The 57671-nt window shown below is 43.9% G+C and carries 46 protein-coding genes, 1 tRNA gene, 1 rRNA gene and 1 riboswitch (1 of these 49 running past the window's edge); of the genes, 12 read left to right on the top strand and 36 right to left on the bottom strand.

The features are described from left to right. The 3 genes from cgtA to rplU form a co-directional block, all read right to left on the bottom strand. Nucleotides 1-1109 carry the 5' portion of an Obg family GTPase CgtA gene (gene cgtA, locus B5D54_RS10505; protein WP_078926512.1) on the bottom strand. 64 nt of this gene lie to the left of the window's left edge, so 1109 of the gene's 1173 nt are visible here — the first part of the coding sequence; it begins with the start codon at nucleotides 1107-1109; its stop codon lies off the left edge, out of view. A 214-nt stretch (nucleotides 1110-1323) separates the two neighbouring features. Further along, a complete protein-coding gene (gene rpmA, locus B5D54_RS10500; RefSeq protein WP_078926511.1) occupies nucleotides 1324-1581 on the bottom strand; it encodes a 50S ribosomal protein L27 in 258 nt (85 codons plus the stop codon). Nucleotides 1582-1601: 20 nt separating this feature from the next. After that, complete coding sequence (rplU, locus tag B5D54_RS10495; RefSeq protein WP_078926510.1) at nucleotides 1602-1913, bottom strand: 50S ribosomal protein L21; 312 nt, start codon at nucleotides 1911-1913, stop codon at nucleotides 1602-1604. 271 nt (nucleotides 1914-2184) lie between these two features. Here rplU and ispB point away from each other — a divergent pair, with 271 nt between their 5' ends. Further along, on the top strand, nucleotides 2185-3156 hold the full coding sequence (ispB, locus tag B5D54_RS10490) for an octaprenyl diphosphate synthase (RefSeq protein ID WP_078926509.1): 972 nt from the start codon (nucleotides 2185-2187) through the stop codon (nucleotides 3154-3156). A gap of 82 nt (nucleotides 3157-3238) precedes the next feature. On the opposite strand, the gene mdh is transcribed toward ispB, so the two are convergent. After that, the gene (gene mdh / locus B5D54_RS10485) at nucleotides 3239-4171 is read right to left on the bottom strand and encodes a malate dehydrogenase (RefSeq protein WP_078926508.1); all 933 of its coding nucleotides are present in this window, start codon (nucleotides 4169-4171) and stop codon (nucleotides 3239-3241) included. A 326-nt stretch (nucleotides 4172-4497) separates the two neighbouring features. Here mdh and argR point away from each other — a divergent pair, with 326 nt between their 5' ends. From argR to B5D54_RS10460, 5 genes are all read left to right on the top strand, one after another. Continuing rightward, nucleotides 4498-4968, top strand: coding sequence for a transcriptional regulator ArgR (gene argR / locus B5D54_RS10480; RefSeq protein WP_078926507.1), 471 nt, complete (start codon nucleotides 4498-4500; stop codon nucleotides 4966-4968). 335 nt (nucleotides 4969-5303) lie between these two features. Continuing rightward, nucleotides 5304-6272, top strand: coding sequence for a TAXI family TRAP transporter solute-binding subunit (locus B5D54_RS10475; protein ID WP_078926506.1), 969 nt, complete (start codon nucleotides 5304-5306; stop codon nucleotides 6270-6272). Nucleotides 6273-6678: 406 nt separating this feature from the next. Beyond that, on the top strand, nucleotides 6679-9258 hold the full coding sequence (locus tag B5D54_RS10470) for a TRAP transporter permease (protein ID WP_078926505.1): 2580 nt from the start codon (nucleotides 6679-6681) through the stop codon (nucleotides 9256-9258). 89 nt (nucleotides 9259-9347) lie between these two features. Then, nucleotides 9348-9785: a universal stress protein gene (locus tag B5D54_RS10465; protein ID WP_078926504.1), complete on the top strand. Its 438-nt coding sequence runs from the start codon at nucleotides 9348-9350 to the stop codon at nucleotides 9783-9785. A 128-nt stretch (nucleotides 9786-9913) separates the two neighbouring features. Beyond that, the gene (locus tag B5D54_RS10460) at nucleotides 9914-10321 is read left to right on the top strand and encodes a DUF2061 domain-containing protein (RefSeq protein ID WP_078926503.1); all 408 of its coding nucleotides are present in this window, start codon (nucleotides 9914-9916) and stop codon (nucleotides 10319-10321) included. A gap of 10 nt (nucleotides 10322-10331) precedes the next feature. Here the strand turns inward: B5D54_RS10460 and B5D54_RS10455 are convergent, their stop codons facing one another. The 28 genes from B5D54_RS10455 to B5D54_RS10320 form a co-directional block, all read right to left on the bottom strand. Further along, nucleotides 10332-11132, bottom strand: a complete 801-nt coding sequence (locus B5D54_RS10455) for a glycosyl hydrolase 2 galactose-binding domain-containing protein (RefSeq protein WP_078926502.1) — start codon at nucleotides 11130-11132, stop codon at nucleotides 10332-10334. A 98-nt stretch (nucleotides 11133-11230) separates the two neighbouring features. Next, the gene (gene rraB, locus B5D54_RS10450; RefSeq protein WP_078926501.1) at nucleotides 11231-11647 is read right to left on the bottom strand and encodes a ribonuclease E inhibitor RraB; all 417 of its coding nucleotides are present in this window, start codon (nucleotides 11645-11647) and stop codon (nucleotides 11231-11233) included. Nucleotides 11648-11791: 144 nt separating this feature from the next. Further along, nucleotides 11792-13237: a metalloprotease TldD gene (gene tldD / locus B5D54_RS10445; protein WP_078926500.1), complete on the bottom strand. Its 1446-nt coding sequence runs from the start codon at nucleotides 13235-13237 to the stop codon at nucleotides 11792-11794. Next, the gene (locus B5D54_RS10440) at nucleotides 13234-14067 is read right to left on the bottom strand and encodes a carbon-nitrogen hydrolase family protein (RefSeq protein ID WP_078926499.1); all 834 of its coding nucleotides are present in this window, start codon (nucleotides 14065-14067) and stop codon (nucleotides 13234-13236) included. The genes tldD and B5D54_RS10440 overlap by 4 nt, the downstream gene beginning before the upstream one ends. 18 nt (nucleotides 14068-14085) lie before the next feature. Continuing rightward, entirely contained in the window at nucleotides 14086-17952 is a 3867-nt protein-coding gene (locus tag B5D54_RS10435; RefSeq protein ID WP_078926498.1) for a YhdP family protein, read from the bottom strand. Between the two features lie 12 nt (nucleotides 17953-17964). Beyond that, nucleotides 17965-19434 carry a ribonuclease G gene (gene rng / locus B5D54_RS10430; RefSeq protein ID WP_078926497.1) on the bottom strand — a complete coding sequence of 490 codons (1470 nt, stop codon included), beginning with the start codon at nucleotides 19432-19434 and terminating at the stop codon, nucleotides 17965-17967. A 22-nt stretch (nucleotides 19435-19456) separates the two neighbouring features. Beyond that, a complete protein-coding gene (locus tag B5D54_RS10425; protein WP_078926496.1) occupies nucleotides 19457-20023 on the bottom strand; it encodes a Maf family protein in 567 nt (188 codons plus the stop codon). Further along, nucleotides 20020-20508, bottom strand: a complete 489-nt coding sequence (gene mreD / locus B5D54_RS10420; RefSeq protein ID WP_078926495.1) for a rod shape-determining protein MreD — start codon at nucleotides 20506-20508, stop codon at nucleotides 20020-20022. Before mreD ends, B5D54_RS10425 begins: the two co-directional genes overlap by 4 nt. Further along, a complete protein-coding gene (mreC, locus tag B5D54_RS10415; protein WP_078926494.1) occupies nucleotides 20495-21385 on the bottom strand; it encodes a rod shape-determining protein MreC in 891 nt (296 codons plus the stop codon). Before mreC ends, mreD begins: the two co-directional genes overlap by 14 nt. Nucleotides 21386-21437: 52 nt before the next feature. Beyond that, entirely contained in the window at nucleotides 21438-22481 is a 1044-nt protein-coding gene (locus tag B5D54_RS10410) for a rod shape-determining protein (RefSeq protein WP_078926493.1), read from the bottom strand. Between the two features lie 211 nt (nucleotides 22482-22692). Then, nucleotides 22693-26235, bottom strand: coding sequence for a DUF6701 domain-containing protein (locus B5D54_RS10405; RefSeq protein ID WP_078926492.1), 3543 nt, complete (start codon nucleotides 26233-26235; stop codon nucleotides 22693-22695). A gap of 6 nt (nucleotides 26236-26241) precedes the next feature. Continuing rightward, a complete protein-coding gene (locus B5D54_RS10400; RefSeq protein ID WP_078926491.1) occupies nucleotides 26242-26676 on the bottom strand; it encodes an MSHA biogenesis protein MshP in 435 nt (144 codons plus the stop codon). Further along, a complete protein-coding gene (locus B5D54_RS10395; protein ID WP_078926490.1) occupies nucleotides 26666-27370 on the bottom strand; it encodes a PilW family protein in 705 nt (234 codons plus the stop codon). The genes B5D54_RS10400 and B5D54_RS10395 overlap by 11 nt, the downstream gene beginning before the upstream one ends. After that, nucleotides 27370-27927: a type IV pilus modification PilV family protein gene (locus B5D54_RS10390; RefSeq protein WP_078926489.1), complete on the bottom strand. Its 558-nt coding sequence runs from the start codon at nucleotides 27925-27927 to the stop codon at nucleotides 27370-27372. Before B5D54_RS10390 ends, B5D54_RS10395 begins: the two co-directional genes overlap by 1 nt. After that, nucleotides 27927-28430, bottom strand: a complete 504-nt coding sequence (locus tag B5D54_RS10385) for a prepilin-type N-terminal cleavage/methylation domain-containing protein (protein ID WP_078926488.1) — start codon at nucleotides 28428-28430, stop codon at nucleotides 27927-27929. The genes B5D54_RS10390 and B5D54_RS10385 overlap by 1 nt, the downstream gene beginning before the upstream one ends. A 224-nt stretch (nucleotides 28431-28654) precedes the next feature. Then, nucleotides 28655-29113 carry a type II secretion system protein gene (locus B5D54_RS10380; protein ID WP_078926487.1) on the bottom strand — a complete coding sequence of 153 codons (459 nt, stop codon included), beginning with the start codon at nucleotides 29111-29113 and terminating at the stop codon, nucleotides 28655-28657. Nucleotides 29114-29148: 35 nt separating this feature from the next. Then, nucleotides 29149-29718 carry a prepilin-type N-terminal cleavage/methylation domain-containing protein gene (locus B5D54_RS10375; RefSeq protein WP_078926486.1) on the bottom strand — a complete coding sequence of 190 codons (570 nt, stop codon included), beginning with the start codon at nucleotides 29716-29718 and terminating at the stop codon, nucleotides 29149-29151. Between the two features lie 59 nt (nucleotides 29719-29777). Continuing rightward, nucleotides 29778-30239: a hypothetical protein gene (locus B5D54_RS10370; protein ID WP_078926485.1), complete on the bottom strand. Its 462-nt coding sequence runs from the start codon at nucleotides 30237-30239 to the stop codon at nucleotides 29778-29780. A 5-nt stretch (nucleotides 30240-30244) separates the two neighbouring features. After that, nucleotides 30245-31465, bottom strand: a complete 1221-nt coding sequence (locus tag B5D54_RS10365) for a type II secretion system F family protein (protein WP_078926484.1) — start codon at nucleotides 31463-31465, stop codon at nucleotides 30245-30247. A gap of 15 nt (nucleotides 31466-31480) precedes the next feature. Further along, the gene (gene mshE, locus B5D54_RS10360; protein ID WP_078926483.1) at nucleotides 31481-33205 is read right to left on the bottom strand and encodes an MSHA fimbrial ATPase MshE; all 1725 of its coding nucleotides are present in this window, start codon (nucleotides 33203-33205) and stop codon (nucleotides 31481-31483) included. Continuing rightward, a complete protein-coding gene (locus tag B5D54_RS10355) occupies nucleotides 33195-34247 on the bottom strand; it encodes a tetratricopeptide repeat protein (protein WP_078926482.1) in 1053 nt (350 codons plus the stop codon). Before B5D54_RS10355 ends, mshE begins: the two co-directional genes overlap by 11 nt. Then, nucleotides 34244-35089, bottom strand: a complete 846-nt coding sequence (locus B5D54_RS10350) for an ExeA family protein (protein WP_078926481.1) — start codon at nucleotides 35087-35089, stop codon at nucleotides 34244-34246. Before B5D54_RS10350 ends, B5D54_RS10355 begins: the two co-directional genes overlap by 4 nt. Nucleotides 35090-35110: 21 nt before the next feature. Continuing rightward, nucleotides 35111-36736, bottom strand: coding sequence for a pilus (MSHA type) biogenesis protein MshL (mshL, locus tag B5D54_RS10345; RefSeq protein ID WP_078926480.1), 1626 nt, complete (start codon nucleotides 36734-36736; stop codon nucleotides 35111-35113). Between the two features lie 12 nt (nucleotides 36737-36748). Continuing rightward, nucleotides 36749-37033, bottom strand: coding sequence for an MSHA biogenesis protein MshK (locus tag B5D54_RS10340; RefSeq protein WP_115174067.1), 285 nt, complete (start codon nucleotides 37031-37033; stop codon nucleotides 36749-36751). A 16-nt stretch (nucleotides 37034-37049) separates the two neighbouring features. Beyond that, nucleotides 37050-37703, bottom strand: coding sequence for a type II secretion system protein GspM (locus tag B5D54_RS10335; protein WP_078926608.1), 654 nt, complete (start codon nucleotides 37701-37703; stop codon nucleotides 37050-37052). Then, a complete protein-coding gene (locus tag B5D54_RS10330; RefSeq protein ID WP_078926478.1) occupies nucleotides 37703-39148 on the bottom strand; it encodes an MSHA biogenesis protein MshI in 1446 nt (481 codons plus the stop codon). Before B5D54_RS10330 ends, B5D54_RS10335 begins: the two co-directional genes overlap by 1 nt. A gap of 6 nt (nucleotides 39149-39154) precedes the next feature. After that, nucleotides 39155-41149, bottom strand: coding sequence for an RNase E specificity factor CsrD (csrD, locus tag B5D54_RS10325; RefSeq protein WP_078926477.1), 1995 nt, complete (start codon nucleotides 41147-41149; stop codon nucleotides 39155-39157). A gap of 179 nt (nucleotides 41150-41328) precedes the next feature. After that, nucleotides 41329-41853, bottom strand: a complete 525-nt coding sequence (locus B5D54_RS10320; protein ID WP_078926476.1) for a single-stranded DNA-binding protein — start codon at nucleotides 41851-41853, stop codon at nucleotides 41329-41331. A gap of 286 nt (nucleotides 41854-42139) precedes the next feature. On the opposite strand from B5D54_RS10320, the gene B5D54_RS10315 reads away from it, so the two are divergent. From B5D54_RS10315 to B5D54_RS10300, 4 genes are all read left to right on the top strand, one after another. Further along, complete coding sequence (locus B5D54_RS10315; protein ID WP_078926475.1) at nucleotides 42140-42790, top strand: LuxR C-terminal-related transcriptional regulator; 651 nt, start codon at nucleotides 42140-42142, stop codon at nucleotides 42788-42790. Nucleotides 42791-43030: 240 nt separating this feature from the next. Then, a complete protein-coding gene (gene galU, locus B5D54_RS10310; protein WP_078926474.1) occupies nucleotides 43031-43900 on the top strand; it encodes a UTP--glucose-1-phosphate uridylyltransferase GalU in 870 nt (289 codons plus the stop codon). 134 nt (nucleotides 43901-44034) lie between these two features. Then, nucleotides 44035-46860: an excinuclease ABC subunit UvrA gene (gene uvrA / locus B5D54_RS10305; RefSeq protein WP_078926473.1), complete on the top strand. Its 2826-nt coding sequence runs from the start codon at nucleotides 44035-44037 to the stop codon at nucleotides 46858-46860. Nucleotides 46861-46947: 87 nt separating this feature from the next. Then, entirely contained in the window at nucleotides 46948-48708 is a 1761-nt protein-coding gene (locus B5D54_RS10300) for a PglL family O-oligosaccharyltransferase (protein WP_078926472.1), read from the top strand. Between the two features lie 52 nt (nucleotides 48709-48760). Here B5D54_RS10300 and B5D54_RS10295 read toward each other — a convergent pair whose 3' ends face one another. Beyond that, complete coding sequence (locus B5D54_RS10295) at nucleotides 48761-49882, bottom strand: pyridoxal-phosphate-dependent aminotransferase family protein (RefSeq protein WP_078926471.1); 1122 nt, start codon at nucleotides 49880-49882, stop codon at nucleotides 48761-48763. Nucleotides 49883-50059: 177 nt separating this feature from the next. Further along, nucleotides 50060-50236: riboswitch (Lysine riboswitch) on the top strand. Nucleotides 50237-50342: 106 nt separating this feature from the next. Here B5D54_RS10295 and lysC point away from each other — a divergent pair. Further along, complete coding sequence (gene lysC, locus B5D54_RS10290; RefSeq protein WP_078926470.1) at nucleotides 50343-51698, top strand: lysine-sensitive aspartokinase 3; 1356 nt, start codon at nucleotides 50343-50345, stop codon at nucleotides 51696-51698. 59 nt (nucleotides 51699-51757) lie between these two features. Here the strand turns inward: lysC and metH are convergent, their stop codons facing one another. Further along, on the bottom strand, nucleotides 51758-55438 hold the full coding sequence (gene metH, locus B5D54_RS10285) for a methionine synthase (RefSeq protein WP_078926469.1): 3681 nt from the start codon (nucleotides 55436-55438) through the stop codon (nucleotides 51758-51760). A 180-nt stretch (nucleotides 55439-55618) separates the two neighbouring features. On the opposite strand from metH, the gene B5D54_RS10280 reads away from it, so the two are divergent. Next, nucleotides 55619-56923 carry a cation:proton antiporter gene (locus B5D54_RS10280; RefSeq protein ID WP_078926468.1) on the top strand — a complete coding sequence of 435 codons (1305 nt, stop codon included), beginning with the start codon at nucleotides 55619-55621 and terminating at the stop codon, nucleotides 56921-56923. Nucleotides 56924-57393: 470 nt separating this feature from the next. Here B5D54_RS10280 and B5D54_RS10275 read toward each other — a convergent pair. Next, a tRNA-Asp gene (locus tag B5D54_RS10275) sits at nucleotides 57394-57470 on the bottom strand. A gap of 85 nt (nucleotides 57471-57555) precedes the next feature. Further along, nucleotides 57556-57671 (bottom strand): 5S ribosomal RNA (gene rrf, locus B5D54_RS10270).

Here is a 57671-nt window from a genome sequence, read left to right as displayed (position 1 = left end):
TCGTCTTCAGTCACCACATCACGACCTGCCATTGCATCTTTGTGGTAATCATCCCACATAAACTCAACTTTCTGTTCCGCCGACAATGCTTCCTGCTCACGAGGAAGCGTTTCCATAAAGTCAGCGAGCTTCATGCATAGCTCTTTGGTTCCTTGACGATTAATCGCAGAAATTTTGAAATATTGATCTTCCCAGCCCAATGCATCAAGTACATTTTGGATGATCTCATCGGCTTCATCTTCAGGCATCAAATCGACTTTATTAAACACCAACCAACGAGGTTTTTGAGCCAACTTCTCACTGTAGTGCTCAAGCTCGTCCAAGATCGTAAGTGCATTTTGCACAGGATCACTTTGATCAATCGGCATAATATCGATCATGTGCAACAACACACGGCAGCGTTCCAAGTGCTTCAAGAAGCGAATCCCCAAACCCGCGCCATCCGCAGCACCTTCAATCAGCCCAGGAATATCCGCGACAACAAAACTTTTTTCCGGTACAACACTCACCACCCCCAAACTTGGGATCAAAGTCGTAAATGGATAATCTGCGACTTTCGGTTTTGCCGCTGAAACAGCGCGAATAAAGGTCGATTTACCCGCATTCGGTAAACCAAGCATACCCACATCAGCCAATAGCAAGAGCTCTAGGCGAATTTCACGAACTTCACCTTTTGTACCCATCGTTTTCTGACGAGGTGCTCGGTTGACTGAAGATTTGAAGCGAGTATTACCTAGCCCATGCCAGCCACCTTTAGCAATCATGACTTTTTTGCCATGTTCAGCGACTTCACCAATCACTTCATTTGTGTGAATATCGACCGCACGAGTACCAACAGGAACGCGTAAAACCTTATCTTTACCTCGTTTACCCGTACAATTACCCCCACGCCCATTCTCACCACGTTCAGCTTCATAGAAGCGCTGAAAACGGTAATCGATCAATGTATTGAGGTTTTCATCGGCGACCATATAAACATCGCCACCATCGCCACCATCACCACCATCCGGGCCGCCCTTGGTAACGAATTTTTCTCGCCAGAAGCTAACAACACCATTACCACCATCGCCGGCCTGAACTTTTATTACCGATTCATCAACGAATTTCATTTCTTACTCCGCATTACTTGCGTGCAATATCATGGGATACCCATGATATCTATTTTAGCAGAAACCTAAGAGAGATGGGCAACACCCCCCTTTGCTGCTTAGGAACACATAACAAGCCACCCATGGATTCATAGATGCCGTGTTATCTGCTCTATCTATAAACAAAAAACCCTACCAAAATGGCAGGGCTTTTAAATTCAGCGAGAAACTAAACTTATTCAGCTTCGATGCTAACGAATTTACGGTTCTTAGGACCTTTAGTCTCGAACTTCACTTTACCATCAGATAGAGCGAATAGAGTATGATCTTTACCGATACCTACGTTATTACCAGCGTGGAACTTAGTACCACGTTGACGAATGATGATGTTACCTGCTAGTACAGATTCACCACCAAAACGCTTAACACCAAGACGTTTACTTTCTGAATCGCGGCCGTTACGAGTAGAACCACCAGCTTTTTTGTGTGCCATTGTTAAACTCTCCTAATAACTTAAGCGTTGATACCAGTGATTTTCACTTCTGTGAACCACTGACGGTGACCTTGTTGCTTACGAGAGTGTTTACGACGACGGAACTTAACGATTTTAATTTTATCGCCACGACCATGTTGTACCACTTCAGCAGTCACTTTACCGCCCTCAACAAGAGGAGCACCAACTTGAATTTCTTCACCGTTAGCAACAAGAAGAACTTTATCAAATTCAACTGTCGCACCAGTTTCAACGTCTAATTTCTCTAAACGAAGAGTTTGACCTTCGCTTACACGGTGTTGTTTACCACCAGATTGGAAAACAGCGTACATATTTTACTCCGCTCTTTCCGCACAGCCTATGCTTATATTTTGAGCAAAAAGGGTGTGCGCTAAACTAATCATCAATAGGGCGCAGATTCTACGTGAATGAGGCCTCTATGACAAGCCATATTTAAAAAAATTTGGCGAAAAGCTAATCGCCAAACAAAAGTGGCGCAATCATGCCTTTAAGCCATGTATTAATCAATATTTTTTAGTGTATTATTCAATAATTCACGATGAACATAATGCCTTACAAGCTCTAACTTCAGCCGGATTTATAATGGATTTTAAAGCTATCCAATCGCTTACTGCCGATGACATGGCAAAAGTGAATGAAACGATACTTGCTCAGCTCAATTCTAATGTCTCTCTCATCAACCAACTGGGTTTTTATATTGTCAGTGGTGGAGGCAAACGCCTTCGTCCTCTGCTCGCTATTTTGTCGGCTAAAGCGCTAGGCTATCAAGGTGAAGGGCATACTCTTGCCGCCGCTTTTATTGAGTTTATTCATACTGCAACCTTACTGCACGACGATGTTGTGGATGAATCCGATATGCGCCGAGGTAAAGCGACAGCAAATGCCATGTTTGGTAACGCCGCTAGTGTTTTAGTGGGGGATTTTATTTACACCCGATCATTTCAGATGATGACAGAATTAGGATCCATGAAGATCCTCAAACTCATGAGTCACTCAGTGAATGTGATCGCAGAAGGTGAAGTGCTGCAGTTGATGAATTGCAATGATCCTGAAACCACTGAAGAAAGCTACATGCAAGTTATCTATTCTAAAACGGCTCGTTTGTTTGAAGCCGCCACCCAGATCGGTGCAATATTGTGTGATGCGCCACCTCAGGTTGAGCAAGCGCTACAGAATTACGGTAAATACCTAGGTACCGCTTTCCAGCTGATTGATGATGTGATGGATTACACCGCAGACGGAAAAGAAATGGGCAAAAACGTTGGCGATGATTTAGCCGAAGGAAAGCCAACCCTGCCCTTACTGCATGCAATGCACAACAGTGTAGGAAAACAGTCGTTGATGATAAGAGAAGCGATAGAGCAAGCAAATGGGATGGATAAGTTAGAAGAGATTCTCGCTACAATGCAACAAGCCGGCTCTTTAGAATACACCACAGCGAAAGCCCAACAAGAAGCCGATAAAGCCATTGCTGAGCTGGCCATTTTGCCAGAAAGTGACTATAAACAAGCCTTGATAACTCTGGCTCACATGGCTGTACAGCGCAGTAAATAAGACTTTCTGAGAAATATTATCTTTGTCACATAAAAAATGCCGCTATCGTTAAGCGGCATTTTTATTACGGCGAGATATTCGTTTATTTAACGAACTCAACACCGATTTCGATATCTTTGTTCAGCGTTTCAAGCATTCCATCAAGAGCCGCTTGCTCATACTCACTAAGCGGACCATAGCTGAGTATTTCTTCTACGCCATTTTTGCCTAATTTCACCGGCTGTGCGAAAAATGGAGCGTGTGCACCATCACCTTCGACATAAGCGTATTCAATTACCGATTCGCCCTGCAGGGCTTTAACTAAAGAAAGGCCAAAACGACAAGCAGCTTGTCCCATAGAAAGCGTTGCTGAACCACCACCCGCTTTCGCTTCTACAACTTCAGTGCCCGCATTTTGAATACGTTTAGTCAGGGCTTCAACTTCTTCAGCCGTAAACTCCACACCTTCCACTTGAGAAAGTAGCGGTAAAATCGTGACACCAGAGTGACCACCAATAACCGGGACGCGCACGTCACCAGGATCTTTATCTTTGAGTTCGGCAACGAAGGTTTCAGAGCGAATGACATCGAGGGTTGTCACACCAAAAAGTTTCGCTTTATTGTAAACACCGGCTTTCTTCAAAACTTCCGCTGCAATCGGTACGGTTGTATTCACTGGGTTAGTAATAATGCCCACACAAGCGTTTGGACAAACCACCGCGATACGTTCAGCTAACGATTTAACAATGCCCGCGTTCACATTAAAGAGATCCGCTCGATCCATACCCGGCTTACGAGCGACTCCGGCAGAAATAAGCACCACATCGGCCCCTTCTAATGCAGGTGTAGGATCTTCCCCCGCATAACCTTTAATAGACACGGAAGTAGGAATGTGACTTAAATCTGCTGCAACGCCAGGGGTGACTGGCGCAATATCATAGAGGGCAAGATCTGAACCAGCAGGAAGACGATTTTTCAATAACAGAGCTAGGGCTTGACCGATGCCGCCTGCGGCACCAATAACAGCGACTTTCATCGTAGATCTCCTTGAGAGTGAATCTCTTATAAATGTTTTGGTAGGGTAGGTTTATCCGACCTCAAAAAACTATAGCAAGTACAACTTGATTACAATCAATTAACTTCAGCTTTGCGACTTTGCGCAATTCCCCGAAGCCGAGCTACAGCTTAAGGTACGATTATGGGGTTATTATTAATGAATAACAAAAGTTTATCCCCTATCTAAACCAAAATAGACAAATTTTACAGTGACCTTTTAGACAGTTTTGTATGATAATTTGCTACTCAAGCATCAGCTATGTGAGAATATGCCTCAATGGTTGATTCAGCGAACGTAAGAGAACAATGCGCCATATGGATAAACAAGATAATTTAGTTCGTACTTTTAAAGCTCTGCTCAAAGAAGAGCGATTTGGCTCTCAGAGCGATATTGTTGATGCCCTAAAAAATGAAGGGTTTGACAATATTAATCAGTCAAAAGTGTCACGAATGTTGACTAAATTTGGGGCAGTTCGTACTCGTAATGCAAAAATGGAGATGGTTTACTGTCTTCCGGCAGAACTCGGAGTACCGACAGTATCAAGCTCTTTACGTGAATTAGTGCTGGATATTGATCATAACAATGCCTTAGTAGTAATTCATACTGGGCCAGGGGCTGCTCAACTGATTGCAAGATTACTGGATTCTTTGGGTAAGTCTGAAGGGATCTTAGGCGTGGTTGCTGGTGATGATACGATTTTCATTACACCAACGCTCAATATCACGACAAAGCAATTATTTACTTCTGTGTGTGAGCTTTTTGAATACACAGGTTGAATAATATCATCCAGCATTGACAGCATAGAACGCTGAAGGGTCACTTTAAATTCGTGACCCGAGTCACATTTCAAGTAAGTTATCAGCAAACCCTACTCTCTACCGAACCCCTTAATCATCAATCAGTTATCTTAATTGCCTCTCATCTAGAACCACTTATCTCCTTTATTGATTTCATTATATTATTTTACAAATCTATAATTACTTTGCCATTTCTTGCTATTATTCCATCACTTTTTCGGTATATGGATTGAAAAAGCTACGATTTCTCGATGAAGAAACGCCGAATATTCTCCAGTGAATTTTCGGACAATAACAAAAAGGAAGGGACATTCATGGTATTGAATAAACTCATTAAGATCGGTGCAATTGCGGCTGCGGTTATTGGAAGTAGCGCAGCTTACTCTCAGGAATTTATTACCATTGGTACAGGGGCTGTAACTGGCGTTTACTACCCAACAGGTGGGGCTATTTGCCGCCTAGTGAACCGCGACCGTCAAGAACACAATATTCGCTGCTCGGTAGAATCCACGGGGGGTTCCATATACAACGTCAACACGATGCGCAGTGGTGAACTGGATTTTGCTATCGTCCAATCCGATTGGCAATATCATGGTTACAACGGTACGAGCCAATTTTCTGAATTGGGTCCTTACAAAAAACTACGGGCGATGTTCTCTTTACATACCGAACCTTTTAATATCATCACTCGTGCTGATTCTGGTATTAACAATGTTAAAGACCTTGAAGGAAAGCGGGTCAATATTGGTAACCCAGGCTCTGGTGACCGCGCAACCATGCAAGTGGTAATGGATGCCTTTGGTTGGACCAATAATAGCTTTAGATTAGCATCAGAGCTTCGAGGAGCAGAACGCTCACAAGCCCTGTGTGATAACCGTATTGATGCCTTTATTTACATGGTTGGTCACCCCAATGGTGCTATCCAAGAGGCCACCACATCCTGTAATGCGAAACTCGTTTCTGCAACAGGCCCAGAAGTGACGAAGATTGTTACAGAGCGCCCTTACTATGCTTACAGTACCATTCCTGCTGGAATGTACCGAGGCACAGACAATGATGTCACCAGTTTTGGGGTTGCAGCAACATTAGTCACTAGCACCGATGTTTCTGATGAAGTGGCTTATAACGTGGCCAAAGCCGTATTTGAAAATTTTGATACCTTTACTCGTCTTCACCCTGCATTTGCTAACTTGAAAAAAGAAGATATGGTTCAAGCAGGCCTTTCTATTCCATTGCACCCAGGTGCTGAAAAATATTACAAAGAGGTTGGTTTACTGAAATAGGCGCGTCGACATCATTTGTCACTCCGCCTTTGGTGGTGATATCCAAAACATTTTGGGTACTGACTAAGCAACCCGAGAGTCCCCATGCTCAGAGACTGAGTATGGGGATAACTAACCAATGATATCCCCATAAAGGCGCTTTATTTCAGCGTTAGCAAGCAGTTCTCACCCTATGATGATATAAACCAGAGAAAAGCAACTAAGCGGAACTCTGTATGAATAAGTAGGATGACTTTTTACAAAGTCCTCTCTCCTATCATTTGCTCAGCTTATCACAACATAACCTAGTGCTAGGCGATAAACCAATCGGTATCGCTTGCACCCAGCTTGAGCGAAGAAACACCGCCACTTAACGGCGGCTATAGCGTAGGAAGAGAGTAAACCATCAATATTAAGGATAACGTACATGACGCAGGCAAAAACCCCGTCGCAGGATGTGCAAGAGATGGTTGCACAGGCAGATACCGGAGCAAGAAACCCACAAGGGTTTTCAGGGCGTATTTTATGGTTTGTCCCCCTTTGCTGGTCTCTTTTTCAACTCTGGTATGCTTCACCACTGCCATTTATTTTTAATTTCGCCATTTTAAACGACACCGAAGCTCGCGCTATCCATTTAAGCTTTGCGGTATTTTTGGCTTTCACGGCTTACCCAGCATTGCAGCACTCTCCTCGTGATCGCATCCCTACCGTCGATTGGATTTTAGCCTTAGTGGGAAGTTTTTCTGCTGCCTATATCTACCTTTTCTATACCTCTTTATCCGGTCGTTCAGGAGCGCCTACTGATCTCGATATTATTGTGGCGGGTATCGGCATGCTTCTATTACTTGAAGCGACACGCCGTGCATTAGGTCCCCCTTTAATGTGTGTGGCTGGTCTCTTTTTACTCTATACCTTTGCTGGGCCACATATGCCAGACGTGATTGCTCATAAAGGAGCCAGCTTTAATAAAGCCATGTCTCATTTATGGCTAACCACAGAAGGCGTTTTTGGGGTCGCATTAGGTGTTTCGACTTCCTTCGTCTTCTTATTTGTCCTGTTTGGAGCAATGTTAGAACGAGCGGGGGCAGGCGCTTATTTCATCAAAGTAGCCTTTTCTTTACTTGGCCATATGCGGGGTGGCCCAGCCAAAGCTGCAGTCGTAGCATCAGGGTTATCAGGCTTGGTCTCAGGATCTTCAATCGCCAATGTTGTCACAACCGGAACCTTTACTATTCCGCTCATGAAACGAGTGGGTTTTTCTGGCACTAAAGCCGGTGCAATAGAAGTCGCAGCGTCAACGAATGGCCAGCTCACTCCTCCTATCATGGGGGCCGCCGCATTTTTGATGGTCGAATATGTTGGAATCTCTTATGTAGAAGTCATTCGAGCCGCTCTGTTGCCCGCACTTATCTCTTATATCGCTCTGATCTACATTGTTCATCTAGAAGCTTGTAAAGCAGGAATGACAGGGTTACCTCGTCGTCGCCCTTCAACATTCGTCAATAGCCTACTCTCTTTCACGGGAACCATTTTAGGGTTATGTATTCTGAGTGCCTTAGTGTATTACGGCGTCGGCTGGACAAAGCAGGTTTTTGGCGATGCCGCCACACCAATAGTAACCGTGGCTCTTCTAGCCTGCTATTTTCTCTTGTTGAAAATCTCGGCTCGATACACCCATGAGCGTGAATTTAGTTTGGATGAAAATATTCAGGAGATACCCGATGTTGGCCCTACCGTAAAATCAGGCTTGCACTACTTACTGCCCATTGTGGTATTGGTCTGGTGTTTAACCGTTGAACGTTTCTCACCCGGATTGTCTGCCTTCTGGGCAAGTGTATTTATGATTGTTATCCTGTTAACCCAAAGGCCCATTATTGCTTGGTTTAATGGAACCCATGATGCCACTCAACAGGCGAAAGCGGGGGTCACCGACTTACTAGAAAGTTTAGTATCCGGTGCACGTAACATGATAGGTATCGGTGTGGCGACGGCAGCTGCGGGTACGGTTGTCGGCGTTGTTACCTTAACTGGTATTGGCTTAGTGATGACCGACTTCGTTGAGTTCATCTCTGGCGGCAACATTATGTTAATGCTGCTCTTCACCGCTGTCATTAGCTTGTTATTGGGGATGGGGCTCCCCACCACCGCCAACTATATTGTTGTTTCCACCCTAATGGCCCCCGTCATTGTCACTTTAGGCGCACAAAGTGGTTTGATCATTCCACTTATTGCCGTACACCTATTCGTGTTTTATTTCGGTATTTTAGCGGATGATACCCCCCCTGTAGGGCTTGCGGCTTTTGCTGCCGCCGCGATTGCAAAATCAGATCCAATCCGTACTGGTATTCAAGGTTTCGCCTACGATATTCGTACCGCTATCTTGCCATTTATGTTTATCTTCAATACTCAATTACTACTGATGGGCATTGATTCATGGTGGCACTTAGCATTAACCGTGGGATCGTCAGTCATTGCCATGCTGCTATTTTCTGCCGCCACTCAAGGTTGGTGGTTTACTAAAACAAAATGGTGGGAAGTCTTACTGCTATTACTCCTAACCTTTAGCTTTTTACGTCCCGGTTTTTGGTGGGATAAAATCTATCCTGCCCAATATCAATATCCTGGAACAGAGTTAGCACATATTGTTGATAACGCGCCGGTTGGCCAACCGATTGTGATGATCGTTGCAGGGGAAACCTTAATGGGAGATTACATCTCAAAAACCGTACAACTCCCGTTCAATGATCAAGCCACAAGTGCAGAAGAACGCATTCGTTCAATGGGGTTGACCGTCAATAAGATCAACAATCGAATGTTGATTGATGCTGTGGAGTTTCGCAGCCCAGCCGAAGCCGCAGGCATCGATTTTGATTGGGAGGTTCGAACAATCGTTGTAGAGAGTGACCGCCCAATGAAAGAGTGGGTATTCCTCCCTGCACTATTAGTCACCTTACTACTGGGATGGAATCAGAAGAAACGGGCCGCTAAACGGTCACTGACCGCTTAGCCTCGTAATGATAATCCGATCTATGCCCAAGAAATAATAGCATTCTTGGGTATAGTCTTCGTTAACACTAAATACTGAGATAATAAATTATGTATCACCATATTTTGGTTCCTGTCGATTTAAATGAACAAGGTTTTGCTGATAAAGCAACCCAACTGGCCGTATGGCACGCTCAGCAAAGTGATGCAAAAATTCATCTTTTAACGGTTCTACCCGGTATTCATATGTCCATGGTTGCGACCTATTTTCCGCGTGATGCAGCGTCAAAAATGAAGCAGGATATTCGGGAAAGATTGGAGCAATTCGCTCAGAAAAATATTCACCCTGACGTCGATTATCAGCTACATGTGGCAGAAGGAAAACCCTATACCACTATTCTTGAACATGCCGCTAAGCTACAGGCCGATCTTATCATCATGCCCAGTCATAAGCGTTCTCGAATCGATAAAGTGATGTTAGGCTCTGTCGCAAGCAAAGTCGTTGAACACTCCCCGATTAATGTTCTGGTTGTCAAACCACAAGGCTAACTCTTCGGCGCTTAATGCGCCTTTTTGTTCGCTATTGCCTATCGAATTAATTGCTCAATTCTTCTTTTCTTTTTGAGAATAATTATCAATAATGATTACATCAAAAGAAAGAACGTTGAGTAAACATCATGAAAAAGACATTAAGCTTTGCTGCAATACATTTTACTATCGCTTTCACCATCGCTTACATCCTTACTGGTGATATTATTTTGGGCAGTTTGATCGCCATGCTAGAACCCATGGTTAACACCGTTGCTTTTTACTTTCATGAAAAAGCTTGGGCCAAACACCCATTGTTACAACGCTATTCAGGTAAAGCACAAATAAAAACCGGCAGCTTCGCAGTGATCCACTTTAGTGTCGCCTTTAGTATTGCTTACTTATTGACAGGAAGCTGGCTTGTTGGCGGGGTCATGGCGATGATTGAACCAAGCTTTAATACCTGTGCTTACTACTTCCATGAAAGATTGTGGCAAAGTATGCACCCTCAGCAAACAAAGCATTCGGATCATAACCACTGGGGCTGTGCCCATTAGTCTTAAGGGGTTATAAAGGGAAATGGGTTACACAGAAACGATCACTTAAGCCCAATTGTAGCTCCGCTTTTTGTCCGTCTAACTCAACGCTGATCGTATAAAGATCCTTCGGGTTTGGGCTTTCAGGTTGATAATACTTGGGAGCCTCAACCTGAAAAAGAGCACTAACATGATCGCTACGGATATCTATCGGTAACTGGTAAGTGACATGATCAAACCGCACCGATGCAGAAATAAGCCCAGCGGCATAAGGTTTAAAAAATAAGGTAATCAGCAATTCACATCCCCCACCATGGTGCCAGATCTGCTCGGTGGTGACATGCTCTAATCGAACATGAGAAATACAGTGTAAATAAGGCTCTCGCCATATTCCTATTCGCTCATCGTAACGCTGTGGAGACAACTTCCCTAATAAACATTGCTCGGTCTCTTCACTATCAATCAGCCATTCATCTTCTGGATAAAGAAATAGGATCTCTATTCGATTTTTACCCAGATTAAGCAAAGAGCGGATTTCTTTTTTATAAATGGATTGCGTTCCATCACAGTCAAATAAAGCAATCCCATTCAACCGAATTTCGGCATGATAATCTATCCCCTCTAACACCAGATCGATTGCAGGATAGCTGAGCAGTTGCTCGTCAACCTCGATATCATGCATCAAGTGCCACTCTTGTTCTGCAATCCTTGATTCATCCAGTGATTCCGGTAAGGCTGAACTCAGTGGACCAGGAAAACAGAGATCCTCCTGCGGAATAGATAAATCCGTCAGGGGTGAAAGTTGCCAACAACCGGCGAGAGAAAGCTGCATAATCGATATCATGTCTAATGAGTTTTCGTCATATATACATGACCTAGATCAAAAATACCAGCCAAGAGGCTGGTACTTATCATGCGGGAAAAGTCTGATTACTCTTCGTCGTCGTCATCTTCATCGTCATAGAGAGCATCTTCACCTTCGTAGTAAGTGCCCCAACCGTCGTAGATAACATCAAATTTTTCAGCCAAATTCACGAGTTTTTCAACTTGTTCATCAATCGCTTGAGGGTTTAAAACCGATGACATAGTCGCATCGAAACAGAGGAGCTTATTGCCATCTTCATCTTCAGCCTCTTCCGCTTCCAACACTTCAAAACCCAGTTTAAAGGCTTCAACCGCCGCTTTTTCTAATTTCTCAAAATCTTCTGAAAAAAAGTGATGTTCAATTTCATATAAGGCTTCTGGATCACTGCCGTCATCGAGTAGCGCTTGAATAATATCACGAGTCTCTTCTTTTTGAATTTCAATGAATGCTTCAACAGAGAGATAGTCATCTTCATGAGACATAGCTGTGGCTCCAAGTAAATAGGCTCAAATTTTTGTGCGACGAAATATCGCACGGTTCCTCATAAATTACCACCAGCAAAATGATCTTCTACCGATCTTTTCTCTCGCTCGGTCAGGAATGGATGAGGCTCTCTCTAATATCGCTTATTCCGTTCCGCCAACGGTCAACGCATCGAGTTTCAATGTCGGTTGCCCAACCCCAACGGGTACACTCTGTCCGGCTTTACCACAGACACCAACTCCCCGATCAATACTCAGATCGTTACCCACCATAGAAACCTGCTGCATCGCCTCGATGCCAGATCCTATCAAGGTGGCACCTTTAATTGGGTGAGTAATCTTACCATTTTCAATTAAGTAGGCTTCGGATGCGGAAAAAACAAATTTACCCGACGTGATATCCACTTGCCCACCACCAAAATTAGGGGCATAAATACCTTTTTTGACGCTGGCAATGATCTCTTCAGAGGAGTGTTGCCCAGGCAGCATATAAGTATTGGTCATACGTGGCATAGGCAAATGAGCATAAGATTCTCGGCGACCATTTCCTGTCGGTAGCCCCCCCATTAAACGGGCATTCAACTTATCTTGCATATAGCCTTTGAGAACGCCATTTTCAATCAATACATTATATTGTCCATTCACGCCTTCATCATCGACGTTAAGCGAACCACGCAGATTTTTTAATGTACCATCATCCACAATCGTGCATAGATTCGAGGTGACTTTCTTACCCATTTTGCCAGCAAACATTGAAGAGCCTTTACGATTAAAATCCCCTTCTAAGCCGTGTCCTACGGCTTCATGCAATAAAACGCCCGGCCAACCAGAACCGAGTACCACTGGCATCGTTCCCGCAGGGGCCGCAACCGCTTCTAAGTTGACTAACGCTTGGCGAATGGCTTCATCGGCATAAGCAAAGGCGATTTTTTGCCCATTCTCTTCATTAAGAAAGTAGTCATAGCTAAATCGACCGCCGCCACCCGCACTACCACGTTCTCGACGATCACCTTTTGTCGCTAACACTGAAATAGATAAACGGACCAATGGACGAATATCACCAGCGTAAGTGCCATCCGTGGCCGCAACCAGCATCTGCTCATGAACGCCACTTAAACTGATCGATACTTCTTGAATTCGTGGTTCTTTGGTTCGGATATAGGCATCAAGTTGCTGTAATAATTCGGTTTTTTTCTGTTTCTGCCAGCTTTCTAGTGGGTTGGTCGCAACATAGTAATGCTGGTTATCGGTGCGATGAAATGCGTTTACTTGAGCATTTTTCCCTTGTTGAGCTATCCCTCGTGCGGCTATCGCACTCTGCTTTAAACCATCTAATTGAATTTGATCAGAATACGCAAACCCCGTTTTTTCTCCACTTACCGCTCTCACGCCTACGCCACAATCAATATTGAACGAGCCATCTTTAATAATACTGTCTTCTAAAACCAGAGACTCATGCCAGCTAGATTGAAAATAAATGTCTGCATAATCAATGTCACGAGTGGCGATACTGGCTAAAGTATTCGCAATATCTTGTTCACTGAGCCCTGTTGGGGTTAATAACGCCTCTTCAATATGGGTAATACTCATAGCGGATTTTTTTTCTCTATCAATTGATTATAAAAACGTGTGTGTTCCATAACAGGCATGGCACGGCGAATAGGCACTGTCTGCTCAACCTCAATGTCAACCACTAAGCATTCTGCATCTTGGCCAAGTGAAGCGACAACCTCTCCCCACGGGCTGACGACCATTGAGTGTCCCCATGTTTCACGCCCACAAGGATGAACGCCTGTTTGACCAACAGCAACCACCCAACACTGGGTTTCTATCGCTCTTGCCTGTAGTAAAACTTGCCAGTGAGCTTTTCCAGTTACCGCAGTAAAAGCCGCCGGCACAAATAGTATTTGAGCCCCTTTTTGGCGAAGTTCTGAATAAAGATGGGGGAAACGAAGATCGTAACAGATAGATAAGCCTAACATACCGAGCGGTGTCTCCACTACTGTCACTCGATTGCCAGGGATAAAAGTCTCAGACTCACGATAACGACGATGGCCATCTGTCACATCAACATCAAACATATGCAGCTTATCATAATCAGCCACAAGTTCACCTTGAGGGTTAAACAGTATTGAGGTGCTAGTAACCCCATGCTCACGACGAATAGGAAAACTCCCCATCAAAAGCCACACTTGATAACGACTAGCAAGCGCCGATAATTGCTGCTGAATTACCCCTTGCTTTAGAGGTTCTGCATGGTGATGATAATCAAAATGACGCCCAAACAGCAGGGCGTTTTCCGGGGTGACCACCCATTCCACCTTCTGTTTAACCAATTGTTGTAAATTCTGTTCAATAACTTGAAGATTTTCTTTGATAGAAGAACCTGACGTCATTTGTATCAATCCCATCCGTGCCATGTTGAACTTCCTCTTTGATTATTTTTTCAGTTTTTCTGGTAACTGAAATTCCCCTTTACTACGCGATAACTCTTTAACTATCGGTGCATCCATCGGGCCTGTCACTTGATAATTCACTTGTGTAAACACTTCCACGACAGGAGAAATCACCGTGGTAATCGCCAAGACATACAAAGCGGTAGCAGGGGTCACAGCAAAGGCGGTCATGACGGGAAGGCCTGAGGTAATATCAGGAATAAAATTCACTTCAGCATCGACCATTCGTGTATTTAAGTCTGCCATACCTTTAATGGTCATTTCTCCGGCAATCGCATCCATTTTAATATTGTTCGTGACAAAAATACCTTGAGAAAACTCGCCACTACCAGTGATCCGGCTAAAGGCCATACCTTTATCAAACACATCACTAAAATCGAGCTGCATCTTACGAATAATCGAATCTAAGCTAAAGATACCCAATAGTTTTGAGGCACCACTCACATTAGAAATCGTCCCTTTACCGAGTTTGGTCTCTAAATGGCCTTGTAGCGTATTGACTTTCATTGACCAAGGAGCACCTTGCCATTGTGTCTGGCTCGTAATTTCGAAAGGTGCTCTTTGAATACCGGAACTGATTCCAAATCGTTCCATTAAGTCGCTGTTATTGTCCCCTTTCATCTCTAGGTTCATGGTTGTTTGGCTAGTATGCTCTGTTAAAGTCCAAGTACCATTGATATGAACCTGATTAGAACCACTCACTATATCGATTCGCTTCCATTCCAAAGTGTCCTTTTGACGTTGAAAATCCATATTGAGCGAACCAACCTTGTAGCCTTGTAACCAGAAATCATCAATCACTAAAGTTAAGTTCGGCATCAATGAATGAAATTGTCGATCAAATTCAGAGATCAACGGCGCATCTTGCTTTTCCCTATCTACTAATAGCGAACTTCCTTCACTGGCTTCCATTTCTAGCTGGGGTAAATAAAGATGCAAACGCTGCAAAGAGACACTCAGATCATAAGGTTCAATATAATTCGCCTTTCCTTGAACTTCTTGACTATTGATTTCAGCTTGCCAACCAAGATTTTTTCGTCGGGCAGCAAAATCGACATCGTGCCACTCTAACTCAGCGAACGTAAGCTCTTTAACCTGAAGATCAATACGTTCAGGTAAAGGGATTTCTGGAGCATTCAAGTTCGCCAACGCTGATCCAGAAGAAACCTTCGAGGTTTGCTGGAGAAGATCGATCCATTGATCAAGATTAAATTGATCGCTGCGTACTTGTAAGTGATGCCCCACGACAGGGCTCATCTTAAAGCTGCCTTGACCAAGCAAAAGATAAGTTGCGGTAAGTTCAGGAATCGATTGTGTGATATCAATTTCTGCTTGATATTTGGCTTCAGGAAGCTGCAAACGCGCAGAGACCGATTGCTGATTTCCCGATGCTTGTAAACGGGCAACACCTGCACTATTTAGTGATTTATTCAGTGGATAAGGATACTGGCTAGTTACGGAACGTAGATTCACTTGTGTATCGATTTGGTAGGTAAAGCCAACGTCGGTTAACTGAATATCAACCCCCATCTGCCAAGGTGCATGACCAGAAAGCGGGGCTACCCAAGCCTCACCAACATAAGGCTTTAGTGGTGACATCTCCCAATCGCCCACCAAGTCAATCGCCACATTATAACCTTGCTGAGCACTTTCCCCTTTAAAATCAAAGGAGATGGATTGATCCAACAAATGAGCAGACAATCCAGCCGCCGTAACAACATCATCATCAAAATAAATACGTCCGGATACCATTTCTAACATCATGGGGGGAGTATGGATTTCCACATGATTCTGTTTTAAATCAGCCCATCCCCAAGCTCGAACATCCTTATCACTCTCAAACGGAATACTTAGCTGAAATTCAGAGTTGACCAAACCATTCACATTGATCGCCGTGAGTGCAGCCCCAACAGAATCCACCAACGGTGTGGCTGTCATATAATCTCGTACCGCATTACCTTGGCCTGCAACCGTAGCCGTGAGCTCTAACTTGCCATCACTCGCCAGTTCTCCTATTTGCCCAACAATGCGCTGCGCTTTCACTCCCATTAAAGTGGCGGAGCGAGAGTCAAGATACATGGCATCATTTTCAAATAACAGATCGAGTTGGAGATCGGTAATGGTGGGCCAAGCGGTATCAAAACTAAATGTTGCCTCTTTTAAAGCAACCCAAGCTTGGAAGACGCCCTGATTGTCGGTATAGGGAAAATCATTTAAAGGCCCATACCAGAGTAACTTAGCCGTTTTTACTTTTCCGCCCTGAATCGAGGTAGAGAGGTAATCGGTCAGATCTTGCCCTAATGCCAACGCAGGCAAATAACGCCACGTCGATCCAGCATTATAAACGTCCGCTTCGGCATAGAAAGAAAGAAAGGGGCTCTTCTGATAAGGGAAATCAAGACGAAATTCACCTAATACTTGTAGATCAGGCGTCGCAGCCGTGACTTTATCAGCCCACAAAGACCAACCTTGTTCATCACGCTGCCACACAAGATCAACCGCCGCTTGACGAATCGGCAAAGGCGCTTGAAAAACCTCCCCATAGGGGAGCTCGTCATCGATCAAGGAAGCATGAATGACCGCTTTATCTAACGTTCCTGCAATCGTTGCTTGTAAGTGATGAACTTCGGGCAATAACGACCATTGGTTTATAGCCCCTTGATACAGATTGGCAGAATAATGAAGAGGTTGATTGGCTTGCTGACCTATACGAAGATCTTCAAGCCTGCCGTGGGGGTTTAATTTCTCTATCCAAGAATAAGCTTCTTTCGCATCCGGAAGTAATGCGGCAAAGGGGGATAAACTTTCTAGTGTCAGCTGAGAGAAGTTCGCTCGCCAGCCATCGGCTTGCCACTCAAACGCGACATCAAGACTGGGCCAAGGCGTATCATTAGTTCGCAAGTTAAGTGAATGAGCACTCACTTGCCATCCCTTTTCTGTGGGTGAAAGCAGCAATATTCCTGATTCTAATAACAGTTCATTTTGCTCTTTTTCATGCCACGTAATTTCTGAAGGTTTTAATTCAACGTATCCATCAACAGGTTGATTATGCTCTAGTGTTGCCCAAGCATTAAAACTGACGATGCCGCGCTCTATCCCCACTTCATCGGTAAAATATCGAGTTAACCAAGGGCGGACTCTCAGTTTATCGGCACTAACGTAAAACTCCCCTGAAATGTCACGCAGTGAACCATGATCTTGAAAATCGGCCCGTACATTTAATGAATTGATTTCACTGTCCACTAAACTCACGATGCCTTCAGCGCGATGCTGCTGACCTTGGTTTTTCCAATGCAGTTTTTCAATCTCTATCTGGCGAAGATCACCCGCCATCGTTTGATAAAGAATGGTGGAATTCTGGATAGAGAAATCATCCAGTTGGCGCAAGAAGAGATTATCTAAACGCTGAAGTATTCGCCCTTGAGTATTGGCCGGAAGGCTCGGATCCGATTGACTTAATGCCAGCCAATCAACAGATTGAATATCTAACGTCAGTTGGTGAATGATCAGGTTGGCGACCACTGGCTGGCGTTGCAGTAGACTTTGTAATAAATCAAATTCCACATCGATACGCCCAGTCTGAAACTGGATCTGACTGCCATCTGGCAAATTTGCCTGTACGCCTTGTAGTGCCAGTGAAGGGTGTGTATTTCGCCAAAAACCACGCACATCCGAGATAACTAATTGGATTTGAGTTCTATCACTCACCCAATGCTGAATCTCATCTTTAAAGCGGTTCATCTCTGGTAATAACACACGCAAAGTGGTGACAGCCAAAGCCAACACCACTAACAGGCTAATCAATAGCCATAACACCATCCGCCCAAGGCGAGTTAAATTTGGTATCACCCGCAACCCTACTTACATCATGACAACATCAAATTGCTCTTGAACATACAAAGATTCGGCTTTAATACACACTTCTTTACCGATAAATACTTCAAGTTCAGCCAGAGAATGAGATTCATCCCCTTGTAATGTTTCAGCCACCGCCGGAGAGGCATAAACCACAAATTTATCGGCGTCATAAGCGCGATTCACTCGTGTTACTTCACGTAAAATTTCAAAACAAACCGTTTCCACCGTTTTGACCGTCCCACGCCCTTCACAAGTTGGACAAGTCGAACAGAGAACATGTTCAATACTTTCTCGGGTTCGTTTACGCGTCATTTCCACTAAACCTAAGTGGGTAAAACCGTTAATATTGGTTTTGACTCGATCTTTACTTAATGCCGCTTCTAGCGAAATCAATACCCGTTTACGATGTTCATCAGAGGCCATATCAATAAAATCGATAATAATGATCCCGCCGAGGTTACGTAATCGTAGTTGGCGAGCAATCGCCTGAGTCGCCTCAACATTGGTATTAAAAATCGTTTCTTCTAAATTCCGTCGCCCCACAAACGCACCGGTGTTGATATCGATGGTTGTCATGGCTTCGGTCTGATCGATGATCAAATACCCCCCCGATTTCAGTTCCACTTTCCGCTCAAGTGAACGCTGAATTTCATTTTCGGTATCGTACATATCGAAGATGGGTTTATCCCCCTCGTACAACCCTAATTTATCCGTCAGCTCAGGAACAAATTCAGACGTGAATTCAATGAGGTTATCGTACTCAATACGTGAATCGACCAAAATTTTGGTTAAATCGGTTCCAACAAAATCTCGTAAAATGCGTTGCGCCAGCCCCAACTCACCATATAACGTTGAACGGTTCTTATATTTCGCCCGTCGCTCCATCACTTTGCTCCACAGGCGTTTTAAGAAAGCCGCATCTTGTGCTAATTCTTTCTCATTTGCTCCTTCAGCAGCGGTGCGGATAATGAAACCACCATGTTCGTCACAGTAGTGAGCAACCACTTTTTTCAGGCGCTCTCGCTCATCTTCACTTTCAATACGTTGCGATACACCAACATGGCTGGCTCCGGGCATATACACCAGATAACGGGAAGGTAAAGTGATATCCGTGGTAAGACGAGCACCTTTGGTACCAAGAGGGTCTTTGACAACCTGAACAACGATGTCTTGTCCTTGTCGTACCAGCTCTGAAATATCTCGAACTTTGAACTGCTGTTTTTCGTTCTCAGATACACATTCAGTGTGAGGAACAATATCAGAAGCGTGCAAAAATGCCGCTTTATCTAAACCAATGTCGACAAATGCCGCCTGCATACCCGGCAACACTCGACTGACTTTTCCTTTGTAAATATTGCCAACAATACCGCGCTTGGCTTCACGTTCTATGTGGATTTCTTGTAGAACGCCACCTTCAATCATCGCAACCCGAGTTTCGCTCGGCGTCACGTTTAACAACAACTCTGCACTCATGAGCGCACCTCAATGATTAAAATTATAAAAATTCGTGCAAGAGCTGGTCAGTTTCATATAGAGGTAACCCGACAACCGCGTAATAGCTACCTTCAATCCTAGTTACAAACTTTCCACCCAATCCTTGAATCGCATAACTGCCAGCTTTATCGCATGGCTCACCACTTTGCCAATATTGTTCAATCTCTTGTTCCGACAACGGCTTAAACCAGACATCCGTGGTCACAACCACAGAGTGATGTCGTTCGGCACAAGCTACGGTCACTGCCGTCATAACCTGATGACGAACCTGAGACAGTTGCAAAAGCATTCGGCGAGCATCAGTAAAATCCTGTGGTTTTTCGAGCACGTCATCATCTAATACCACGATGGTATCCGAGCCAATCACGAGAGAATCAGGCTCGGATAAAGCCAACCCCGCCAAGGCTTTATCTCGTGATAACCGTTCAACGTATTCTTGAGGGGATTCCCCACTCTGACGTGATTCTTCTACATTGGGAATAACAATATCAAAGGAGTAACCCAATTGAGTGAGCAACTCACGGCGTCTTGGTGAACCGGACGCCAAAATTAATGGTTTCTTGCTCATTTTATATGCCAATGACGCCGAACTCGACGCAACAATAAAAACATCCATGGCCAAAGTATACAGCTAATCACCCCACTCCACAGTGAGAGAGGATTAAAGGCCACATCTTGAATCAGGTACTCACCACAAAAGATCAGTACCTCTAGCCCCATCGACAATAATGCAATGATAATCGCTTGCTGCCACAAGGCCATATTGCGTAGCACAAGAAAGTTCATCGCCACAAGGTAAACGATGATAGACATCATCATACCGCGAATTCCTAAGGTTGAACCAAGCAATAAGTCCCACAATAGCCCCAGAGTAAATGCCGCCCCCACATTCACTCGATGTGGTAACGCCATCACCCAATAACAGGTAACCAATAGCAACCAAGAGGGGCGCAATAAATCTAAAGTCCCAGGCCAAGGAATCGTTTGAACGACTAAGGCTAATAAAAAAGAGCCCCAGATGACCATGCGGCTAGTCCAATCACTCTGTGCCATGATCACTTTCCTCCGTCATCTGCTGCGGATTGGCTTGTAATACTTTTTGTTGACGATCTTCATTGGGCCAAATTAATAGCAAATAACGTAAACGATTAAAATCCACCACAGGTGAAGCCTTGATTGAGGCAAATTCACGCCGAGTATCTTTATCTACATGAGAGAGATAAGCCACCGGATACCCTTCTGGATAAACGCCTCCCAAACCAGATGTCACTAACATATCGCCGACTTCCATATCGGTACTGGTTGCAATATGTTCCAGTTGAATCTCATCCGTCTGCCCATTACCAGAAGCAACGACTCGGATATCATTACGAATATTTTGTACGGGTATGGCACTATTGGGATCAATCAGCAGTAATACACGGCTATTATGTGCAGCGACGAACGTCACCTGACCCACGATCCCTTTTTCATTAATCACTGGCTGGCCTTCATACACCCCATCCACTCGCCCTTTGTCAATCACGACTTGATGACGATATGGTGAAGTGTCAACCCCCATCACTTCAGCAACTACCTTTTTCTCATCTCGGACAAAAGAGGATCCCAGAAGTTTTCGTAATCGTTGGTTCTCTTCTCGATATTGATCCAACAAGATCAACTCACTTTTTAACGTGAGCGCTTCCCGTTTCAGAGCGCGATTCGATTCCATCAGTTGATGGCGGGAACTAAAACGTTCATAAAACCCATCAAACATACTGCGAGGTAAGTCCGCGGCATATTGAATGGGAGCAACCAAACTGTTGAGAAGAAAGCGAACTTGAGAAAATGCATCTAAACGACTATCAGCCAGCATGAGGCTGGCTGATACGATTACTGCAAAAAATAGACGTAGCTGAAGAGAAGGCCCTCGACCAAATATTGGCTTCATCTTAAACAATCCCAGATTTGTATTCTGGCACGGTTACCATGCCAGAAAGCCATTATTCGTCGCTAAACAGATCGCCGCCATGCATATCGATCATTTCTAAAGCTTTACCACCACCGCGAGCAACACAAGTTAATGGATCTTCAGCAATCACCACAGGAATTCCCGTTTCTTCGGTTAATAGACGATCAAGCTCTTTCAATAACGCGCCACCGCCAGTCAACACCATGCCATTTTCAGAGATATCCGAAGCCAGCTCTGGTGGGCATTGTTCTAAGGCAACCATCACCGCAGACACAATGCCTGTTAATGGCTCTTGTAAGGCTTCTAAAATTTCGTTGGAGTTCAATGTAAAGCTGCGAGGCACCCCTTCAGCAAGGTTACGGCCACGGACTTCAATTTCCAACACTTCATCGCCCGGATAAGCGGAACCGATTTCATGTTTGATCTTCTCTGCGGTCGCTTCGCCGATCAAGCTGCCGTAGTTACGACGAACATAGTTGATGATCGCTTCATCAAAACGGTCACCACCGATACGTACCGAAGAAGAGTACACCACCCCATTGAGTGAGATAACCGCTACTTCTGTGGTACCACCACCGATATCGATCACCATCGAACCGGTCGGCTCTGACACACGCAACCCAGCACCAATGGCAGCGGCCATCGGTTCATCAATCAAATACACTTCACGAGCTCCAGCTCCCAGTGCAGATTCACGAATGGCACGACGCTCAACCTGGGTTGAACCACAAGGGACACACACCAAAACCCGTGGGCTGGGTTTCAGTACACTATTGTCATGCACTTGACGAATAAAGTGCTGAAGCATTTTTTCGGTAACATAAAAATCGGCGATAACGCCGTCTTTCATAGGACGAATAGCAGAAATATTACCCGGTGTACGACCAAGCATTTGCTTCGCCGCATGTCCGACTGCGGCAACCGTTTTACCACCACGGCCTTTATCTTGGCGAATAGCAACAACGGAAGGCTCATCAAGAACAATACCTTGTCCTTTTACGTATATAAGTGTGTTGGCTGTACCTAAATCAATCGATAGGTCATTGGAAAACATGCCACGAAGTTTTTTGAACATGATCTTCGTTCGTCCTGCAAGATGAATAAAATGAAAATTGCACTAAATGTACCAACGCCTTGCAATCACAGCAAGGCGTTGATCCATAAACATGGAGGAAAACCCGTAATTTCTAACAGATTTCTAACTTGAGTAGAAAAATGCGGGCTTAGATTGGTCCATTCTAAGCCCTTGTGAGTAAATTCGATAGTCTAATTATATTAGAAATCAGCTAGTGGCCTGTTAATCCCGGCTCACCACGAAAAATAACCCGATCATTACCCCGGAAAATACCAAAAGTGACCACCGCCGAAGGATCTTCATCACCTTTTGCTCGCCAGTTATAACGAAGCCAAGGCTGTTTTAAATATCCAGAGGGGCACTCAATCGATGTCTCACCTACCTGAGCCGATTGCTGCTGACTGTCATCATTCGTATCATCATCATCAAGGCGTAGCCAGAAACGAACTTGCTCTCGAATATTTTCTGTCGTTGAAGAAGGTGTTGCAGAAATCGCTGAACTTTCTCCTTGGCTAACCTTACCCGCCTCCCCAGAAAGCGTTGAAGTGGAAACATTACCTGAATAAGACCAAATCATTTGTTTACAGATCAAATTCTCATCCGTAGAAAATGTCGAGCCGTTATCTTGAGTATTGGTCACAAAACGACTCCCTTGCCAAAACTCAACACGAAGCGGGACAGCAATCGGCTCAACGGAAGTGCCGCCCACATCCATTAGTCGCATACGTCCATAGCGTGCTGGCGGTTGATCAGGAAAGGTTAAATCAAGAGAATTACAACCTTCGCTACATTGAGATTCCGAACGAGAATCGACCGGATCCACCGCAGCTATTACCGTAAAACCAAATGCGGTCGAAGAAGATTGAAAATCCGAAGTATTATATGGCCCATCCACTATAGAAACTTGATGACCGCTCTCTAATGATGCTTGATAAGCCCGTTGAAAAACCGCATTGCTATCATCTAAATACCATTGAGAAGTCTCCTCTTTACTTCCCCAACTGCCTAATTCAGTGTCTAAAACTAATCGCCCTTTCCTATCATCATCTTCTAACAATGAGATCGTCGCTTGTAATAATGGATTAAAACGATGGTAGTTTTGTACCGTATCCCCATTTCCACCTAACGCATAAGGGGTAATAGCCAACTCAGCACTATCATAAGGCTGTGATAGATAAGCGATATTATTCTGGGCAGCTAAAGACCATTGCGATTGGGTAATCTTAAAGTAGGCAGGGTAGAAACGACCAATATTGCGATAACCTTGGTTGACCGTCATATCAAGATATTTATCCTCAATATCAGTATTTATCCGCAAGACGCCCACCTCGTCCCAAGCCAAATTATGAAAAGGCAAGTAACTGCTATCTACACCATCACGGTTAGTCAACTGCAAAGAACCACTCAATGCTCCATTATTACCATCCTCTGGTTCCGCGACGTTATGAGTTAATAAAACCTTCGCTTTTAGGGAAGCGTCCGTAGCAAAAAAGTTTTGTGTCACGGGTGAGCTACAATAGGCAGACGTTTCGATTTCGCGGTCTCCCACTTGTGGATCGCTGTTATCACCAGAACTGCTCACCCAGCGTAGTGGGCGAATATGTAAATCAAATGGGCTGCCAGCCGAGGTAAACCCCACACTATTTCTATCCTCAATATTGCCATCCATGCTCTTACCATCGGAAGAACAGATCGCAAAAGTCCACGGACGAGAATAGACCGTAAAGCTACCTTGTAATGGACCGCCACCTTCTATCGGACAATTAGAATTGCTACAGTCAAAATTTGTATCCGTCATGGTCACGGTACGAATACCCGACTCTTCCATCACGAGCTTCTGACTATCGGCGGTAACATTGCCAGCATTAAAATTCGGTGAAAATGTCACATTGCCTACGCCATTAAGTGGAGCTTGCCACTCACTGGTCACTGTAGGCTGACCGTTGTAGCCGATATCAATAACCTTATCATCGGTATCGCATCCAAGGACTTTCACTGCTACATTTTCAGGCTTGTTGGCAATAACATACTGATCTTCTGCCGCAAATTTATAAGGGACAAAGTGATAAGTTGCCGAAACAGAATGGCTATTACCTTTCGGGTTTAATTGAGCGATCACCTCCACATCTTGGCTCCCCTGACTGGTGAGTTTAAGCGTCAATTGACCATTGACAGGCCGATAGTTACCCGTTACATCCCCTTTTATAGGATAACTCGGTGAGCTTAACGATTTCACAGTGACATCGATCGTATCGTTATAATCATAAGCAATGTGCTCACCATTTTTAACAGTGAGAGTGATATTTAATCCAGGGTCTTCACATAGCAAAGCATAATAATCATCGGTATCCATTGTTAATGTATATTCATCGTCATCAATTGCATCACTATTACATCCTTTACCAGGATAATATTCAATGGAAGCACCAGCCGTTACGCTAATCTCATTAGCAATTACAGCGCCTCTTAAAACCACACCACCAGTTAATGTCACTTTACGATGGCTAAAAATATTTGTACAGCTGGTAGCTGAACCACTCATATTAAAACTGGCATTATTTCCTTCATCATCATCCAACACAATGAAACTAACTCTCGAATCCTCTTCTTTACCTGCCCCACTTGCATCTACTTTATTAGAAATAATGTGTACGGAATCCTCATATTTGAAATTATTACTTGAACTACCATTATCATATCTCTTAATATAATAAACTCCCTTATCCATATAAACATTATTCACCCCCCCTGAAAGATTAAAATCATCTAATATAAAATTACTGCGATTCCTTTCACCAAGCCAGTTAATTTCGGCACCATTTGCAACTAATTCACCAACAAAAAAACCGCCATCTTTTATAGTAAATGATGAACCGTTGTGATTAAATTTATTTACAAAAAAAATTGTATTTTTAATATAGATAGATAATTTATCATTATAATTTGTGATAAGCTCCCCTACTTGTAAATTTTCCGCCTCAACAGTAAGGTTAGAGTCATTAGCTAGTGATAACTTATTAAACTCATAATTACCATTATATAATGCAATATCAACACCACTTAAACTTGGAGTATTTGAATAAAGTTTCCTCGCATATGAAATTATTTTTATTCGAGAATCTCCACCCCAAGAGTTCGTTTCTATATTCTCAATTTCAAAATCAGAACCTTCAGGAAGAATTAGTTTAACATCGTTGGTTAATGATAGTTTTTTAATAAGATAACTACCTTCTTTTAATATAAAAAAACCAGAACCAGTAATACTTATAGATTTATAATTATCCGGTTCTAAATTAATGAGATAAGCATCATTTTCACTATTACCGCCCGACATATTATTAAATAATTCGTTTTTCGATGAGGAATTAACTTTAAAACTAACTTCGGGTACAACACCTGCTTTTTCAGAATAACTAGGAATAGAATTTAGCTGTAATAGTTCAACTTCAGAGGAGTTTGTACAATGATAACCACTAGGATTAGAACCTTTATTTCCGACATAACATAAATTTTCATATTGAGGGGTTATTACTGTTTTCATACGGGCAGAAATTTGATTATCAGAAGTGATATCACCAGAGGAAAACCCATAAATACTTGATCCTCCTGTAATTTCCAACGAACCTTTATCTGCAGTCACCCAAGTCTGAACTGGCTTTGTAAAAAGACCATTTAAAAACTCAAATCCATCATCAGAGTATGCTAGTGATATATGAGTGAATAGTAATAAAAAATATATTATCTTTTTATACATTATTTTTTACTCCTTAACCACGATATCTTGCACACGTTCAACTTGATATTGCTCACTGCCACAGATCACTCGACTTTCCAATTTATACAGTTTCTGATTATTTAACTCGCCTAAAAATTGGCACTGGCTTGTCCCTCGACAGCCTTCATATTGGTTGATTAACGCCTCAGCCTCACTAATCGATGACACGGCCCCCGTTTCCGAGGGACATAACGAACTAAATGCACTAGAGCGTGACAATGGATAAACCAAAGTTAATGCCAGCTCATTAGATGAATGAGCCGCAAACCAAGCTTTGGTGCCGAGCAAGTCTCGTGACAATGCATCATGGTTTGACCATTCAAGGCGTGTTAAAGCGGAAGCGAGAAATCCCATCACCACTAAGACAAAAATGGCGACAATGTACAGATTACCCGCCTGCTTTTGGATTTTAGGGAACATTTAATACCTGCGCATCTTGTTCAAAATGGCTTGATTCGCCATTTTGGCTAAATGTCAAAGCGAGATGGACGATACCACCACGCTGTAAAGTCGGTTGATCGTAATCAAAGGCCGCACTCTCGATATTATCCGTGACTTTGACATATTCCCCATTGGCTTGTTGACGAGAAACCGTGGTGCCTTGCTTACAATAAGTCACTTTATCTTGATAAATATAAAATCGATTGGCGACAGATTGGCTATCTAACGGGCGGTTCAGGGTTAATGTGGTACTGCTACCGGCTAAGCTTGGAATTGCACGATTGGCCCCCGTTAAATCATCCTGAGAACTCGGGTTTATCACCATATTTAGCCCAGAAAAATTGATGTTGGGCTCTTTACTATTGCCCACGATAAATTCTAGCTTTTTATCATCTGCATCATCTAAAGCGTAATATCCCGAATAGACAATGGGAAAGAAAGAAAGGCAATTGCCTCCACTTTCTAATGAAATACTATTAGGGACGGCATGACGGATCTCTCGGGTAATTTTTTCCAATACGAACTTGGCTTGGGTTTGTAAACGCTGCCGATTGACCGTATCCACATAGCCCTTACTGCCTAATTCCACAAAGCCGGCAATAGCCAAAACTAAGATGGATCCCACAATCATGGTTAATACCATTTCGATTAAGGTAAAGCCCTTTTTTTTCATCAATAATTCCCCCGATAAGCGACAAGGGGAAAACGGCCATATCGACCCACATCAATATCCAGTTGAATACGCTTGAGGTTTGTCGGGGTGCTTGAAGTCTGAAAATCGCTATCGACATAATCAACCGTCACAAACACCGTAAAGTGCGTGTAATTCGCCGCAATATCCGCACCAAGAATGTTCACCAGTGAATCAACCGGAGTCATTCCCTGGCAAGACTGAGGCGTATCGCCATACCAACAACCGATATAATCATCCACATCATTAAAGGTATCCGGTAAAGTTTCACCACCGTCTCGTCCTAAGACATCACTACAAGAAACGTCTTCTCCACAACGTTTCTTTCCACCATCAAAATCACTGTTGTGATCAAAACCACGTGCCAAAATTTGGCTCAATAAGCTCTGCCCTAAATGCGCCGCTCGAGTTTGATAATGAGGAGTGGCGGAACGCTCGATCTGTGGGTATAAAAAGCTAATTAAAGTCACCATCGCTATAGCAATAATCACCATGGCGACAATACTTTCAATCAAGGTAAAGCCTTGCTGGCGAGACATTAACACTCTCCTTGTTTGGCAATATAGCCTTGGGCATTAATACACACCCCAGCGCGACTGGATGGAGAAGTAATGGTGATAATAACATCACCGAGCGGTTGATTACTTTCGCTCACCGGGTTGCCCAACAAATCAAATAAAACGGTCTCATTGCTGAGGGAAGGAGAAAGAGAAAATGTCAGGTTTTCTTCACGAAGTACATCGCTACGACGAGTATCCTGATCAGCCGAAAGTTGGCAGGCTGCGACTGAGCCCAAACAAGATTGACTGACCATTAAACGATAATGACCATTTTCCGCTAAGCTTGATAAATTAGATTGCATTCGATTGACTTGAATTTGCCGAATAATAGAGATGGCTTGCTCTTGGGCAACATAAGCAGAAAGCGAATCTTTCCCTAAATAACGGCTGGCGGCATAAGCAGAAATAATCGATATCAGCAGAATAACAACGATCAGCTCCACTAAGGTAAAACCGCTGACTTGACGCTTTATCGGTTGCATTACGGACTCCGCTTGAATTGGGAAAATATTCTATAAGAAATAGAACAGAGAAAAACGCCTCTCCATTAACTTCAGGATATTCTGACAACAAAGGCCAGCAAAGCTGGCCTCAAAATAAAAACTAAACCTCACCGTCATCGAGGCACGGAAAAGCTGGGATTCCATAAGATCAAGGCCGTTAATCGATTCCCAGCTATCGCTCTTTGTCTAAAGAATGCTATAGATTAACAACCACCATCGTCAGGAATCGTTAATTCTGTTGATGCTGCTTCAGATACAGCTGTACCAGTTGCTTGGCGATAAGTAACATAACATTTTGCCGATGCTACATCTTTATCCTTAAATGTAATAACAAAATCAGAACCTGAAACTTTAGCTTCCCAATCACTCTTTAACCCAACAACAGCCTCACCAATACCTGCAGCAGTCGCTGTTGGGTAACCATATGCGGTTTTAATACCATCAACCTCGTCGTCAGATTCTGTTTCTTTTCCTTGTACAGCCGCCTTGCCATAAACGATACCAGTAGCCCCATCAATCGCGCCTTTTAAACCTTGCAAAGAGGCTTTACGAGCATCATCTTGCAGGTTTAAAAAGCGCGGCGCGGCGGTGACCGCCAAAATACCTAAAATTACAATCACGACCACTAATTCGATTAGGGTGAAACCGCCTTGTTTTTTCATCGTTACTCTCTCTTTAATATCAAAAATCCATCGGATTAATTTAAGGTGACCGTGACACGGCCGGTTTTTAGTTCATAAACAAATTGATGCGCACTATTTCCTTCTTGCTGGATATAAGTGCAGGTCCAATCTGAGCCATTCGCCTGAGCGGTATAGCGCAGGTTATCATTACTGTTCCCCCCTGCGGCAGCCACTTGTGGCGGGTTTTGCAGTAAATTTTCCATTAAATCCACACACTGTTGATCCGTCATACTGGTTGGGAAACTGCCACCATTATTCAGAGCGACTGGGTAACCATCACGAAACCCCGTTTCAGCACCACTACTATCTTTTGAATGTGTGAGCCAAAATTCCACTCCGTCATAGTCAACCGTGTTGTATTTTTGCCCCCCTGCAGACACCGATGGGCGCGCTTTGGCTTCCCATTGAGCGCGAGCAGACAAAACGCCGGTTGCAAAACCACCGGCAACCCCTTCAATACTGGCTTTTTTTGCTTCATCCGCCACATCAAGAAAACGCGGTAGTGCTGCAACGGCAAGCAAGCCGACCACAACAATAACGATCACTAACTCGACCAAGGAGAAACCCGATTGTTTTTTACTCATTACTTACCTACTTTTTGGGGATATTATAAGGTGTTCCCTACCAATAACGCTGAGCATCCCTACAAATTATCATCCGTTCTCATATCTGAGACAATTGATGTAAATCTGTTGTTTTGTAACATAATTATGAGCGATAGATCCTGATTGTAGCTCAATTGACAGTGATAACCTTCAGGGACTTTTTGCTCTTCAACTCTCAGTGTTTGGCCAAGAAGCATTTGTTCAGGATATAGCCAGTTTAAAACCTGAGGGCAGCGCTGGCCATCGACAGAATTGGGCAATACCCAGCCAAAATCGGAAAATGTTACCTCTTCTCCCTGCCATAACAACTGCTGAGGCTGGCCTTGCAATAACCACTGCTGTTTATAGTCATTCGCACGTTCAATAATTTCACGATTAGCCAGCACCAGTGCCGTACGCTCTAACTCTTTTTGTATCGGAGGCCAAGCACGCAATAAACTAACTAACAGTATGCCGATCACCACCAGCCAAACCATTAATCGAGCGCGCTTGATCATCATTCACCCTACCCTTTGATGGCATCCAGCATGCCCCACATAGGTAAGAAGATGCCCAATGCTAAGATAAGCACCATCCCCGCGACGATCACCAACAAAATAGGCTCAATCCGTGCGGTTAGCGTTTTGAGATCATAATCCACTTCACGGTCATAAAAATCCGCGACCTCAAGCAATAACTCATCAATACGCCCAGTCTCCTCACCCACAGCGATCATTTGAATCACTAAGGGAGTAAAAACATCCGCATTCATCGCCGTGACTGATACGCTGCTACCGGCCTCAATCTCACCTTTCATTTTCAATAAGCGAGACTCTAAAAACTTATTTTCTAGCGCTTCGGCTGAAAGCGCCAAAGACTGGTTCAAAGGCACACCAGATTTCAGCATAAGAGAGAAAGTACGAGAAAAACGTGCTAACTGAGCCCGATTTACAATGCCACCAACAATAGGCATTCTTAACCGAAATTTATCCCATTTTTCTCGGCCCTTCGGTGTCCCTAACCAAGATCGAAAAGCAAAGATCCCCCCCACAATAGCGCCGATAATCGCCATCCAATAATTGACAAAAAAGTTCGACATGCCAATCAAGATCCGTGTGGGCAAGGGAAGCTCAACACCGAACCGGTTAAACATCGTGGCAAATTGTGGGATCACTTTGATGTTTAAGATAAACATCGCAATGCCAATAAAGCTGATCACAAAAGTAGGATAACGCATTGCGGTTTTTATTCGCTTACGAGTTTCTACTTCTTGTTCATAGTAATTTGCCAGTTGCAATAAAGCTTGATCCAAGCGACCTGTATTTTCACCCACATTGATCATCGACACAAAAAGTGGACTAAAGACCTGAGGGTGCATCTGCATAGACGCTGACAACCCACGGCCATTGGTAAGCTCGCCAGCCACGTCTTCCAACGCTTGTTGCAACTGTTTATTGGTGCAGTTTTGAGTCAGCCCTCGCATTGATCGCAATAAAGGTACGCCCGCTTTGGTTAAGCTGTACATCTGGCGACAGAAAATCACTAACACTTCAAGTGGCACTGCGGGTGCAAACCAAGCCTTCCAATCCATTTGAGGAGCGCTGACGGATTTTTTAGCTACGATAGACGTCGGAATCACCCCTTGGCTCAATAAAGTTTCCGCCGCCATGTCTTCACTGGGGGCATCCACACTTCCTGATGCTTTACTGCCATCGGCGTTTCGGCCTAGGTATTGATAGCTTGGCATATTCTTTCCTATTACCTACAAGTAAATGGGTTGGGCTGCGCCGGACGCGTCCCCTTCACCAAGTGCCATCACTTCATCCAAACTCACCACCCCTTGCAGTGCCAGTTCCATCGCAGAAGCCAACAACGGTTTGTAATTCTTTGACGAACGTGCAGCATGAGCAAAACCTAACGTATCATTCGCCCGTAGAGAATCCATCATAGACTGCTCAAGTTCTAGCATTTCAAACACACCAATTCGACCTCGGTATCCGGTCAGGTTACAGCTCTGGCAACCTCGACCATGGACAAACTGCCCAGAAACTTGATTGGGGAAACGTACTGCCAGCCATTGTTGACGAGCATCGTCGAGTACATCATCGGTTTTACAATCTGGGCAAACTTTACGAATTAAGCGCTGAGCGATCACCGCTCTCACCGCACTCGCAACTAAATAGCCGGGGGCGCCCATATCAATCAGACGCAGAGCACTATCGACCGCATCATTGGTGTGCAATGTGCTGAGTACTAAGTGCCCCGTTAATGCTGCACGCAAGCCAATTTCAGCCGTCTCTTGATCGCGCATCTCCCCCACCAGAATAATATCTGGATCTTGACGCAAGAATGTCCGCAACAAGGTTGAGAAATCGAGGCCAATTTTCGGGTTAACCTGCACTTGGTTTAAACGCGAGATCCGATATTCAACGGGATCTTCTGCGGTAATAATTTTCTTACCCGCTTCATTTAATTCTGAAAGGGCACCATACAGTGTCGTGGTTTTACCTGACCCCGTTGGGCCTGTGACCAAAATCATGCCATGTGGGCGTTTAAGCTGTCGTCTCAGCCGTTGCAGTAAGTCATCTGGAATGCCGGACTCTTCTAATTTACGAATACCACTGGTCTGGTTCAGTAAACGCATCACCACAGATTCGCCATACTGTACAGGCATCGTAGAAAGACGAATATCGACCGATTGGCCTTTTGCCCTGACGTTAAAGCGTCCATCTTGTGGTAAACGTTTTTCAGAAATATCCAAGTTTGCCATCAGCTTCAAACGTAAAACTAATGCGGACGCAATGTTAACTTCATTGAGCAAGGTTTCATGCAATACCCCATCAATACGCTGACGAAGACGCAGGAGATTAGCATCTGGCTCAATATGAATATCCGAAGCGCCGACTTGAATGGCATCTTCAAACAAGGAATTAATCAGCTTAACCACCGTCACATCATCGGATTCATCACCCGCAATACTGTAGTCAAACGCTTCCGTCTCTTGGTGCTCAGCTTGCAGTTGCTCTGCAAACGATGCTATCTCTTTGGTTCGACGGTAATAACGGTCAAAGGCATCAACCAGTTGCTTCTCTGGTGCAATAACATATTCAAACTGATAGTTAGGCAATTGAGTCAGTAAGGATTCTTGCGCGAAAAGATCCGCAGGATCGCTCATCACAATCCGCAACACGTCCCCGTTACGCCCAATCACTAATGCGCGCAAACGACGAGCATGAACTTCAGGCAACAGCTGTACAGCATCAATATCAATGTGGGCACGGTTCAAATCAATCAAAGGCAGTGATAACTGCTGAGATAAAAAGGCTAACATTTGCTGTTCGGTCAAAAAACCCAACTCGATCAGTGTGCCGCCTAATTTACTTCCCGTCTGCTTTTGGGCAACCAGTGCTTGCTCAACTTGTTGCTCAGTGATGATGCCTTCTTCAACCAGAAGGTCCCCCAGCCGTTTTCTTAACTTAATTTGCACCTTGGCTCTCCTCTTGACGTGTTAGCAATTGTAAACGCTCACGAATAAAGGCATGGGACTGAGCCGATAGCCCTACTTTCGTTAATGCCACTTGATAAGAGGTTTTCGCTTCGTTATGCATGAAAGCCCGTTCTTGTTGAATAGCCAGCCCAAGCCACCAACGCCCATTATTGATCTCTTTTTCTGTTAATAATTGATAACTTTCCAAGGCAATATCATTGTATTTGTTCCTTTGGGCTAATGCAGCGCGCAAAGAAAGGTATTCAACAGAAGCCGCATCGGGAACGTAGTCTAATGGTGATAAGGCCGCTTCATTCTGGCCTTCTTTCACTAATAATTTCGCTAATGCAATGCGTAGCGTTTCACCATCATGATTCAATTCAACGCCTCGCTGTAACAATTCAAACGCTTTTCGAACGTCGCCTTTCCCGTAATAAAGGGCCGCTAATTGTTGTCGAACTTGCTCATTTTGTGGGGTATAGCGCAGCGCTTCGCTGTAAGCACTCACGGCGCGGTTAAAATCATTACTGTCTAACGCTTTATTCGCACGAGAAACCGCTTTATTTGACAACTCTTGTGGCGTCAGCTCAACGTGTTCAACCACCATCGCTTTCGCAGGCTCGCTAGGCGCAGAAGGCGCTGACGTTGATGCCAAGGTCACCGATTTTGATGCCGGAGTCGGAGCAGCAACCGAGGCTAATTGAATCTCTGGTGGTATAACCGCTGTATTGGATCCTTCTACAACTGGAGCTAAGCGATACAGCGCCACTTCGGGAATCTGGATATTTTGGGTGGGTGAATAAAACGCATTAGACATCATTGGCGATGTCATCGGTGTATCCAGTACCACACTCGACATCACATCACTGGCTTGCTGAGAAACAGCCCAGCCCCCCACCGCTAAACTAAGACCAAAACCGCCAACCACCCAAACCCAGGCTGGACGAGATTTAACCGCGGCCACATCGGCTCTTTCAATATGATCGAGTGTTTTGCCCTGTTTCGAAACTAATTGTGACAGTGCTTGATTAACGACACTCATTGATTGCTCCATCCCCATAAAAGAGGCTGTTTAAATTTAGGTTTGCAGGTATCAAACGTATCGTGAATGGCATGGTATAAATGCACGTTAGATACTTCATGCTGCTGAGCATAAAACGCGAGCAGCAAAGCCTTATGGCAGACTTGGTTTAATAAGCGAGGAATACCTTTACTGGCTCGCCATACCGCTTTTTTCTGTTGATGACTGAACAACGCTTTTTCCACGCCAGATTTACATAATCGATTATCAATATAGGCTACCGCTTCTGAAACCGATAACGGTCTTAACTGAGCACTAAAAGTGATACGCTGACGAAACTGCCTTAGATGGTGTTGAGCCAAACGCTCATCGAGTTCAGGCTGACCAAGTAATACCATCTGTAATAACTTACTCTGTTCGGTTTCCAAGTTGCCAAATAAGCGTAAAGTTTCCAAGGCATCATCCGATAACGCTTGCGCTTCATCCACCATTGCCACCACTCGCTTTCCTTGAAAATGCCACGCCATTAATCGAGACTGAATCGCCTCAATCAACTGAGTTTCCGCCACCGAGGATAAATTGAGCTCCGTTGCAACCGCTCGCCGCAGTTCCATACCCGATAACGCAGGATTAGGCAGATAAATCCACTGAATATCCTCATTTAAATGAGTCAGTAACATTCTGCACACCATGGTTTTTCCCGTTCCCACTTCACCGGTCACTTTGATCATGCCCTCTCCCATCGCAATCGCAGCACTCACCATTTGAATCGCTTCATAGTGGGGAGCTAAGCCAAGAAAGAGGGTGGTATCCGGTGTTAAATGAAACGGAAACTGCTCAAAACCATAATGTGTCAGATACATAACCGTTTTTATTCCCCTCTCTTATTCAGCATCAGGGAACCACTCTTGCAGTAAATCTCGTGAACGCTCTAACTCTTTTTGCCAGGTATTCACCCCCACTACGGTCGGTTTTAGCAAAATCACCAGCTCCGTTTTTTCCGTCAGTTCGGTAGTGTTACGAAAGAGGTGTCCTAAAACTGGAATATCTCCCAGAAAGGGAACTTTGGAGACTCGGTTATTGGTACTGGTTTTCATTAACCCACCAATCACGACTACGTCCCCATCTTGTGCTCGAATCACTGAATCAGACTCACGGATGGAACTTCGTGCCAGTGGTAAGGTATACAACTCAGAACCAAACTGTATCTCCTTGGTTTGCTGCTCAACCTCAATGACAGAAGGATGAACATGCAATAAAACATTCCCCTTATCATCAATTTGTGGTGTCACATCTAAAGAGATACCTGAGAAAAAAGGCGTCAGCTCAATATCAGGAGAAGCATTAGAATTATCACCATTTCCAACCACACTGGTTAAATCCGTCACATAATATTCATCGGTCCCTACTTTGATGACCGCTTTTTGATTATTTGCAGCGGTAACCCGGGGGCTAGACAGAACATTCAAATCCCCTTGTGTGGCCATAAAGTTTAAAACAGATTCAAAACTTCCATCTGAAATCGTAATGTTGGTTTGCCCACCCAGCAGTGAACCGATGGAATCTAGCCCAGGTAAACTCGTGTTACCAACTCGATTAAGTACGATCTTTCCATTACTTATCGACATATTGGACCAATTGATCCCTTGCTGATAACCATCCGTTAACGTCACTTCCAATATTTTGGCTTCTAAAATGACCTGACGGTGCATACGTTGCTGTGACATATCAAGAAACTGGCGAACTTCCCGAATTTCATCAGGATACGCTCTCAATGTCAGAATACCGGCTTGAGGGCTCACCACCACACTTTGCCCAGCGCCTGAGCCAATGAGGTTAGCAACCGCTTTTTCTAACTGAGGCCAAAAATCGCTTTCATTTAATGTCTCAATTTCTGTGCCGCCTCGAGTTGAAGAACTATTACTCGAACTCGCATTGTTCGAACTGCTACGACGAGAACTTGAGGAGGAAGTATTATTCGTACGATTATCCGTGTTAGTGACCGTACCAGTGGTGATCGACGTTAATGAACGTCCACTACGCTTGAATTGTAGATAATCCACAGGAATAGAAACCGTACGTAGGCCAGATGGGTAGACTTGAATCACCTTACCCACTTTTTCAACTTCATAGCCATACAAATCACGAACCACATTCAAGGCTTCATCTAAAGTGACATTCGATAAATTGACGGTAATACGCCCTTCAACCGCAGGGTGAATGGCTGCACTAAATTCGCTATTCTTCACTAAGCTGGCAAAAAAAGCTTTTGCCTCAACATCCTGAGCTTGAATACGAAAACGTTGAACCGATGGGAACGAATCTTGAGCGGGTTCATTCAGATCAGGCATCAGATCCGCTTCAACCGAAGCGGGGAGTTCATCGAGTGATCGGCTGTTGGCTTCGTTGATCGACTGATTGAGTGATTCTTTTATCTCGACCGGATCTCGGTGCCCCATTGAACATCCCACCAAAGCGGCCACAATGACACCGATAACAATTTTACGCATAACTCTCATACCTTAATTTTTGATGTCCAGTGAGAAAAGCTGAAGTTCCCAACGCTGTTTGCCACGTACCAAGGTAACGTCTGACTCGGTTATTTGAGAAACTCGATAGCCTTGAATACTTGCTCCGATCGACACCATTTGATCATTCAATATTGCGTAGCATTGTTGCTGACACACGATACTTTGTAACTTAGGCAACGGCGCGGGACGCACCTTTGTCGCTGAGGGCGCACGCCATCCTAACGGAGCGGTTGGATCTTGTGTTGCCGAAACCGTCTGGCTTAGCAGAAGTAACATGATTAGTAACGTTGTTTTACCCACCAATAAACTCCTTACGCGAGCCCAATGTATAGACTTCTAACACCAATGTTGCTTGTGGATATTGCACCACTTGGTAGTGAAAACGCCGCCAATAATAGTTAACAGGCAAATTTTCTAAAGCGGCTAAATAATCACGAATCGCAAAGTAATTACCCGTAAGTTCAATTCTGACTGGATGAACAAAATACTGACTGGTATTAGCGCCCTCTTCTTGTGGCGGATTAATCGGCTCTGCGGGTAATGATGCCAAGCTAACCAATTTCAATTTATTACTCTTATCTAATACATCTTGTAGCACTTGCGCCATTTGTGAAGGTGACACTAAGGTTTCCATCACTTCATCAAGCCGAGCGGTAAGTTGCTGATTCTGCGATTGTAGCTGCGCTAACTCGATATCGATTTCTGCATCCGGGTTTTTACTCAATTCATGTTGTAGCTGTTGAATGGCCATTTTCATGCTTTGATTCGAGGATTGATAATTTGAAAGCTGACGAGATTGTCGTTGATGGTTCGCCAGTAAAGGATCGATCAACACCATTTGTAATGACATCACAACGAGCACGAAACCACAGCCAGCGATCAACCATTTTTCACGTATCGAACGCTGATTAAAGAGTTGACTTAATTCTTTCCAACGCTGTTTCATCATTTCGCCTCTTGCTTCGTTTTCAGCTCAAAGGTCACGATATCATTCTCATCTCGTCCAATAATTAGCCGCTCAAAACTCCGGCCGACTAAATGTAATTCTTGTTGAAACTGTTCAACCCAATAGGGGATGACTTTCGCTTCACGAGCTAAGCCTTTAATATCAAATCGTTGAGGATCAATCTCGATCTGAGTTAACGAAATATCTCTACGGGCCAGTTTGGCTAACGCTTCCATCACACCGGAGTACCCTTCACGTTGAGCGTGATCAAACTGATTGATCGAATTTAATGATGCCTGCTGAGCGGTAATTTCTTTTTTCATCCTCGCGGCAGCCGCTACTTTATGTGAGGATGGAAGATGTCGTGCTTTTTGTGCTTTCAGGGTATTCAACTGTACTGAAAGGGTTTCAGATTCCTGCTCAGCCACTTTGATTTGCTCATCTAGCTTCATCACTTGATACTGGTACACTGCGGCCACCGCCAGCATAAGCACCATCACTCCCACCAAAACCGAGCTTACGGTAGTCAGAGAAAAATAATCTTTCTTTGGCTTCAAATGGCTCTGATAAAAATTTACAGCATCAAGAGGTACGCTCTGAGCATAGTGAGCCAGCACCACACCCGATAGAGGTTGAGGCTCTTCTTCTGCCAGTGTGCTGACTTTGACATTTAAGCGCTCATTTAATGCCACCACAAGTTCAGCATGATCTTCACCATCACAGCACACTTTGAGTTGATGAAGTGCCACCCCTTTTAGCTGTGAAGACAAATAATCAATCGAGCGCTGTAATTCCAACGCTAAACTATCAAGCTGTAATCCAGCAGTAGCAACCCCTGTAATAGGCGCAACCACACCTCGCAACGTTCGTTGAAAATAACAACGCTGCTCCACAAAGGCATCCAATTTAAAACTGCCCGCGTTATTGCGCTGTAGCAATAAAAATTGGGTTAAAGGTGCCGAACAATTTGCCCAAACTTCTTGTTCTGGCAAGACTCGCCCTAATTGACAACCCAAATTTTTCAGTGATTCAGCTATCTCTAAAATGACTTTCTTGGTAATGACATAAGCTTGAACTTTATTATTACCGCTAAGAGGATAAGCGTCCGCGACCACTTCGGTTGGCTTCTCATTAATTAAATCTTTCAGCAAGAAAGGCAGTGCCGCCGGCCATTCTTCTTGGGCAATATTTGGTCTATCTATCTGATAACTTTGATAAAGCTGAGAATGTAAAACTAGGTCAACCACCACTCCTTTCACATTGGCCGAGTTCAAAGCATGAATAAGAGCCTGTGACCAGTTAATATCAGCAAGAGGGTAACGTTCAGGTAAAACTAAAGCATCTTCTGATGAAAAATAAATAGCATCAGGTTGAATGACAGCGAAGAGCGAATGACTGTTATCCTTCTTGCCGATCATTTTTTTTATCAAGGCATCAATTTTCATTTATTACTACTTCGTCCGCCATCGGTTTCTTTTACCAGGCTTAACATGGGGCGGATTGCTTGAAGGGAAAGGAACCGACAAAGGTTGCTCTGCGTCAAACAACCGTCCTTGAACGCCATTAACACCCAAAGAGAGTAAGCATTGCCACTCTGCTTCATTTTCAACTCCAACCGCAATCACTTGAGTTGGAGTACCACTACAAACCCCAATCAGACTGCGTACAAACAGTTGATTTTCATGGCGTTGGTGAATGTTCTTGATCAAACTTCGATGAAGTTTGAGGTAATCAATACGTAAATCTTTAATATAGTGAGTCGTCACTATCGTACGCCCAGCTTGCCCCACCACTAACTGACATCCTAAGCCGCGGATCATCTTCATGACAGGGCGCATATAATCTAAATGCTGAACTAATCGTCCTTCAGCAAACTCAAAAGAAAGCCTTGAGCGCAAAGCACTAGGTAATTGCATTAATTCATTGCGAAACCATCGCCAATACATCTTATCGGAAAAAGGAACAACATGGAGATTAACCGAATAGCACTCTGTTGTTTGTTCATTTCGGATCAATTCTAGAGTACGAATGAACACCGCACGATCAAGAACCATTTCATATCCCACTGTTTCTACAGCAGAAATAAACCGAGAAGCTTTGAGTAAACCTTGATCTGAATCGTAAATACGCGCAAAAAGTTCATAATGCACTAATGTTAAGTCATTCGATGCAGTAATTAAATAGCACGCCTGTCGGAATAAACTGATTTTTTCAGGAAGAAGAATTTGATCAAACAAGGTTCGCCATCGAACACTACCTCGTTCATCCTCCACCCGTGCCACTTTATTAAAACGACTCCAAGCATTTCCGCCTTGCATCTGGGCACTACGTAAAGCGGTTTCAACTTCATCGATGATTCGACCTCGTCGCTCCCCTTCCTGATACATACTCATACCAATATGAACCCAGTTATCACGATCAAGAGGAAGAGGCGGTATAATTTTTTCGATAAATTTCAGAGATTGACTTGCCACATGAGCGACTTCTTTTGAATTTTGATGAGGCATGAATATCGCAAAGACCGACTCATAGTAACGAGATAAAATCACATCTGGATAGCGAGCAATAATATTGGAAAGACACTCCCCCACTTCCACGACTAAATCATCGGCAATTCGTTTACCCAACTCCTCTCTCAGCAACTCTAGTTCATCAAGTCGTATCATAATGACACCACCACGAGCTCCACTTTCCAATAAACCGGACTCTAATTTACTGTCAAACAACACGCGGTTAGCGGATCCGGTTAATTGGTCAAGAAACGTTTGGCTACGAATAAATCCATCAAAACGACTTCGTTCTTGCCGAGCATCTTGTAATTCTTCGATTAAAGAATCCATCGCCTTACTGGCTGTGTAAGGCCACTCTCGCTCATCACCTTTGGCATACTGTTCAACTCTTCCAGCGAGAATCATTCGCCCTCGCTCTTCAAGCAATTCTGAGCCCAGAAGTTGTTCTTTCAACCATTTAACACCTTGCACTAAACAAAAAATGATCAAGGCGACAGCTAAAGAAATTGACCCCATCGTCCCCATTGAGTAGCTATAGCTGAAATAAGGGGGGACAGCCTTGAAATGTATTGTATATCCGTGATGACGAGATAAAGAAAAGTCAGCATGATATAAACGATCAAGAGCAATCCGGGATGAGGGATCAGTGAAACTGTAAACAACCCCAGCCTCAGAAGAGAGCTGCATTTCTACAATATTCGAGGCTTGTAACATTTTAGGTATCCAACGTTGCATTGAATCCACAGCTTCAGGATCGCCTAGCTCTTTATCCACCACCTCCACAATATTACTGAGGTAGTGATTCAAATACTCTTGCCCCATCTTCTGAAAAGAGAGAGTTCCCCCGAGAAAAAGAATAAACATCGCACTTGTTACGATCAAAGTAACAAAAGCGGCTAGACGTGTACTCAGCTTAAGAGTTGGGGTATAGCGCATGAAACTGAATTTCCTTTTCACCCACCGATTAAGAAAACGGAACTAATATACCACTGAGCATGGTTAAAAAGATAAACAAACTCGCTGCATAAGCAACAATTATATAACCAACATAATAAATCACTTGTTCAATATATAAAAAAGCCGCGGAATACGCGGCTTTTTTTACAAATAAATGACTAGAATGGGATGTCGTCGTCAAAATCCATTGGTGGTTCATTGTATTGAGGCTGAGAAGCCGCAGGCTGTTGCGGTGGTCGAGAAGAATGAGCCGCCGGCTGCTGTGGCTGCCCCCAGTTACTTTGTTGACCTTGATTCATGCCACCTTGTGCTGGAGAACCACTTTGTTGACCTCGATTGCCTAAGATCTGAGCTTCACCTGTTGGCCAACGAACGACAACCTCAGTGGTGTATCTCTCTTGGCCTTGCTGGTCTTGCCATTTACGAGTTTGTAGTTGTCCATCAATATAGACTTGTGTGCCTTTTTTGGCATATTCACCAATAAATTCAGCGGTTTTACCAAATACAGAGACACGATGCCATTCTGTTTTTTCACGTTGTTCGCCGGTCGCTTTATCACGCCAAGTTTCTGAAGTTGCCACAGTCAAGTTGACCATCGCATCGCCACTCGGCATATAGCGAACCTCTGGATCTTGGCCTAAGTTGCCGATCAAGATAACTTTGTTCACACCACGGGTTGCCATTATTTGCTCCGTTTACCATCTTTCGATTTAGAAATAGTCTGTAAGAATACCATGCTTTCTTATCAGTACCAATCACCTGTCTAAGTGTGCCAATTCGCCTTCATATCATCGATAGGCCGTATCGATTTTTTTCGGCCACTCTCACTTTTTTAAGTTTTGATAAAAGTCTTAATTACTTTTCACATTGAAAGACTACGCAAAACAAAAATTCAAGTTTCGCATCAAACCTTATTTTTCGGCATGGTTAGCACCCTATTCAATCTTTGCCGTACTCAAGGACGCAGTCATGCCAAGATCAAATTATACAAGAACCATCTACTACCTTACTTTAGATGAGAAAGCCGCTACCCCAAAAATTCTCAGTCAAGCAATAGAACAACTTGCTATCCCTATTCCAAAAATTGAACCAGAACAACTCGTCAATCTTTATCAGCACTCAAAACACAAAATTTTACTCTTTGATTTTCAGGAACACGAACAAATTCGGCAACGTCTTGCCCCCTTAAAACTAACGAGTTCACATCTGGAAATCATTCTATTTAATGTAGATAAACGTTTACATACAGATACGTTGTTAAGTTTTGGCCATCTGAAAGGCGTTTTTTATCAAACAGAAACGTCAGCTAACTTAACAAATGGGCTAGCAGAAATTATCAATGGGCAAAATTGGTTGCCACGCCATGTCTCTAACCAATTGTTACACTATTACCGTTACATTTTTCAAGAGCATCAAATTAAAGCAACGATTAATCTAACCGCAAGAGAACTTCAGATTTTACGCTGCTTACAAACAGGAGCCTCCAATATGCTCATTGCAGAAAGCTTATTCATTAGCGAATTTACGGTAAAATCCCACCTATACCAAATATTTAAGAAAATATCGGTTAAAAACCGAACCCAAGCAATTGCGTGGGCTAATCAACGTATCTTGTCTTAATGAGCCAATCAGCACATTTTCAGCCAACAAGGTCGAGAATGTGCTAAAGACTCAAAACAGAACATGGTAAAGTTACAGCACTTTTGTCATTCATGACTCAACATAGACAGACTTAACGGTACGCGATGTTGTCACATTGGTTTTATAACCGAGGCACAATACGACCAACAAATTCTCCCTATGCAATAAGGGTTACCGTAATTTCTTCTATTAATAATTCATAACAACAGGGCTTTTACTATGATCAAAAAATGCCTTTTCCCGGCAGCTGGCTATGGCACCCGTTTTCTCCCCGCCACCAAATCCATGCCAAAGGAAATGATGCCTGTCGTCAATAAACCGCTGATTGAATATGGCGTCGAAGAAGCGATTCAAGCGGGAATGACTGGCATGTGTATTGTGACAGGGCGAGGCAAGCACGCCATCATGGATCACTTCGATATGAACTATGAATTGGAACATCAGATTCGTGGTACCAACAAAGAAGAGCTGTTGGTGGACATTCGACAAATTATTGAAACAGCGCAATTTACCTATATTCGTCAGCGTGAAATGAAAGGCTTAGGTCACGCCATACTAACCGGGCGAGAATTAGTGGGCGACGAACCGTTTGCCGTCGTATTGGCGGATGATTTATGCGTTAATGAGCAGCAAGGCGTTCTGACGCAAATGGTGGCGCTTTATAAACAATTTCGTTGTTCGATTGTGGCTGTGCAAGAAGTTCCTGCTGATGAAACCCATAAATATGGTGTGATAGCGGGAGAAATGATTAAAGACGATCTCTTCCGTGTCGATGATATGGTCGAAAAGCCAGAACCGGGTACTGCACCAAGCAACTTAGCCATCATTGGTCGCTATATTCTTACGCCTGATATTTTTGAGCTGATTGAGCAGACCGAGCCTGGCAAAGGTGGAGAAATTCAAATTACGGATGCCTTGCTAAAACAGGCCAAAGCGGGATGTGTTCTTGCCTATAAATTTAAAGGGAAACGTTTTGATTGTGGAAGTGTAGAAGGCTACATTGAAGCGACAAACTACTGCTACGAACATTTATATCAACAAAATGAACAGCAAGTCACGCTGGCAAAACAATCGACAACAAAGTCTTAGTGATTCACCTCCCTGTAAATAATGCCACCCACTGGGTGGTATTATTTTTTACTGTTTTTTTATCCAGTGGTTCTTTGCACACATCTCACTCTATGTAATACTTGAGCAACTTGGCATTACATTGAGTTGATCTGATGGACACAATCGAAGTACGTGGCGCTCGTACCCATAATTTAAAGAATATTAACCTGACGATTCCCCGTGATAAATTAATTGTGGTTACGGGTTTATCTGGCTCGGGAAAATCCTCTCTCGCCTTTGATACTCTGTATGCAGAAGGGCAGCGCCGTTATGTTGAATCCCTTTCCGCCTATGCAAGGCAGTTTTTATCTTTAATGGAAAAGCCCGATGTAGACCATATAGAAGGGCTTTCTCCTGCTATCTCTATAGAACAAAAATCCACCTCTCATAACCCACGTTCAACCGTAGGGACCATTACAGAGGTGTATGACTACTTACGCTTACTGTACGCACGAGTGGGTGAACCTCGTTGCCCCGAACACCATGTTCCTCTTGCTGCACAAACCATCAGCCAGATGGTTGATCAAGTCTTAACTTTACCGGAAGGCTCAAGAATGATGCTGCTGGCGCCCATCGTTAAAGAGCGTAAAGGGGAGCATGTTAAAACCTTAGAGAATTTAGCGGCACAGGGGTTTATTCGAGCGCGAATTGATGGTGAAACCTGTGATCTTTCTGATCCACCCACACTGGAATTACATAAAAAACACACCATTGAAGTGGTGGTTGATCGTTTTAAAGTACGCAGCGATCTCCAGCAACGTTTAGCCGAATCATTCGAAACTGCGCTTACATTGTCAGGGGGACTGGTCGTGATTGCTCCCATGGAAGACGAAGGTGAAGAATTGATTTTTTCGGCCAATTTTGCCTGCCCTCACTGCGGCTATAGTATGCGTGAACTGGAGCCTCGCCTATTCTCATTTAATAACCCAGCAGGCGCATGCCCAACCTGTGATGGCTTAGGGGTACAACAATATTTTGATCCAAGCCGAGTGATTCAAGATGCAAATTTAAGCCTTGCACAAGGGGCCATTCGAGGTTGGGATCAAAAAAATTATTACTATTTTCAAATGCTCACCTCATTGGCTGAACACTACGATTTTGATTTGCATGCCCCCTTTAATAAACTGCCGAAACGCATTCAAGAGGTGATCTTACAAGGATCGGGGCGCAGTGAAATTGAGTTTAAGTATATTAATGATCGAGGAGACACTCGGGTAAAACGTCATCCTTTTGAAGGGATTTTGCATAACTTAGAACGTCGCTATCGAGAAACCGAGTCCAACTCCGTACGTGAAGAGTTAGTGAAATATATCTCGACCAAACCCTGCGCCAGTTGCCATGGTACACGTTTACGCATTGAAGCTCGGAACGTGTTTATTAATAACACAGCATTGCCTGAAGTGGTCGAACTGAGCATTGCCGATGCATTAACGTTTTTCCAATCACTCCAATTAGAAGGTCAACGAGCACAAATTGCCGATAAAGTCATGAAAGAGATCAATGACCGCCTACAATTTCTGGTCAATGTTGGTCTGAATTATCTAAACTTATCACGAAGTGCTGAAACGCTGTCTGGTGGTGAAGCCCAACGTATACGCTTAGCGAGCCAAATTGGAGCGGGATTAGTGGGCGTTATGTATGTGTTGGATGAACCTTCGATTGGCCTTCATCAACGAGACAATGAACGCTTGCTTAAAACCTTAATCCACTTAAGAGATCTTGGTAACACGGTTTTAGTGGTCGAACATGACGAAGATGCCATTCGTATGGCGGATCATGTCATTGATATTGGCCCTGGGGCTGGCGTACATGGAGGAACAATTGTCGCAGAAGGGGATGTGGAAAAAATCATTGCCACGCCCGATTCACTAACAGGCCAATATCTAAGTGGCGAGAAGAAAATCGAGGTTCCCAAGCAGCGCGTTGCACGAGATCCTAAGAAAATCGTCCAGTTGATTGGTGCTTCAGGCAATAACCTAAAAAATGTCACCCTCTCACTTCCGGTGGGTCTATTCACTTGTGTTACTGGTGTCTCTGGCTCGGGTAAATCCACCTTAATTAATGATACCTTTTTTAGTATTGCGCACACAGCATTAAACGGCGCAACAACCGCGACACCAGCACCTTATAAAGACATCAAAGGGCTAGAACACTTTGATAAAGTTATCGATATTGATCAAAGTCCAATAGGCCGTACACCTCGTTCTAACCCTGCCACCTATACGGGAATTTTCACCCCAATCCGAGAGCTTTTCTCTGGGACTCAAGAGTCTCGCTCTCGCGGTTATAAGCCAGGGCGATTCAGTTTTAACGTACGAGGAGGACGCTGTGAAGCTTGCCAGGGCGATGGTGTCATCAAAGTTGAAATGCACTTTTTACCCGATGTGTACGTCCCTTGTGATGCATGTAAAGGAAAACGTTACAACCGCGAAACATTGGAAGTTCGCTATAAAGGGAAAACCATTGATGAAGTTTTGGATATGACCATCGAAGATGCTCATACCTTTTTCAAACCCATTCCCGTTATTGCACGCAAATTACAAACGTTAATCGATGTAGGTTTATCCTATATTCGGTTAGGACAATCGGCGACCACTTTGTCTGGAGGCGAAGCACAGAGGGTTAAACTGGCTCGTGAGCTATCTAAGCGGGATACAGGAAAAACCTTGTATATCCTTGATGAACCGACAACCGGGCTGCATTTTCACGATATTCAACAGTTGTTAACCGTTCTGCACCGTTTACGCGACAGAGGGAATACGGTGGTGGTTATTGAACACAACCTTGATGTGATTAAAACCGCTGACTGGATCGTTGATCTGGGTCCTGAAGGAGGGCAAGGTGGTGGATTAATTATTGCCGAAGGAACTCCGGAAGATGTGGCGCAAGTCGAAGGATCGCACACCGCCCGCTTTCTAAAACCAATATTGATGGGATAACCCTATATTGAGATAAAAAAAAGCGTTAAAGTACAGAAACCAGTCACTTAGTACTGGTTTCTTTTTTCATTATAGATAGTGAGACTTATGGCAACCTTGCTACTGAGCGGTACACAGCTTGAGCCCCAAACACCGAAAGCTCCGTTAAATAAAGCATTTCTTCTCGCAGTGGGATGTGCTTATTTAGTGGCGATGCATTTTTTCATGCCAAATCCAGGAGGCTCGGGGCTGGCTTTATCTTTTAACCCCACCACTTGGATTGCCGTCAGCATTGCCATTGCCATCGGCCTATATCAATTAGCGACTTACCAGGTGATTCGTTATTCTAAACTCACCTTAATTCTATTGCTTTGTTGCATCATTCTTTCTCTCCCTATTTTTTACACTAACGCTTATTGGCAAGGAAGTCTCGGTCGGCTGACTGGGTTATGGGCAGGCTTGGTTTTCTTTGTCGTTTTACAACAATTCCATTTTAGTAATAAGCACAAGCAACGCCTGCTTTGGTATATCATACTCGCTTGCCTTATTCAGTCGTTGTGGGGACTATTCCAATACTTCTGTTTATCCTCCGGCAACCCATTCGGATACGATACCATTACCAACCGCCCTTATGGTATTTTTCAGCAACCGAATGTCATGGCCAGTTTTCTCGCAACTGGACTCATTCTCTCAGGCTACCTACTGGCTCGCCAACCAAAAAAATACAACAAACACCTCAGAGAAGTTGGTTTACTTTATTTAACCCCCTTACTCACGCTACCTTTGTTGATGGTTTTAGCCTCACGCACTGGCTGGCTGGGGACACTGATTGGGGTAATATTACTCTTACCCTATTTATATCGCTTTTCACCAAGACAGCGTTTTATTAACTGGATTATAGCCTCACTAGCGGGTGTCTTACTCGGCTTTATTGCTATGTATAGCCAGAGCACTGGCGAACGAATTGCTCAAAAATTAGGATTCGAAAGTGCTCGCCAGCACACTTTCCTACAAACGCTGGACATGCTGATTGAAAAACCCTTCACAGGTTATGGGTATGGAAATTTTGAAACTCAATATATTCTTTACACCGCTCGGCAACATCAACTCAATCCAAACTATCCGGCTGGTCTTGCTGCGATGGATCATCCTCATAACGAGCTCTTATTTTGGGGGGTAGAAGGTGGATTATTGCCTTTAGTGGGTATTGTACTCGCGGCGGGGTTTGTCTTGATCCGCTTACGTTCAGCGAAAAAAGGCACAAGACGAGCGATGCTCGCCTTATTGGTTCCTATCACTTTGCATAATCAACTCGAGTATCCGTTCTACCATTCGGCCATTCATTGGATAAGCTTCATCATTTTATTGTTTTGGATAGAGCAGCGAGTCGCAAGATACCATTTCATTCCCTTTAGCCAAATCAGTAAATCTTTATTACGTGTCACAAGTTTAATGCTGCCAATAGCCACCAGCCTTTACATGGTCAGCGCCTTACACAGTAATTACATACTGACTCAGTTTGAAAAATCTTATCCTAAAGATCCAAGCATTTTACAAAAAGTCACCAACCCCGTGGTGTGGAAGGATCGTTTAGATTGGGCCATCTACAGCACTTACTTGAACCTCGGCTTGCATCAACAACAAGAGAAGTACATCCAACCTTATATTGATTGGTCACAACAAGTCATCAGACATAAGCCACGCCCAATGTTTTATCACAATTTGATTTTAGCCTATCAAGGCGTGGGGGATTATAGCCGAGCGGAACAAATTCGATTTGAGGCTGAATTTCTTTTCCCTGAATATGATTTCAGTCCACAACTTGACCAACAACCCACCGAAAGCTCAGCCAGCGTATCGGCGGGTTAAAACTGCCTCTTCATTCGCCAAACGATGAGTGAGCGCTTGGCGAAAGCAATGCTCACGAAGCAAGCACCTCTTCTAGCGCTTTAAGGCAAAGAGCGATATTTTCAGACCTTGCTCCGTATCCCATGACACCGATACGCCAGGCTTTGCCAGCTAACACGCCTAACCCCGCCCCTAATTCTAAATTGTATTCATTCAGAAGGTAATGACGAACCGCGACATCGTCGACGCCAGAAGGAATATAAACGGCATTGAGTTGAGGCAGGCGGCTGGCTTCATCAACCACAAACGTCAACCCTAATTTTTCTAGCCCTTGTTTGAGTTTCTTATGCATCCGTTGATGGCGGGCCCACGCATTTTCTAGCCCCTCATTTTTGAGTAACAATAATGCTTCATGCAACGCGTATAAACTATTCACAGGGGCCGTATGGTGGTAACTACGCTTTCCTTCCCCACTCCAATACCCTAAGACTAAACTTTGATCTAAAAACCAACTTTGAATAGGCGTTGTTCGAGATTGAATTTTCTCTATTGCTTTAGGCGAAAAGGTTAAAGGTGCAAGCCCCGGTACGCAAGAAAGGCATTTTTGACTGCCGGAATAGACAGCATCTAATTGCCATTCATCCACCAAGAGTGGAACCCCTCCTAAAGAAGTCACCGCATCCACAATCGTCAGCATATTATGCTGTTTCGCTAATTGACCTAATGCTTGTGCATCACTTAACGCGCCCGTTGAAGTTTCAGCATGCACAAAGGCTAAAATTTTCGCATCAGGATGCTGTTGAAGCGTTTCTGCGACTTTATCTACCGAGACAGGCTTACCCCACTCATCATCAACAACAATAACCTCGCCTCCACAGCGAACCGCATTTTCCCTCATTCGCTCGCCAAAGACTCCGTTACGACAGACAATGACTTTATCGCCAGGCTCGACTAAGTTAACAAAACAAGCCTCCATTCCCGCACTACCAGGAGCGGAAACCGCAATAGTGAATTCATTTTCGGTCTGAAACGCATATTTTAATAACTGTTTCAGCTCATCCATCATTCCAATAAAAAGTGGATCAAGGTGGCCAAGTGTTGGACGGCTCAACGCTTGTAATACTTGCGGGTAAATATCTGATGGGCCCGGTCCCATCAGTACACGATGAGGGGGCATAAAACTGTGGATGCTCATAGCAACTCCTTGCTTTTTAGAGTAAGAACATCAAGGTTAATGCAAATCCTTCTTGGTCACAATTCGACTGAAGTCTAGAGGTCAAACCAGTTTCACATTTTAGCCCTTTTTATTTTCATTTTATCAAACATTTACGATTGACATTCATGAGACAAAACCGTTCAATGAATAGGCTATTTAAGCAGAAGAGGAGCACTACCCAGGTAGATGTTTTGTGGAGCCTCAACTCCCAAACAGGACATTTAGGGGGAGTAGTGCCGAGATAAACCAAAGGTGAGGCTTTGATTTATCGGTTGATTGGGCTGAATCCTATCAACTGTCATCAGAATCCGCTGATGAAGAGCTTCTGAGGAAACCTACCAGTTGTTACCCCTCTATTTTGCTCTAAATTGTCTCTCTTCATACATTGGAAGTTGGTTTACCAACCGTTTTATTTATAGGAAATATCGGGAGAAGTGCCGTGAGCGCATTAAATGTGGCCAAATTTGGCGGAACCAGTGTCGCAAACTTCGAAGCGATGAGCTGTTGCTCTGCTATCATCGAACAAAACCCACAAACCAAACTTGTTGTGATCAGTGCCTGTTCTGGAGTAACCAATCTATTAGTTGAACTCGCTAGTGGTATTCAAGTACCTGAAGAGCGCCAAGCCATTATTAAAAAATTGGCAGAAATCCACCATTCGATCATCGAACAGCTCTCAAATACAACCACGGTAGCCGCAGAAGTGAATGCTATCTTAGAGAGTGTCGCCAGTGCCGCAGAAGCTGCATCATTTCAAACCAGCAAAAAGCTGACTGATCACTTAGTCGCCTGCGGAGAATTAATGTCGACCCATATTTTAACGCAATTAATGCGTGAACGTGGCGTCGATGCTCAACGCTTTGATATTCGCCAAGTCATGCGAACCGATGCGCATTATGGCCGGGCCGAGCCACAGGTCGAAGAACTAAAACAATTAGCGCAAAAACAATTATTACCACTGTGCCAACAACACGTCGTCATTACTCAAGGCTTTATTGGTTCTGATGAACAGGGCAATACAACCACTTTGGGACGTGGAGGAAGTGACTATTCAGCCGCGCTACTCGCAGAATCGCTACAAGCGTGTGGTTTAGAAATTTGGACTGATGTTCCCGGTATTTATACGACTGACCCCCGCATCGCTCCCAAAGCGTCTCCGATTGCTGAAATTAGCTTTAGTGAAGCCTCGGAAATGGCAAATTTTGGTGCCAAAATTCTCCACCCATCCACCTTAGTACCAGCACTTCGCCATGGCATTCCAGTTTTTGTCGGATCATCCAAAGAGCCGGAAAAAGGGGGAACGTGGATTCGCCAAGAAGTAGAAAGCTCCCCATTATTTCGAGCGTTAGCCCTGCGTTGTAATCAGACAATGGTGACATTACGCAGTGCTAAAATGTTCCATGCTTACGGTTTTCTAGCCAAAGTTTTTGAGATTTTAGCGAAACATAAAATCTCGGTTGATCTCATCACAACCTCTGAAATCAGCGTCTCTCTAACGTTAGATAAAACGGATACTTCTGGTGGCAATCCCGAATTACCACAAGCAGTACGCGAAGAGTTAGCAGAGCTTTGCACCGTTGAAGTGGAACACGACCTCTGTTTAGTGGCATTAATTGGGAACAAAATGAAAGAGCGCCCTGGGTATGCTAAACAGGTGTTTGGAGCACTAGAAACCTTTAACCTGAGAATGATCTGCTATGGTGCCAGTGCCCATAATCTGTGCTTTTTAGTCAATAGCAATGATGCCAAACAGGTGATTCAAAAACTGCATCACGAACTGTTTGAACAAGCATAATCGTTCAGAAAAACTAAAAAGAAGGTCACCGATAGTGACCTTCTTTTTTTATTGAACAGTTAGCCGTTAATATTTGGGCCTAACCACTTTTCGGCCGTCACACTATCCCACCCTTTTCGCTCTGCATAACTCTGCACTTGATCGTCTTGGATCTGAGCAACGGCAAAGTAACGCGAGTCTGGATGAGAGAAATACCACCCAGAAACAGAAGAACCGGGCCACATCGCATAACTTGAAGTCAATGACATACCGATCATGTCCTCCACGTTCAGCATCTTCCACAAGGTTCCTTTTTCTGTGTGTTCTGGACAAGCTGGGTAGCCAGGGGCTGGACGAATGCCTTGATATTTTTCTCGAATCAGATCGTCATTAGCCAGGTTTTCATCAGGCGCATAACCCCAAATTTCCTTTCGAACCTGTTCATGTAGATATTCCGCAAAAGCTTCCGCTAAACGATCAGCGACCGCTTGGATCATGATTGCGTTATAATCATCCCCTTGTGCTTTATAAGCATCGGCTAACTCTCGCTCACCAATTCCCCCAGTAACCGCAAAAGCACCAATCCAATCTTTTTTACCGCTCGATTTCGGGGCAATATAGTCCGCTAAGCAATAGTTAGCCCCCTTTGGCTTTTCTGTTTGCTGTCTTAGATGGTGCAGAACATGCGCGACGTCTGAACGAGTTTCATCGGTATAGACTTCAATGTCATCCCCCATACTAGCGGCAGGAAATAGTCCACAGATCCCTTTAGCTTGTAAGAGACCTTCCCGTTCAACCCTATCAAGCAGTTCATTTGCATCATTAAATAGACGTTGAGCCTCTTCCCCTACTTCTTCATGCTGTAATATGGTGGGGTATTTCCCCATCAAAGACCAAGTCATAAAGAAAGGCGTCCAATCAATATAATGCCGTAAGGTCGCAATAGAGCAGGTTTCAAAAACATGGATACCCGGTTTAGCTGGAGCTGGAGGCGTATAAGATTGCCAATCTATGGTCGCTTTATTGGCTCGTGCTTTTTCTAGGCTCACAGGGCGAGTTTTCGGTTTTTTTCTCGCATGTTGATCTCGGGTGCGCTCATAATCTAAATTCAGTTTTTCTACAAAAGCGGGGCGCAATTCATCGGATAATAATGAGGAACAGACCCCAACGGCCCGAGAAGCATTATTGACATAAACCACGGGATGACGGTAGTTCTGTTCAATTTTTACCGCCGTGTGTGCTTTCGATGTGGTTGCACCACCGATAAGAAGAGGCAACTCAAAACCTTGTCGTTCCATTTCTTTCGCTACATGTACCATTTCATCCAGCGACGGAGTGATCAACCCTGAAAGACCGATAATATCAACCTTCTCTTCACGAGCAACCTTTAAGATCTGCTCACAAGGGACCATAACCCCAAGATCAATAATGTCATAGTTATTACATTGCAAAACCACACCGACAATATTTTTACCAATGTCATGTACATCCCCTTTCACCGTGGCAAGCAAGATTTTGCCATTGGTCGAGCCGGCTTGTTTCAGCGCATTAATATAAGGTTCTAAATAGGCGACGGCTTGTTTCATGACTCGTGCAGATTTTACCACTTGGGGTAAGAACATCTTTCCTTCACCAAACAGATCGCCCACCACGTTCATCCCATCCATTAATGGGCCTTCAATCACATCTATCGGTCTGGATGCTTGCTGACGAGCTTCTTCCGTATCTTCGACAATAAACTCGGTAATGCCTTTCACCAAAGCGTGTTCTAAACGCTTTTCCACCGGCCAAGTTCGCCACGCTAATAGTGCCGGATCATCAGCCTTACCTACTGCATTTTCTCGGTACTGTTCTGCTATCTCTAATAAACGTTCTGTTGAATCTGGTCGACGGTTAAGTACGACATCTTCCACCGCTTCACGTAAAGACAAGGGGACATTGTCGTAAATTTCAAGCTGACCGGCGTTAACAATGCCCATATCCATGCCATTTTTAAAGCAGTGATAGAGGAAAACGGCATGAATCGCTTCTCGAACATAGTTATTACCACGAAATGAGAAGGAAACATTAGAAACGCCGCCAGAAATCATCGCATGTGGTAGGTTGTGCTTAATATCCGCAACGGCTTCAATAAAATCCACCGCATAATTATTATGTTCATCAATGCCCGTTGCTACTGCAAAAATATTAGGGTCAAAAATAATATCTTCCGCAGGAAAGCCCACTTCATCGACTAAGATTCGATAAGCATTGCTGCATATTTCAACTTTTCGTTCTTTCGTATCGGCTTGGCCGACTTCATCAAACGCCATAACAATCACAGCTGCACCATAGCGACGGACTAATTTGGCTTGTTCAACAAATTTATCTTTCCCTTCTTTTAGAGAGATAGAGTTCACAATGCCTTTGCCTTGAATGCATTTGAGACCAGCCTCAATCACCTCCCACTTAGAGGAATCAACCATAATCGGTACTTTGGATATTTCAGGTTCAGAAGCACACAGCTGTAAAAATCGAACCATGCAGGCTTCGGCATCCAACATCCCTTCATCCATATTGATATCGATGATTTGTGCACCATTCGCCACTTGTTCTCTGGCAACCTCGAGTGCTTCGTCATATTGTTCTTCTCTAATGAGCCGTTTAAAGCGAGCGGAGCCCGTGACATTAGTCCGCTCCCCCACGTTAACAAACAAGGTGTCTTTACCAATATTGAGTGGTTCTAAGCCAGATAAACGACACTCCACTTTGAGGTCAGGTAAAGCACGAGGTGTTATCCCCTCCACCGCTTTCGCCATTGCAGCAATGTGCTCAGGTGTTGTTCCACAGCACCCTCCCACTAAGTTTAAAAAGCCGGAGGCTGCCCATTCCGCAATATGCTCAGCCATCTCTTCCGCAGAGAGATCGTATTCACCAAAAGCATTCGGTAAACCAGCATTAGGATGGACAGAAACATAGCTTTCAGAGATCCGAGCCAGTTCTGCAACATATTGTCGAAGTTCATCCGGCCCTAAAGCACAGTTAAGACCGAAAGAGAGTGGCCGAACATGGCGTAGGGAATTGTAAAAGGCTTCTGTGGTTTGACCTGAGAGCGTACGGCCTGATGCGTCGGTGATCGTCCCTGAGATCATCACAGGCAAAGTCACACCTAACTCTTCAAAAACAGAATCCACAGCAAATGCACAAGCTTTCGCATTCAGAGTATCAAAGATCGTTTCAATCAGAATAAGGTCACTGCCACCTTTGATTAAAGCACGGGTCGATTCTGAATAGGCAATCACGAGTTGATCAAAAGTAATGTTTCGATATCCTGGATCGTTAACATCAGGTGAAAGAGAGCATGTCCGGTTGGTTGGCCCTAATACACCGGCGACATAACGGGGTTTATTCGGTGTTTTAGCCGTCCATTCATCGGCCGCTTCACGTGCCAATTGGGCTGCGGCGAAGTTAATTTCTGCACTGAATGATTGCATGTCGTAATCAGCCATGGCAATCGTGGTTGCATTAAAGGTATTGGTTTCAAGAATATCCGCACCCGCTTCTAAGTAAGCGGAATGAATATCTTTGATCAACTGAGGCTGAGTCAGTACCAATAAATCATTATTCCCTTTTACATCACAGTGCCAGTTTGCAAAACGCTCACCGCGGTAATCCCGTTCTTGCAACTGATATCCCTGAATCATGGTGCCCATGCCACCATCTATCAATAAAATACGCTGTTTGAGTTGCGCTTCAATTTTTTGTTTTATACTACTTCCCACTGTAAAGCCTCACTCCATTGTCTTTACTCACATCCTACCATAGAACAGTTAGAAATCTAGACGTCTAAAACCTTATTCTTCTTCCCCATCAACATCGCTCATATTGCGCAGAAAAGGTTTGCTATTTGTTCACAATCCACCGAGAATTTCACTCATAATTTGTTACATAATGAGAAAACAATGTCGGTCTACTATACCTTATGCTTTTTATCAGCAGCCGCAATGATGATTGCTTTTATTAATAGCAAAATTGTCAAAATGCAAACCACCATTGCAATCACTGCTGGGTCAATGATGCTGTCATTATTAATCATTCTTGCTGGGCAAAATGATTGGTTCCATCTCGCGCAAATAGCTACAGAAACTATCACTAGCATCAACTTTGAAAGTTTTCTACTTAAAGGCATTCTTGGATTTTTACTTTTTGCTGGCGGGCTAGGCATTAAACTACCTAACCTAAAAGATCAAAAGTGGGAAATCACGGTTTTAGCCTTAGGTGCGACTCTCTTCTCTACCTTTTTTATTGGCTTTGCCCTTTACGTTTTCTGTCAGTTTATCGGAATTCAGCTTGATCTGATCTATTGCTTACTGTTTGGCTCTCTGATCTCACCAACAGACCCCATTGCTGTACTCGCCATCGTCAAGAAACTTGATGCGCCTAAACGGATCTCTACTCAGATAGAAGGTGAATCCTTATTTAATGATGGGTTTGGTTTGGTGATTTTTGTGACCTTATTCATTATTGCCTTTGGTCATGAAACTCCGACCATCCTCAGTGTCAGCGCTCTTTTTGCTCAAGAAGCAATAGGCGGTATTGTTTATGGCTTCTTTCTTGGACTCTTATTCCATTATTTGATTAGTGCCACCAATGACCACTCAATGGAGCTATTACTGACCATTGGTATTCCCACAGCAGGCTATGTTTTTGCTGATGTTATCCATGTTTCTGGTCCATTAGCGATGGTGGTATCGGGTATTATGATTGGTAATTGGACCCGTTTTATCGGTTTTTCAAAAGAGAGTGAAGAACATTTAGACCACTTTTGGGAATTGATCGATGAGTTTTTAAATGGCGTACTGTTTCTATTGATTGGTATGTCAATGCTACTGTTTGAATTCCATAAAGAAGACTGGATATTAATGGCATTTTCAATACCGCTAGTACTTGCTGGCCGTTACTTCAGCGTTTTTATCTCATACCTCGGCTTTAAACGTTACCGCCGATATAATCCGTGGTCTGTAAAAATTCTAACTTGGGGTGGGTTACGTGGTGGCTTAGCCTTAGCGATGGCCTTATCAATTCCTGCTGGAGTCATGGTGATCCCTGATAAGTTAATCGATGTAAAAGAGATTCTAATGGTAATGACTTATGCCGTTGTCGTTTTCTCCATTTTAGTCCAAGGATCAACAATTACCCCCATGATTGAAAAAGCGAAAAAAGCAGAGCAAAAACTTGAAACTGACACTAACAATACAAGTCAGTAACTCGAAACAGACATAGAAACGAATTCTACAGAAAGCAGGGTTACAGAACTCTGCTTTTTTATATCCAGAAATCATACTCCAACTTTTTCAAGCTGTAGCTCAGCGTCCAATAGTACTAAGAGCTAAGGGATTAGGATGGCACAGAAATGCTATTGTGAAGAACGTTACCATCATCAAACTTCTCCTACTCACCCAAACAAGCTCCTATTGAATCGGTGTGAATCGGATTCAGACAAGACTCTCTAACAAACCAAGGCCTTATAGATACTTACACCTTTGAGGATAACAGCAAGGTTCCCTAGACGATGGAACGTCGACTAGGATTGAGCTTTGAATAGCAGTCTTAAGTACAGAAAATGTGTCACAAAGAGGGGGGGGGAACCGGTGAATATGTCAGATGGGTATACCAATTGATGTGATAAACGCAGAAACAAAAAATCCCTAGTATCGCTACTAGGGATTCATGTCAGTGGCGGAGCGGACGGGACTCGAACCCGCGACCCCCGGCGTGACAGGCCGGTATTCTAACCAACTGAACTACCGCTCCACATTGTCTTTTACTCGATAAAGTCTCATTGGCTGCTTTATTGAGCTTTTGTCTTCAGACCTTAAGTCTAAACACAAGTATAAAAGCCTGGCGATGTTCTACTCTCACATGGGGAGACCCCACACTACCATCGACGCTGTTTCGTTTCACTGCTGAGTTCGGCATGGAATCAGGTGGGTCCAAAACGCTATGGTCGCCAAG

It is taken from the genome of Vibrio cincinnatiensis DSM 19608, from assembly GCF_900167345.1.
GTDB classification, from domain to species: domain Bacteria; phylum Pseudomonadota; class Gammaproteobacteria; order Enterobacterales; family Vibrionaceae; genus Vibrio; species Vibrio cincinnatiensis.
The sequence above is the reverse complement of the archived record's forward strand: the minus strand, read 5'-3'. Positions and strand labels throughout refer to the sequence as shown.

What these genes read in the sequence shown, in the direction of transcription:
- B5D54_RS10330 (WP_078926478.1), bottom strand. Translation starts at nt 39,148, where the DNA reads ATGAAAATTGATGCCTTGATAAAAAAAATGATCGGCAAGAAGGATAAC.
- B5D54_RS10375 (WP_078926486.1), bottom strand. Translation starts at nt 29,718, where the DNA reads ATGAGTAAAAAACAATCGGGTTTCTCCTTGGTCGAGTTAGTGATCGTT.
- B5D54_RS10300 (WP_078926472.1), top strand. Translation starts at nt 46,948, where the DNA reads ATGGCAACCTTGCTACTGAGCGGTACACAGCTTGAGCCCCAAACACCG.
- B5D54_RS10465 (WP_078926504.1), top strand. Translation starts at nt 9,348, where the DNA reads ATGTATCACCATATTTTGGTTCCTGTCGATTTAAATGAACAAGGTTTT.
- B5D54_RS10350 (WP_078926481.1), bottom strand. Translation starts at nt 35,089, where the DNA reads ATGTATCTGACACATTATGGTTTTGAGCAGTTTCCGTTTCATTTAACA.
- mreC (WP_078926494.1), bottom strand. Translation starts at nt 21,385, where the DNA reads ATGAAGCCAATATTTGGTCGAGGGCCTTCTCTTCAGCTACGTCTATTT.
- B5D54_RS10315 (WP_078926475.1), top strand. Translation starts at nt 42,140, where the DNA reads ATGCCAAGATCAAATTATACAAGAACCATCTACTACCTTACTTTAGAT.
- B5D54_RS10405 (WP_078926492.1), bottom strand. Translation starts at nt 26,235, where the DNA reads ATGTATAAAAAGATAATATATTTTTTATTACTATTCACTCATATATCA.
- mshL (WP_078926480.1), bottom strand. Translation starts at nt 36,736, where the DNA reads ATGCGTAAAATTGTTATCGGTGTCATTGTGGCCGCTTTGGTGGGATGT.
- B5D54_RS10365 (WP_078926484.1), bottom strand. Translation starts at nt 31,465, where the DNA reads ATGCCAAGCTATCAATACCTAGGCCGAAACGCCGATGGCAGTAAAGCA.
- B5D54_RS10280 (WP_078926468.1), top strand. Translation starts at nt 55,619, where the DNA reads ATGTCGGTCTACTATACCTTATGCTTTTTATCAGCAGCCGCAATGATG.
- B5D54_RS10440 (WP_078926499.1), bottom strand. Translation starts at nt 14,067, where the DNA reads ATGGCACGGATGGGATTGATACAAATGACGTCAGGTTCTTCTATCAAA.
- B5D54_RS10410 (WP_078926493.1), bottom strand. Translation starts at nt 22,481, where the DNA reads ATGTTCAAAAAACTTCGTGGCATGTTTTCCAATGACCTATCGATTGAT.
- uvrA (WP_078926473.1), top strand. Translation starts at nt 44,035, where the DNA reads ATGGACACAATCGAAGTACGTGGCGCTCGTACCCATAATTTAAAGAAT.
- galU (WP_078926474.1), top strand. Translation starts at nt 43,031, where the DNA reads ATGATCAAAAAATGCCTTTTCCCGGCAGCTGGCTATGGCACCCGTTTT.
- B5D54_RS10370 (WP_078926485.1), bottom strand. Translation starts at nt 30,239, where the DNA reads ATGATGATCAAGCGCGCTCGATTAATGGTTTGGCTGGTGGTGATCGGC.
- rraB (WP_078926501.1), bottom strand. Translation starts at nt 11,647, where the DNA reads ATGTCTCATGAAGATGACTATCTCTCTGTTGAAGCATTCATTGAAATT.
- rplU (WP_078926510.1), bottom strand. Translation starts at nt 1,913, where the DNA reads ATGTACGCTGTTTTCCAATCTGGTGGTAAACAACACCGTGTAAGCGAA.
- mdh (WP_078926508.1), bottom strand. Translation starts at nt 4,171, where the DNA reads ATGAAAGTCGCTGTTATTGGTGCCGCAGGCGGCATCGGTCAAGCCCTA.
- B5D54_RS10335 (WP_078926608.1), bottom strand. Translation starts at nt 37,703, where the DNA reads ATGAAACAGCGTTGGAAAGAATTAAGTCAACTCTTTAATCAGCGTTCG.
- mreD (WP_078926495.1), bottom strand. Translation starts at nt 20,508, where the DNA reads ATGGCACAGAGTGATTGGACTAGCCGCATGGTCATCTGGGGCTCTTTT.
- B5D54_RS10385 (WP_078926488.1), bottom strand. Translation starts at nt 28,430, where the DNA reads ATGCAACCGATAAAGCGTCAAGTCAGCGGTTTTACCTTAGTGGAGCTG.
- rng (WP_078926497.1), bottom strand. Translation starts at nt 19,434, where the DNA reads ATGAGTGCAGAGTTGTTGTTAAACGTGACGCCGAGCGAAACTCGGGTT.
- B5D54_RS10340 (WP_115174067.1), bottom strand. Translation starts at nt 37,033, where the DNA reads ATGTTACTTCTGCTAAGCCAGACGGTTTCGGCAACACAAGATCCAACC.
- B5D54_RS10475 (WP_078926506.1), top strand. Translation starts at nt 5,304, where the DNA reads ATGGTATTGAATAAACTCATTAAGATCGGTGCAATTGCGGCTGCGGTT.
- B5D54_RS10380 (WP_078926487.1), bottom strand. Translation starts at nt 29,113, where the DNA reads ATGAAAAAACAAGGCGGTTTCACCCTAATCGAATTAGTGGTCGTGATT.
- csrD (WP_078926477.1), bottom strand. Translation starts at nt 41,149, where the DNA reads ATGCGCTATACCCCAACTCTTAAGCTGAGTACACGTCTAGCCGCTTTT.
- B5D54_RS10390 (WP_078926489.1), bottom strand. Translation starts at nt 27,927, where the DNA reads ATGTCTCGCCAGCAAGGCTTTACCTTGATTGAAAGTATTGTCGCCATG.
- tldD (WP_078926500.1), bottom strand. Translation starts at nt 13,237, where the DNA reads ATGAGTATTACCCATATTGAAGAGGCGTTATTAACCCCAACAGGGCTC.
- B5D54_RS10400 (WP_078926491.1), bottom strand. Translation starts at nt 26,676, where the DNA reads ATGTTCCCTAAAATCCAAAAGCAGGCGGGTAATCTGTACATTGTCGCC.
- B5D54_RS10355 (WP_078926482.1), bottom strand. Translation starts at nt 34,247, where the DNA reads ATGAGTGTCGTTAATCAAGCACTGTCACAATTAGTTTCGAAACAGGGC.
- B5D54_RS10320 (WP_078926476.1), bottom strand. Translation starts at nt 41,853, where the DNA reads ATGGCAACCCGTGGTGTGAACAAAGTTATCTTGATCGGCAACTTAGGC.
- rpmA (WP_078926511.1), bottom strand. Translation starts at nt 1,581, where the DNA reads ATGGCACACAAAAAAGCTGGTGGTTCTACTCGTAACGGCCGCGATTCA.
- B5D54_RS10395 (WP_078926490.1), bottom strand. Translation starts at nt 27,370, where the DNA reads ATGAAAAAAAAGGGCTTTACCTTAATCGAAATGGTATTAACCATGATT.
- B5D54_RS10460 (WP_078926503.1), top strand. Translation starts at nt 9,914, where the DNA reads ATGAAAAAGACATTAAGCTTTGCTGCAATACATTTTACTATCGCTTTC.
- ispB (WP_078926509.1), top strand. Translation starts at nt 2,185, where the DNA reads ATGGATTTTAAAGCTATCCAATCGCTTACTGCCGATGACATGGCAAAA.
- B5D54_RS10425 (WP_078926496.1), bottom strand. Translation starts at nt 20,023, where the DNA reads ATGAGCAAGAAACCATTAATTTTGGCGTCCGGTTCACCAAGACGCCGT.
- argR (WP_078926507.1), top strand. Translation starts at nt 4,498, where the DNA reads ATGCGCCATATGGATAAACAAGATAATTTAGTTCGTACTTTTAAAGCT.
- B5D54_RS10455 (WP_078926502.1), bottom strand. Translation starts at nt 11,132, where the DNA reads ATGCAGCTTTCTCTCGCCGGTTGTTGGCAACTTTCACCCCTGACGGAT.
- B5D54_RS10470 (WP_078926505.1), top strand. Translation starts at nt 6,679, where the DNA reads ATGACGCAGGCAAAAACCCCGTCGCAGGATGTGCAAGAGATGGTTGCA.
- B5D54_RS10295 (WP_078926471.1), bottom strand. Translation starts at nt 49,882, where the DNA reads ATGAGCATCCACAGTTTTATGCCCCCTCATCGTGTACTGATGGGACCG.